The following is a 57,671-nucleotide window of genomic DNA, read 5'->3' on the forward strand; positions in this document are numbered from 1 at the left end:
ATTTTGTAACAGCTTATTCATCTAAAGAATTTGACCATTCTTGTCTATCACCCTCTTTTATGTAATATTTCAATTAAATAGATTAGATGAAAGCTAGATCGTTTCTTTTTGACTAACTTCAAAAGCATGTATCATTAAATTTTTAACTCTGATATCAAACTGAGAAAAACGTTCATCAAACGTCTGTCCCATCTTCCATCGATAGAAAATTTGCTGAAGTACAACAGCCAATTTAAAATAAGTAAAAGCTAAATAATAATGCATTGAAGGGATATCTCTACCGGTTTTTAATGAATATCTATGAATAAAATCTCTTCGTTTTATGAAACCTGCCATAACGGTTACTGTAGGCAAACTATCTTTAAGAATATCCGGATCATCTTCTTCCATCCAATAGCCAAGTGCACCAGCTAAATCAAACAGTGGATCTGCGATGGTAGCAATTTCCCAATCAAGTACAGCTTCGATTTGTGTCAAGTCACGTGACAGTAACATGTTGTTTAATTTATAATCATTGTGAATGATTGTGGGCTCAGGAGATTTAGGAATTTGACGAACAAACCAGTTTGCTAGTTGATCAAAGTAGGGAACCTCATCGGTTTTAGAACGTTCATACCTTTTAATCCACCCATTCACTTGTCGTTCTAAAAATCCATCAGGATGACCAAAATTAGCTAAATCTACCTTCTTGTAATCAACTTGGTGTAGTTGTGCTAGTGCATCCACAACAGCATGTGAAATTCCTTCACATAAATCGGTTGTCACTTTATATCCATCTGGAAATTGATCATTTAATACGATCCCTTTTTTTCTTTCCATAATATAAAAGGGAACACCTAAGATTGATTTATCTTCGCAATAAACGTAAGGCTTTGGAACGAGTTGATAAGCTGGATATAATCGTTTTAGAAATTCAGACTCTCTTTTCATATCATGAGCTTTCGGTGGGAGAGGTCCTGATGGTGGACGCCGCATCACTGCCTCCCAATCCCCACAACGAATTAAATAGGTTAAATTTGACACTCCAGTTGGAAATTGCTTCACTTCAAAAGAACCTTCCGGAAAACCTTCAACCGTTGCCGTTAAATACTGTTTAAGCGCAACTTGATCAAAGTCTTCACCTTTCCTGATTTCTATCGTTTCAACATATTGCTCCATTACGTTCACACCTTATTAATAAGTTTATACTACTTACACCTGAAATTTAAACAAACATTTGTTTTATTTCTGAGCGATCGACAAGTTTCAATTTGATAAAAGCTATGCCTAAACTATTATGCATCACTATATAACATAATCTACTCATTTCATAAATATTACGTATTTCATAACTTTAAGTCTTACCTATCCATATCAAAATGAATCAGTCTGCCGTTATTAAATAGTGACTGGAATTTTAAATAACGCCTACATTGCCTAACTTTTCAATTTTCTCATTAGAATATCCTAGTTCCTTCAAAATTTCATCATTATGTTCTCCTAACTTAGGAGCCTTTGCGTATATTTCTCCAGGTGTATCAGATAATTTAATAGGTATCCCTATATGTTTAACGACTTCACCACTAGGACCGATCATTTCTTCAATCATTTTTCGTTCATTAATTTGAGGATTAGTTAGCAATTCTTCAAAGTTTAAAACTGGCGCTACACAAGTGTCATAGTCTTTAAAGATCTCTACCCATTCATTTAAAGGTTTTTGTTGAATGATTGAACTGATTTCAACTTGCAATTCATCTTGTGTAGCTTGGGGTGCATCAAGTAAATCGATGAAGTCTTCTCTTCCAATTGCTTTACAGAACGCTTCCCAAAACTTCAGTTCTAAAGCACCGACTGATAAAAAGCGACGATCGGCAGTCTCATACACTTGATAACAAGCCAACCCACCTGATAACGTTAATTCCCCGCGAACTGGCAACTTTTGATTAACTAAATAGTTTGGTAAGATTGTTTGTAACCAGGAAACAACACCGTCTAACATTGAGATATCGACAAACTGACCTTTTCCACTTTTACCTCTATTTATAATTGCTATTAAAATACCAATCGCTGCCATCAGTGATCCGCCACCAATTTCTAAAAACAAGTTGACTATAAATATAAATAACAAATTGCCCTTCTGGAATTCAAACCACCGTTTGTTTTTAGTATACACCCATGCAACCTAAATGGCAATAATGAAATTAAAATATTCTGAATTTATTATATAGGTGGATATCCCTATTATTTCTTATATATGTTTAATTTTAAAACTCTTGGATATTAAATTTAAAGAACTGATCACAAATTTCTTAAAATGTATATTCATTTTCTGTGAATACAAACTTTGCATATAACTCAACTTTCGCACCAATAAAAGTTCAATAAGTTCAACCAGCAGTAGTTGCTGATGTCATTCAAGTACTATCATTGACACATAAAAATGCATGAATAAACACCTATCCGTTTGGTATAGTTGATTTGTCGAGAATTAAACATTCCATACAGAAGAGGTGTCCTCTATATGATAGCGTAAGAAATCTACGGATATTCCAGCTAAAGACGCGGTCTATCGTTGAGTAATTTAAATAAAATTGTATTCATTTTCCAATTAAATCATAAATAGCAAATGGACCCGTTTGTGGACCTATGTAACCTATTAGAATTTGATCATCTGATACTCCTTGTGCTAATTCAATACTATCTGATGCATCGTTATTGTCATTAGTTTTCTGTCCATTTGAATCTGTTTCCTAACTAACACAAGCTGCTAACACTACCATGAACAAACTAATAATTATAAAAACTATAATTTTTTTAGTCTTCATTAGTTAATAACCACCTCTCAAAACCTATTGATTATTTTAAGCTCATTAAACTACCCTTCTTAATTTTCCTATCTGTATCCATTTAAAAATTCCCGAGCTGCTACCATATATTGAATGGTTGGCGGGCCTTCTTCGCGCCAGTTTAGACGGGCATCTCGGTACAACCTTTCAAAAAAAGCAGTTACGGAGTCTTCACTATTTCCTCCTTTAGTTTTTGCAAACACAATGAAGTGAGTAGCAAAGTCAAAATTTGTTATGAGATTTTTTTTCGGTTAATAATATAATGGTTACCGTCACGAGTTGCTGTAGTACCAAGATCTAACCCCGTTCCGTGTTCTGGTTCTATTAAAGCAAATGCAACTGAATTTGTCCCATCTACACATCCTGGCAATCTCATTCTTTTGTTGCTCATTCCCTAACCTTGAGAGAGCACTTGGCATAACATGAACCACTGCTCTAATCCCACCTTGGATTTTTGAAAATTCTGCAAGTACTTGAATGTACTGAGAGGCTGTAAGCCCTAGCCCCCCATATTCTTTAGGAATTCTTAGCCCAAATGCTTTCTCCCTCAATATCGGCATTAACTTGCCATAAGGCAGTGCTTCGTTATTCTCGATTTCCTCTTCTAGGGGATCAAGGGGTCAATCCAGATTCTTTCAAATAATTCCTTTTTAAATTTTTCAAAGACTTTTTGTTCCATTTTTCCATCTCCTTATGTTTGTAATTACAAAAACAGTTACTCTTAAAATGAGAAAAATCCCTCCTTTCGAAAACTTATCGAATAATGTTCGATTTACTATTTCATATATTGCAATACACATGTCAACATTGATCAATTCAATCAACTTTCAATATAAAATCAATAGATAGCTTTTAAACTATTACAATACCGATTTTAAGTAGGCTTGATCCATATAGCCATAACATTATCCCCCCCTGATAGGATAGATGTCGTACGATACTTTAGTGTTATAGTTAAGTAAATAACACGGAGGTCGATCGATATAATATAAAGAAATAGAGTACGATATTCGAAGGAAAAAAAGGAAGCAATTATCAAACGCATGATGCCACCAAATAACGAATCAGTGGCACAAATTTCAAAAGAAGAAGGTATCACAGAAGTGACGTTGTACAAGTAGCGTAAGGAAACACGCTCATCTGGGGTGGCAACGCCTGGCAATGGACAAACAAGCGACAAATGGGGCAGTCAAGAAAAGTTTTTAATCGTAATGGAGACGTTCACGATGAACGAAACGGAACTGGCTGAGTCTTGTCATAAAAAAGGATTGTATCGTGAGCAGATTGAGGCTTGGCGAACGGCTTGCCTCCAAGCAAATGGACAAGTATTTGATCAATCGAAGCAATTAAATGGTGCGTTAAAGGAAGAACAGAAGCGTGCCAAACAATTAGAAAAAGAACTACAAAAGAAAGAGAAAGCATTAGCGGAAGCTGCTGCGGTATTATTGCTTAGAAAAAAGGCCCAAGCGATTTTGGGGGACGACGAGGAAGAATGATTAGCCCATCAAATCGCGCATTAGCTGTAAAACTCATTCAAGAAGCGAATCAAACCGGTGCGCGATTAGCGAAGGCTTGCGAGGAACTTCATATCAGTGTTCGAACATACGAGCGCTGGGTGGAAGAGGGTGATATAAAGGTCGATCAACGTCCACTTGTGCAAAGGCCAGTTCCAAAAAATAAATTGTCCGCGAAGAAAAAGGAAATACTGGCGGTTGTCAAACAAGAAAAATATGTGGAATTACCGCCGACACAAATTGTACCAAAGCTTGCGGTATATTGCGTCAGAATCCACATTTTATCGTGTGTTACGTGAAGGGAAAATGCAACATCACCGCGGTCGTAGTCAAAAGCCAACACGAAGAATCCCTGAGAGTCATGTGGCAGAATTGCCAAATCAGGTATGGACATGGGATATTACTTGGCTTGGTGGACCTGTGAAAGGTTTGTATTATCGACTCTATTTAATTCTCGATTTATTTAGTAGAAAAGTAGTTGGCTGGAAAGTTTGGGAAAAGGAAGAGGCAAAACTCGCTGAAACTCTCGTAAAGAAAGCAGTTATCAATGAAAAAATCCAAGGGGCACCTCTTGTCTTGCATTCAGATAATGGTAGTCCGCTGAAAGCTGAGACATTCTTGAGTTTACTAGAGAAATTGGGCATTCAAAGCTCCTTTTCAAGACCAAGTGTGAGCATTGATAATCCTTATTCAGAAGCCATGTTTCGGACACTCAAATATCGACCAGATTTTCCACACAAAGGTTTGGCATCACTCGAGGAAGCGAGACAATGGGCACATCAATTTGTCCATTGGTACAACGAGATTCACCTGCATAGTCGGCTAAATTTTGTTACTCTTTTACAGTGTCATATGCAAGAACACGTAGCGATTTTGGTGAAGTTGACAAGATGTATACGAAGCAGCGAAGGCAAAGCATCTAGAGCGTTGGGCACGAGGTACAAGAAATTGGGCACCAAATGAACAAGTAGCGCTCAACCCAATGCGAGATGAGAAGCAAATTGAAGCATTGAGAAAACCTTAATATCCCCTCTTTCCCTAGTGATTTGAATCGAAAGCACGCTTTTCCTTTCGATTCAAATCACCAGGCCATCAAGCGTAGCGCGATAGCCTTGACTGAACTCGGGATGGGCGACATTTTTATAAATACTAAAGTAGCTAAATGCGACAACTATATTGACAAACACCGTTATTCAAAAAGCATTATTGATAATAATCGATTACAATGATATTTCCAATGCTGTTATTAATAGTTAACAATAACTTAACAACAATCATAGGATGACAACAAAAAGACTGGCCGAAGGGATAACACTCTACGACCAATCAATGCGCTTTTCAATGCCCCATTTAAATAAGCTAGAAAAAATCATATTAAATATCTATAAATGCTTTCCTCTTTTCTCAACTAGAATTATTAAATACAGAAACAGAAGAAGTATTTTAATTCACCAACGTTGTGTTTCTTTTTACTAAACCTAATACCTCCATAGTTAATACTAGTTTACTATTCTGATTATATGTTTTTAACACTATTGTAAAATATCCCCTATCATGTTTTTTTGGGTGTTCCCTTTTTTCTATAATTTGTACTTCGACTCTTAATTCATCCTCGGGAAAAACAGGTGCAATAAATTTAACGTTTTCCATACCAACTCCACCTATCACATCTTCACCAATTAAATCTAATTCAACCCATAACTTCCAAGAAATACTCAATGTATGCAGACCCGATGCTATAATACTATTGAAGATTGTTTTTTTTGCCTTATGTTCATCAACGTGCATAAACTGTGGATCAAATTCTAATGCAAACTTATAAATGTTCTCTTTAGTTACTTTATAAGTTTGTGTTCTAAAAACCATCTCTGTAGAAAGTTTTTCAAACTTCATACTCATCACTCCATTCTTTAAAATATAATATACGACTTTTTGTTACATTTAGCGCCTATCATTAATAAATGCAAAATACATACCAAATTTTTCAAATACAAGATTTACCCATTGAAAATCAAATTGAATTCATCTCAATGATAATCAAGATAAAGATAAATATAATGTAAATCCTAAATCATTGAATTTATGTTAAAAATTGATTACAATATAAATAATATAAGTCATTGTTCGCTTTTAAATTTCCGAAAATTTTGTATTTGCTAAATTTTCTAAAAAAAAGGGGTTACTAATATGCAGATTAAATACTTAATGATGAAAGAATTTAAAACTTGCAAACCCAATGATACCCTCGGATATGCATTGCAAATTTTCTCTAAAGTTAATACAAATATTATCCCTATAGTTAACGAGAATAGTATCTTATCTGGCCTACTTACTAAAAATAAAGTTATACAAGCTATGGCAAAGGGGGATTTACTTTCAAGTATAATTCATCCATACATAAACTATAATCCAATCTGTCTTTCCCCTGAATATACCGTTCTCGAAACTAGAAAAATTCTTTTAGACTATATGATTGGACATGCACCTGTTGTCAATGAAAAAAAGGAACCTATTGGTATTATTTCAACTTCTCAGATACTCTACGCTTATGAAAAAACCTTCGATATGGTCCAATCTCAACTTAAGCTTTTGTTTGACAGCCTCCACTTTGGATTGTTTTCTGTTGATAAAGAAATGCGTATTACAGCCATGAATCCATTAGCAAAAAAAATTCTTAACAATAAACATTCATACGATGAAACTAATTACTTTACCGAGAATAAGGAGCTAATTGATCTAATAAAAACTACCATTACTACAGAAAAAGAGCTACCTAGACGTAAGTTAAATGTAAGCGGATACAATTTATTGGTCCACTGCTACCCGTTAACGGAGCGCGAAAAACTAATTGGTGCTATGGTAATCATGGATGATTTAACAAACATTGAAACTATTATAAAAGAACTACAAATTTCTAAGGAGTGGGAAGAAAAATTAAGGACCGTTGTAGAATTAGCCTATGATGCCATCGTTTTAGTAAATGAACAGGGAAATATCACGATGGCGAACAAAGGCTTTTGTGAATTGTTATCTGTTGATGAAAAAAATATAATAGGAACATCTATTTTAAAAAAAGAATACCCCGATTTATGTATACAAGATGTCCTTAGTACATCTGTTCCAATTAATGGAATAGCGAAAATCATAGACTCCAAGCAATGTTTAATCACAAATTTACCGATTAAAGACAACGAAAAAGTCGTAGGTGCTGTTTGTAAAATTACATTCCGGGGCCTGAAACAACTTAAAGATGCACTTAATAAAGTGAGTCAACTTGAGAAAAAAGCAACTTATTACAAGCAGGAAATTAACGAAGTGAATGGGACGAAATATTCTTTTGCCGATATTATAGGGAACTCCACCGTTATAGCTAAGGTAAAAAAGGAAGCAATGGCTGCCTCGCAAAGTCGTTCTACTGTTTTATTAATTGGCGAAAGCGGTACGGGAAAAGAACTTTTTGCACACGGTATTCATGCAGCCTCATCCCTACCAGGTGCTTTTATTAAGGTAAACTGTGCCGCAATCCCAGAAGAGTTATTAGAATCTGAATTTTTCGGTTACGTTGAAGGTGCCTTTACTGGAGCAAAAAAAGGAGGGAAAAAGGGGAAATTTGAACTAGCTCAAAACGGAACGTTGTTCTTGGATGAAATAGGTGATATGCCATTAAATTTGCAGACAAAGTTATTGAGAGTCCTTCAAGAAAAAGAACTCGAGCCGATTGGTAGCAATCAAACAATCCAATTAAACACTAGAATCATAGCTGCCACAAATCAAGACCTAGAAAAAATGGTAAAGTCTGGCGATTTCCGAGAGGACCTATATTACCGACTCAATATTTTACAAATAAACATCCCCTCTTTACGAGAAAGAAAAGAGGACATACCAGATATAGTAAACTTTATAATTAAACTTTTGAATCAAGCTGGTTTTGATGTAAATGACGTTACTCCTTCGACAATGTCCATAATTTTAAATTATAATTGGCCTGGAAATATAAGAGAATTACAAAATGTTTTAGAACGGGCAGCTAATTTGACAATGGATAGTTATATCGATATTCCTCAATTACCAGAGTATATTTTTAGCCATCAAGTTGACCATGATAATGTTGTGCATCAAACTAATCAAAGTAAACTACATTTAGAAACATTACCGATCACAGAAGAGCCTCGTTTTGAGTACAGAAAGAATGTTAACGCTAAAGAGAGAGAATTAATCATTGCAGCATTACACCAAGCAAATGGTAATAAAAGTGCTGCTAGTAAAATATTAGGGATAAGTAGGCCTTGGTTATACGAAAAAATTAAAAAATATAATATAAATTTCGGGTAACTGATTAAATATATATTCATCCAAATAACGTGTCTTTTTGGATGAGAAACTTAGGATAAGGCTCTTAATAAAGGTAAAGGTAATGAAACGTTGATGGTTAATCTTTTATAATTAAACTTTGAGAGGAATTCAAATGAGTTCTAACCTTAAAAAATGAACAAGGCTGACAATAAGTCAGCCTCTCTTCACTCTCAGTTTGCTCTCCTACCAGGCTTTTTCTAATGTTGCTACTAACCCTTCCTCTAGATTAGAGATTTGCAATAGTGAGTGATTCTTTTCACTATTAACTTCCAAAACAATATTATTGACTACGTTAGATAAGCTTTCTTTTGTTACATTAAAGTCCCTTAACTGATTCGGGATATTTAACTTCTTAACCAGTTCCCTAACTGAAGTTGCTGCTTTGATCGCTTTCTCTTCATTACTAATCCCTATATCTTTTGTTACATCTACCTCAAATAATGCATTGTAAATTTTCGCTTGCTCGTTTAACGTTATTGGTTGAAGAAATTCCATTACGTTCGGAAGCATAATTGCTGATGTTATTCCATGAGGTATGTTGTAAAATGAACCCAGTTGGTGACCAATCATATGAGATAAACCCATCTTAATGTTTACATTAGAAAATAACGACATCCAAGCTCCTAATTGGCATTTCATGCGATAGTCTAAATTGCCTGGATTTTCTAAAGATAATGGTAAATAAACAAACAAGTATTTTAGCGCTTCTAATGCCAATGCTTGATTAATAGGGTTATCTAGAGGCGAGTAAATCGTTTCCACAGCATGATCTATAGCTCTTATACCAGTACTAACCCAGAAATTGATAGGCGTCTCCAAACTAAAACTAGGATCTAAAAACACTTGCTGTGGGGTCAAAGACTTATGCGATAATACATATTTCATTCCTTGGTGACTAAGCCCAGCAATACTAGTAAACTCAGCAGCAGATAAAGTTGTTGGAATAGAAAAATGAGGGATTAGGATCTCTATTTTTTCAAAAGAATGAGCTTGAGACCCATTCAACGCATTGGAAAGTAAATCATCTACTAAGCTTATATCTGTTGAAAGCATTAATGATAATATTTTCGCTGTATCTATTGAACTTCCACCGCCGAGGCTAACGATTAAATCTGGAGAAAATGTTCTAATTTCTTTTAAACGATTAAATAATGTTTTTACAGGCACATGCTGTTTCGATTCGTGAACAAAAACTTGAAAGTGTTTGAGAGTTTTTAAAAGACTATGATATAAGTCCTTATTTATTAAGCTATGAGTAGATACAACTAATAATTTTTTTGCTTGATATTTATTAATCTTTTCTACTAAATGATTGTTCACTACATTTTGACCATACCATATTTTTTCAAAAGGTAAATTTTGATAGAGCATTTTTACCTACACCCTCTCACTAATTACAGATTCAATCTTTAAAACTAAAATCAAAGACAATCCTTTTCAACCTTACAAAATACCATAATTAAGAATAGATTATATGTAAGATTGTTGACCTATCATTTCATTTACAAGTTAAAAAAAAATTTAAATGACTAATATCATATTTGCATCTGCAATAATTTGTTTAACAACTTCTGTTGCACTTAACTCCTCACTTATAATTCTTGCTACCTGTCCTGCCCCCATGTACCCATTTTCGATATCTCCATCTATCGCAGCACGTTTATTATTGACTCCTTTTAACATAGGGAAATCAAATGCTTTAAAAGTTACTTTACTTTTTTATTCAATGAGATGTTAATTCTTCATCCGTATCCTCTTATGGTTTACTTCAGTGGTATGCCCATGACAGCCTGAGCTAAACTCGTAGGATTATTTATAGCTCTAATGAACCTTCTGCTCTAAACCTTTCCAATACTTTTCCGCTACATGTCCTTTATTATCCATATAACCCATGTCTCCTGATTTCCAAAAACCACCTTCTGTAAATCCTTCGGCAGTTTCCTTTGGAGCCTTATGGTATCTTTTAATAACTGATGCCCCTCGAATCCATATTTCTCCAGTTTGACCTGAAGCTACATCATTACCTTGTTCATCGACAATTCGAATTTCTACACCAGGGACCGGTTTTCCAGCTGAAGATAGTCTTGTTCGATCTTCGTCAGTATTAATAATATGATCAGATTTTCCAAGCATCGTAATTAAGGGCCAAGCCTCTGTTGCTCCATACCCTTGCACAAAAATGTTACCCATTTTATTTTGAAGATTTTCTAGTTTCGCGGGACTCATAGGAGACGCACCATAAAATACTACACTTAAACTGCTTAAATTATACTTTTTTTCTAAACCGAGATCGACTAAATATATAGTAGAGTAGGGACAATTGATTGAGCCCAACAAAAAAGTTACGGTAAAGAATATACAGCACAATTTCCTCTTCCCGTTGTACTGCCAGTAAATCTATATAGAGTTATATGTTCATCTAGGTCATATTCGACGTTTGTTTCAGCGTCGCTTGCTTCTTTAATCAAGTCCCAAAAATAATGAACCCCTTCTCTCTGTTCGCTTGTTTTATCCATACAAACAATTTCAATCTTTCTATCTCTTAAAGATTTAAAGTAATTTTCTTTTTCTAATATTTCATTTTCAATAAATATTAACTTTGGGTTTAGATAATCTAGCTGATACATATGTTCTTCATATGAATCCCTGTAATTAAACATAAACCTGCAGCATTCGATTTTGACATCCATAGGCTGAACAAGCTATTATTATCATTTTCTAGCAAATTGGCAAACACATCACCTGTTTTTAAACCAAATTTATCTTTCAACATATTACAAATTTTGTTTGTGAGTAAGTGTAATTCGATGAATGTAAAACTTCTATTTCTTTCTACATTTACAAGGGCGGTTTTTCCAGAAAAATGTTGTGCTGTCTGTAGCATAAGTCTTCCAAAATTAACCATCATAAAATTTTTAATCCCTTCCATTAATTTGTTGTAAACCATCTCATATTGGTATACAATATCATCGCAAGAATCGTGCCATCCCCTTTTTAAAGGAAAACAACTATACAAAGCAGCACATTACATTCATTTATTTGAATTTCCGTACTATTTTGTTAATAAAAATTATCATATATGTTAACTAAACTGTCTAGAATCACTGTTTTTCTCTGGGATATCAATTTACGTCCAAACAAGAGATCGTTTTTAATCGTTTCATTGTTCTTTCTGCTTCCTTTACTAGCTTGTTAAATACTTCTTGTACAGATTCAACTTTTGAAATTAAACCAACCCCTTGTCCCATCGATAAAACACCTTTCTTCAAATTCCCAGTATTTAAAAGTTCTCGATAGGCCTCCCCGCCGATAATGGGTAATAATTCTTCAATTCCTGCATTTCTCGCTTCTAACTCCAGAACTTTATCTGTTGTCGACGTTCGAATTACACGGGCGGTATTTCGTATCGATTTTTCAATTAAAACGGTATCTGTTTCTTTGCTATTTATGAAAGCATTTTTTACCTCAAGAGGTGCCTCACATTCCTCCGTTGCGACAAACCTGGTCCCCATTTGCACCGCTTCAGCCCCTAAAGATAGTGCTGCAATGATTCCTCTACCATCTGAAATCCCGCCTGCAGCTATTACAGGAATGCTAAGCTCATCAACAGCTCTTGGAGTTAAGGCAATTGTACCCACTTCATCTAACCCTGGATGTCCCCCACATTCTACCCCAACGATAACAACACCATCTAAACCCATTTGTTCAGATTTTATAGCGTATTTAACGGATGGGACGACATGGATACAAATGATCCCTACTGACTTTAGTAACGGAAGATATGGTTTGGGACTACGGCCGGCGGTAAAAACAATCTTAATATTTTCCTCAACACAAGCATCGACGTATTCATCCATCTTTTTGCGCAATCCAATAGCAATGTTAACTCCAAATGGTTTATCTGTTAACGATCTAGTTTCATGAATTCCTTTTATAAATTCGATTTTTGTATCGTAGCAACCAGCCGTTAAGAGACCTAACCCTCCAGCATTTGAAACAGCTGCTGCTAATTTGGGAAATCCTAACATATGCAGTCCGCCTTGAATGATGGGATATTCAATATTAAACATGTCTGTTATTTTTGTTCTAAACAATAATGGAAACCCCCTATCCGTTTGGTAACTATTCATACAGACACACATTCCCCTGCTTTTCAAATTGAAGGGCTTACAGAACCACCAAACTGCAAATAGTTATAATGATTCTGTTTCCCCATATTTGTATTATTGGATGCTCAAAGATCTACTTAATGAACTTTTCGCTCTAACCCTTGCCAATATTTCTCCCTTACTTTTCGCCGTAAAACTTTCCCTACTGCACTCAAAGGAAGTTCATTGACAAAGTGTATTGATTTGGGTACTTTATATTTACCAATTTTGTTTTTGGTAAAATGAATTAATTCTTCCTCACTTACATAAGAGCCATTCTTTAAGATCACTTCTGCATGCACAGCTTCACCCCAACTTTCATGAGGAACACCAATAACTACGGATTGCTGCACGGCTGGATGGGAATTTAAAGCATTTTCAACTTCTATTGCATAAACATTGAAACCACCTGTAATGATCATATCCTTCTTACGATCAACAAGAAAGATATAAGCATTTTCATCCATATACCCCATATCACCTGATTTCCAAAATCCTTCCTTTGTAAAACTCGATGCAGTTTCCTCTGGCGCCTTGTAATATCCTTTAATTACACAGGCTCCTCTTATCCAAATTTCACCATTTGATCCTTTCGTGACATCATCACCGTTATCATCAACAATCCTTACTTCAACACCAGGAACAACCTTTCCAGTAGAAGAAAGTCTTTTTCTATCTTTATCATTCTTTACTATATGGTCTGATTTTCCAAGCATGATAACGATTGGCCAGGCTTCTGTTGCACCATATACTTGGACAAATATATGCCCAAACTTATTGTGAAGGTTTTCCAATTTTGTAGGACTCATTGGAGACGCACCATAAAAAACAAGATTCAAACTACTGAGATCATACTTTTTCTCTAACCCTAAATCTACCAAATGATAGAGTAAAGTTGGCACAACAAAAGTAGAGGTAATATTATAATTTTGAACAACTTCACTAAAATGGTTAAGATCAGGAAGATTTATAGTATAATGTGTTCCCCCTTTAAAATGGACGGGTAAAACAAATAACGCACTTGCATGTGACATAGGAGTGATATGAAGATATCTAATTTCACTGTCTATTAAATTTTCGTGAAAACCGTAAATTTGGTTAACACCTGCTAGGAAATTTCGTAGTGTATATGCAGCACATTTCCCTCTCCCAGTTGTTCCACCTGTAAATCGATAAAGAGTTATGTGCTCGTCAATATCATATTCTATATCGGTTTCAGCATCACTTGCCTCTTCAATAAGATCCCAAAAATAGTGTACACCTTCTAGTTTTTCCGTTGGATTATCCATACAGACAAGTTCAATTTTTCGTTGTCGCAGCGATTTATAATAATTTTCTTTTTCTAAAATTTCATTTTCAACAAACACCAGCTTCGGATTTAGGTAATCGATTTGGTAAAAGTGTTCATCATAAGAATCTCGGTAATTGAACCATAGTCCACTTACATCGGATTTTGCCATCCATAAACTAAATAAACTATTATTATCATTTTCTAAGAGGTTTCCATAAACATCACCCGTTCTTAACCCGAAACGTTTTCTTAGCATATTGGAAATTTTATTTGTTAGTAAATGTAATTCTTTAAATGTAAAACTTCTCTGTCTTTCTACGTTAACGAGCGCGGTTTTATCAGAAAATTGTTGTGCTGTTTGCAACAATAGTCTACCATAGTTAATTTGCATAATAGTTATCTCCTCTCTTGGTCTTTTCGATGTTTCCTAAAACTATATAGGATTGATTTTTATTCATTATAATGGGAAAACCATAGATAGATTTTCCCATTCCATAATAATTAATCTTCGTAAGTAAATTCACCTGTTACTGGATCATAGCTTATCGCACCAGTTATAGGAACGATTGATCCATCTTTCGCTTCTGTCATATATAATGTTGTAATTCCATAATGGTTATCTGAAGAATATGTTACACTCGGATATAGTGACCCTTCCCATCCATCGAAAGATTCCAATTGAGTTATTAAATTCTCTCTTGTTAAATTATCTCCACTACGTTTCAATGCTTCTACTAATATTTGTGCTTCCGCCCAACCCCATTGAGGTATCCCACTCGAGTAAGGCGTATTTGGGAAATCTTTAGAAAATTGCTCAACATAGACTTTTATATCAGGATCATCGGAAATGTCAGGGTGAATAATAGAGGTTGAACTAATAGTTCCTGTCCAAATGTCTTCCCCTACTAAATTGTAAAGATTCGTGTCATTCCCACCAACAGCTGATACAACATACGGAATATCTGTTAAACCAATTCTATACATCTCTCTTTTTAAGTTAGCTGCTGGATTAGGGGTTGATAACACGACAACTACATCAGGGTTAGTTCTTTGAATTCGCTGTGCGATACTACTAAAATCAGTGTCTGTCGCAAGATGTGGAATTTCGGCAACAATTTCAACTCCATCATAGTTGCCAATCGATTCATGTACTCCACTTAAAAAGTCAAGTCCAGAATCATCATTCTGATAAGAAATAAATATTTTTTTAGCATTCATTTCGTTCACAATATATTCCAAGTAAATACGAGCTTCAATATTGTAGTTCATTAAACCTGAAAAGAAGTTTGGAATCGTTGGGTTTACTAAATCGGATGCACCAGAACTAACACCCACAACAGTAGCCCCAGTTTTTTCATAAACAGGTAAAGCCGAGAGATTTGCCGCCGTTCCTACGTTTCCAACTAGAGCAAATACTTTATCTTCCTCTACTAAACGAGTTGCCATCTGAACAGTTCTACTTGGTTGATACTGATCATCATAGGCTATTAATTTTAGTTGCCTCCCATCTACACCACCATTATCATTAACATAATTAAAGTACGATTGAATGCCTTGACGAACCATATCGTAAACAGCTGCAGGACCAGTCTGTGGACCTATATGTCCAATCAGTATTTCTGTATCTGTAATTCCTTGTGAAACTTCAATTGAATCATTCGATTTTGGGTTATCATTGGTAGCCTCATCATTAGGTGTTGGAGTATTTGTGTCAGTATCATTTGAAACCTGGGAATTACTACAAGCTACTAATAAGCTAAGCACAACTATACTAACAATCAGATAGAGAAAATTTTTTATACTCTTATTTCCCATATTTATCCCCCTAATAATTTTTTATAACTCAAAACTGATAGCGCTTTCATAGCTTTTTCTTTAAAGTTGTTTAAAAAGGAAATCCTTTAATTATTTTCATAGCTTAGAAGAGTACTTTGAAATACGTTTTATATCCTTGATAAAATATGAACAGCTGTTGCAGCTTGATCTCCTTCAACGTATCCACCGTCGTTTTGTGTTAACCCAAAACGAGGTAGTTTACCGTTCTTCCCTTTAATTTGCCGTTTTCCAGCTTCTCCACGTAGTTGCCAAACAACCTCAGCAATTTGCGCTAAACCCGTTGCACCTACAGGATGTCCTCTTGAGGCGAGTCCTCCACTTGGATTGACAGGAATGTCTCCAGTGATTTTCGTTCTTCCTTCACGAATCAAACTTATGGCTTCTCCTTCAGCACACAATCCGAGTTCTTCATATAGTTTTAATTCAGCTGGAGACATTGCATCATGGACTTCAGCAAGATCAATATCTTCAGGACCAATACCTGCTTGTTTATACGCATTTTGAACAGTTATATAAGTTGTACTTTCTGTTGGTTTAGACTCTAGCATAGAAGCCTGACCACTGCTTAACTCTGATGCGGCTACACGAATCATCGGTTTACTGCTTAATTTTTTTGCATATTTTTCATTACAAATAATAGCAGCTGCTGCACCGTCTCCCATTGGAGAAGCCATATATAAAGTAATTGGATCTGCAATCATTTTTGAAGAGAGGACTGCCTCTTTCGATAATGGTTTTTTAAATTGTGCATATGGGTTAAGTGAACCATTGTACGAGTTCTTTTCCGCAACTAAGGCTAAATCTTCTTTAGTCCAACCATATTTATCCATCTTCTTTCTTATATTCATGGCGTATAAAGAAGTAAATTGTAAGCCCATATTTCCACAAACTTCTATATCTGTTGCAGTTGTCAACGCTTCAATCGACTTTGCAGTATTACCAATAAACATTTTTTCTACTCCAACGGCTAGTGCAACATCATATAAGCCAGATTTTACACTCATCCATGCCATCCGAAAGGCGGTAGAAGCTGTTGCACACGCGTTTTCTACATTTACGATAGGGATCCCTTTAAATCCAGCATGACGCATAATTACCTGTCCTCGAACCGATTCTTGCCCAAGCAATATACCACCTAGACAATTTCCAACAAATGCAGCTTCAATCTCCCTCGCATTGATGCCAGAATCCTCAATCGCATTCCAGATAGCTGTATTCGCCAAATCTTTAATATGTTTATTTTCAAATTTTCCAAATGGGTGCATTCCAACACCTAATACAGCAACATTGGTCATTCGCCACCTCCTTCTGGTTGGTACATCCAACCGATGATATCTTCTCCATTTTCATCTTTTCGAATTGAACCGATTGTCAATTCAACAGGTTGACCGATTGCTAGATCATCTGTTTCGTTTATGTTAAGGATGCTAAAAACTAATGGACCTTCTTCTAGCTTCACCATTGCCTGTATGTGAGGAATGGGAAAACCTATTGGTGCAACATGCAATATTGAATATGAACTAATGTACCCTTTTTGACCGATATTGATTTTTTCTAAGGTGTGATTTACTAAACAATTTGGACAAGCACCTTTTGGTGGAAAGTGAATATCACCACAATCCTTGCATGAACTTCCTATCAAATAAGGTATATCGTCAGAAGTCGTAGGTCTATGAAACAATCTTTCATTATTATCCAATTCTATCTCTCCTTCATAGAATATCTATCACTCTATTTGAAGGCTGCTAGCCCAAGAGTGTTTCGTGCAACGATTAATTTTTGAATTTGACTGGTTCCGTCTGGTATCGTTAACATTCGTGCATCTCGGAACAGTCTTTCAATTGGAAATTCCTTTGACAATCCGTATCCTCCATGTATTTGAATGGCATTCGAGGTGATTTTTACGGCAGCCTCAGTGGCATAGTATTTAGCCATTGATGTTTGGGTATCACAGCGAGCACCTTTTCCAATTAAGTATAGGCCTCTATACGTTAATAATTTTGCTGCATCTAATTCTATTAGCATATCAGCAAGCATGTCTTGGATCATTTGATGTTGGCCGATCGGTTTTCCCCATTGTTCTCTTTCCTTTACATATTGGATCGTAGCATCCACCGATGCCTGAGCAATTCCGATCGAATAGAGTGCTACAAAACAACGAGCTCTTTCAAATGTTCTAAGCGTCGACTTCAAACCTTCTCCTACATCCCCTAACAAATTTTCTTTTGGAACTAAGGTATCATCAAAAAATAGTTCTGAAGTTGGCCATGAATTCAGCCCCAATTTGCCAAGATCTCTTGAACTATAGTCACTTACAGATCTTTCAACAATCAGCCTGCTGACCGATTTTTTTCCAGGATCTTTTTCAGTTCTGACTAGTACGACACAAACATCTGACACACTACCATTAGAAATCCAAATTTTCTGACCATTGACTCTATAATTTTCGCCTTCTAAAATTCCCCTTGTTTTAACTTCAGAAGGATTTGAACCTATATCTGGTTCAGTTACAGCAACACAGCCAATATAATCTCCAGACAACAGTTTTGGGATAAATCGGTCTATTTGTTCTTTCGTTCCATATTCATATAGAGTCAATGCGGTATCCATTGTGATAAATGCAATTCCACCCAATCCAGGAAAAACTCGAAATAACTCTTCAAAGAGAATTCCTTGTGAAATGGTGTCCATGTTCATGCCACCAATTTCTTCGGGAAACGGGCCTACAACGTAACCAAATGGGATCAACTTTTTGATAAGATCGTGAGCCATGTCTTTTGGGATTAGTTTTTCTGTGTATTCGTCTGCACATGGTTTTATTTCTTTTTCAAGAAACCTTTTCACTGATTGCTTTAATATTTGTTGTTCTTCCGTTAAATCAAAATTCATATAACTCACTCCTAACAATTATTGTCCTTTGTATACTGGCTTTCTCTTTTGATTAAATGCTGCGATCCCTTCTTTGGCGTCTGCTGTTTGATGCAAAAAACTCGACCAATGTCTTTCAATCTCAATTCCTGTTGTAATATCGGTATTTGTCGAAGCTAAAGCTGCATTTTTAATCGCTTTTTGTGACAATGGTGCACCATTCAAAAATGGTTCCGAAATTTCTTTCGCTTTTTGAATAAGTTCATTTGATGAAACTACATCGTATATTAAGCCCCAATCTTGAAGTACTTTATTATCAAGGGGTTCTCCACAAAGCAACATATATTTAGCTCTTGATAGACCAATCAAGCGTGGCAGGCGTTGCGTACCCCCACCTGCTGGTAGAACTCCAAGCTTTACCTCAGATAGGCCAATTCTTGCATTATGTGTTGCAATTCGAATATCACATGCTAGGGCTAATTCACAACCACCCCCATAGGCAATCCCATCTATTGCCGCAATGACAGGTTTCGTATACGTTTCAATTTTATTAAATAATGTAGCAACTTGATCAAGAAGTACTCCAGTAGCATCTGATTTCCCAGCTTGTTGCATTTCATAAATCGATTTTAAATCTGCCCCAGCACTAAATGATCGTTCTGTTCCTGTAATGATAAGTACACGGGGTTCAGGATTTTCTTCGAGCTGATCAAGTAATTCGATCAGTTCAGTAATTATCGTATAGTTTAATGCGTTAAGTACTTCTGGACGATTTAATCGTATAATTCCGAATGACCCTTCTTCTTCATACATAATTGATTCCATATAAACTCCTCCTCCAAATAAAATTTTAAATATTTATAATATTTAAAATAAACTTGTTTCTTTTAATCATTACTTGATTAAGATTTTCCTTATTGATTTAGTGAATACCCACCATTTACAGGGTACGTTTGACCAGTAATCCAACTTGATGCATCTGATGAAAGGAATAATACAGCATTCGCTGCGTCCTCTGGTTCACCAATTCGTTTAATTGGATACTTTGTAAGTATCTTTTTTAAAATCTCCTCGTTTTCAGTCATACTGGATACAGCTGGAGTATTCATCGTAGAAAGAGCCACACAATTCGCTGTAATGTTATAACGGCTGATTTCCTTTGCTAGACCACGCGTAAAACCAGCTGCCCCAGCTTTTGCCCCAGAATATACGACTAATCTCGGTTCCCCAACTCTTCCAGCATCAGAAATGACATTCACAATTTTTCCATACTTTTTAGAAATCATATTTGGAACAACAGCTCTACATGTATACATTGGTCCATAATAGTTTACAGCGATCCACTGCTCCCACTCTTCAGGCTCTGTATCGATGAAATTTTTTTGTTTGGCCATTGCCTCAGGTGTAGATGCACCAGCATTTCCCGCATTGTTTACTAGAATATCAATTGATCCAAATTGATTAATAGCTTGATGGACCATGTCATTCACCGCTCTCCAATTCGTTACATCTGTTTCAACAGCCAATGCTTTTGTATCTGTACCTAGATCATTTATGATGCTTGCTGTCTCCTGTGCTCGTTTCCCATTATAATCATTTACAATCACTGCTCTTGCATTTTGTTGTGCAAAATGTAAAGCGATTTGTCTACCTACTCCTTGCCCTGCACCTGTGACAAGGGCCACTCTCCCTGATAGATCCAAAATGTTATTCATGATTTAGCCTCCTTTAATATTTTTTACGCTTCTTCATAGCAAATGTTATTTTCAAAAATTTCCTTAATAGTGTCTACCGAGTACCCTAAATCTTGTAATATCTCTTTCGTATGTTCACCTAATTTAGGTGCATGTTTGGTTGGTCCAGATTCACAATCTTTAAACGTTAACGGTTGTCGGACGTGCGTTCTCGTGGGTCTTTCAGTGTCCCCAGGTATTTCAACAAACAGATTTCTCTCTTGCAATTGAGGATCTTTTGGCACATCTTTTAATCCCAGCACCGAGCCAAAAGGAATACCCGATTGCTCGAATTTTTTTTCCCATTCTTCCCTTGTTTTTTCGGAGATGGCGTTTGATATTCTCTGACTTATCTCTGAATAATTTGAACGGCGTCCTTCGCTATTATGGGTACTGATATCATTCAGTCCTACCACTAAACAAAACGGCTTCCAAAACCAGTCTTCGTGAGCTATACTGATGCTTATTAGCTTATTATCTAATGTTTTGTAAATTCCATATCCTGGTTCATCTGGAAGGCCTGGTATTCCAGTCTTATTAATGACTGGTACTAATTGCGTTGTCATCCAAGATACTAAACCGTCTGTCATCGAAACATCGATATAGGTACCTTCTCCAGTCTGATTTCTCATATATAATCCAGAAAGAACCCCAATCGCTGCAAACATTCCTGAGGAAAGATCTCCAGTTGCAATTTTTGGAACATTTGTAATCTCGTTTGTTTCTGCTTGTTGATACAACATTCCAGCAATTGCCTGATAAGATAAGTCATGAGCAGGTCTGTTTTTATAAGGCCCATTTTGGCCAAAGCCAGATATGGAAGCATATATAATTTGCTTGTTTATGGAGGATACATCCTCATATGAAATTCCTAACCTTTTTGCCACGCCTGGTCTAAATCCCTCAAGAATAACATCAGCATCACGTGCTAATTCCATGAATATTTCCCGACCTTTACTCATTTTTAGATCGAGTGCCATAGACCTTTTGTTGCGATTAATCGATTCATAAAAACTATAAAATTGACGGGCGGGATCTCCGCCATTTGGACGTTCAATATTTATGACATCGGCCCCTAAATCTGACAAAATTAACGTTGCGTATGGGCCTGGATATTGTTCAGCTAAATTAAGAATTTTTAATCCTTCTAGAACATGTTTTTTCAAAATTTCCCCACCTTATTATTTGACATAGATACATTACCTTACTGTGCAGCAAACCCCCCATCTACTAAATATGTTTGCCCTGTAATATAGCTCGATGCATCTGAAGCCAAAAACAAGATCATGTTAGCAATCTCTTCCGTTTTTCCAAAGCGGCCTAATGGCATTTTTGTTTGCATCATTTGACTTAAAGATTCATTATCTCTTAATCCCTCAGTAAGATCGGTCTCGATATATCCAGGTGCAACGCCATTTACGCGAATTCCTCTATCAGCCCATTCGACTGCAAGTGTTCTGGTCATTGAGTCCATGCCACCTTTTGTGGCGACATATGGTAATCCACGTGGTGTTCCAACAACTGATGTAACTGAAGAAATCGAGACAATACTACCTTTTCCTTGTTTAAACATATGTTTTGCTGCTGATTGAATAGCAAAAAACAAGCCTCTCAAGTTGATTGACATCATCATATCCCAATCTTCAACAGTTACATGTTCTGCTCGTTTAAAGAAAGGATTAATCCCTGCATTAGCAATTAAAATATCTATTTTTCCATGTTCTTCAACGACCTTGTCAATTGCACTTTTTGTTTCTTCAATATTGGCTACATCAAATATAGATGAACAGACGTCTAACCCCATTTCTTTCGCCTCTTTAACAACGATCTCGGCATTACTTTTTGATCGTCCTGTTAAAATTATTTTTGCACCTGATTTCGCAAGAGAAAAAACGGCTTCTTTTCCAATTCCACGCGTTCCACCTATGACAATCGCAACTTTTCCTTCACAATCAACTTTCATTATTCCTCCCATCTATATCCACTTAAAAATTCACGAGCAGCGACCATATACTGAATCGTTGGAGGGCCTTCTTCAAGCCAGTTTAGACGGGCATCACGGTACAGCCTTTCAATTGGATGCTTACGTGTATATCCAATTCCTCCATGAACTAACAGTGCTCTATCTGTTACACGGCCAACCGCTTCTAGGCCAAACTGTTTACACATAGACGCTTCAGCTGGAATTCGTTGTCCTCGGTCCCATTTTTCAGCTGCATCCTTAATCATATTTCGTAAAGCATAAATATCAATGCCCATCTCTGCAATGTAACGTTGGATCGCTTGACGTTGGCCAATTGCTTTGCCAAATGTTTTTCGTTTCTTTGCAAAATCTAGAGATAACTCAAATGCTCTTTCCGCAGTACCTAATGAAGTTGCAGCGATATACAAGCGGCTAACTTCGAGTGCTTCTTCTAATTGGTAAACACCTTTGCCTTCTTCGCCAAGTAAATTTTCAACTGGGACACGAACATCTGTAAATGTTAGTAAACCATGTTCTCCCCCTTTACAACCCATCGTCTCTGGTAATGCTTCAATTGTAAAACCTGGGGTATCCCGTTCTACTAAAATAGCAGTTACTGAATCTTCACTATTTCCACCTTTTGTTTTCGCAAATACAATAAAATGCGTGGCAAAGTCTGAATTCGTTATTAGATGCTTTCTTCCATTTATAATGTAATCGTCACCATCGCGAACTGCTATAGTTCCTAAATCTAATCCAGTACCATGATCTGGCTCTGTTAAAGCAAAAGCAACTGATTTTGTTCCTTCTGCACACCCTGGTAAAATCTCTTTCTTTTGTTTCTCATTGCCTAATCTGGAAAGTGCACTTCCCATCGAATTATGAACATGGACCACAACTCGTATACCACCTTGTATTTTTGAAAATTCTGCTAATACCTCAATGTACTGAGAGACAGAAAGTCCAAGTCCTCCATATTCAGTAGGGATTCTTAGTCCAAATGCGTTCATTTCTCTTAACAGTGGCATTAACTTATCGTATGGCAGTGCTTCATTGTTTTCAATTTCCTCTTCTAATGGATCAAGATCATTCCAAATTTTCTCAAATAATTGCTTTTTATAAACTTCAAAATCTTTCTGCTCCATACAGCTCAACTCCTTATACTAGTAATTTATTGGGTTTCACTTGTATATTGCAAGTTCCATACCACTTTTCAATTAAACGTTCAATTTTTTAAATAGCTGATAACTTGTTAGTGGTATTTAGATTAAAACAATCAAATTAATAGTTATCCGTTTGATTTATTTTTTTTATTGTCTTTTATCAAATTAATATTTTGCACTTGACTTTGTAAATAATTGCTAACAAAGAGAGGGATATGTTGTACTGTAAAGTTATCAATCTCTTTACAATGTTTATTTCTAGGTTTGTTGGTGGTATTTATTCTCATCCTTTAAAGTTCTGTAAACGATAAACTAGAATCAACAGTTTTCCACAAATTAAAATGAGCAGATTTCAACAAATAAGATTAAACAGTTCCCCATTACGTAATCACTTTTATTAAACTAGAATTAGTTTATTGAAAGTGAGGAGTTAGGAGTGAACCGTTTTATGACTTACATCGAAATCCATCGACTATACAAAGAGGGTTTTTCAAAGAGTGCCATTTCTAGAAAACTGAATATATCGCGAAATAGGGTGATAGATTATTTGAATAAGAATCCAGAGGATTTTGAATATTTTCTAAGTTCTTTAAAGACAAGGGAAAAGAAGCTAGATTTGTATCAAAAAGAAATATTGGATTGGTTATAGGAATATCCAGATCTTACTGGTGCTCAAGTATGGCTGGAGGAGAAACTAGGATTTAAAAATGTTTGTGAAAATACAGTAAGAAATTATTTAAATGAAATGAGGGACTTATACCATATTCCAAAAATAAGTGTGGGCCGCACATACTCTTCTGTTCCAGAGCTTCCGATGGGCCAACAAGCACAAGTCGACTTTGGACAGACTGTGTGAAGGACAAACAAGGGATTAACAAACGACTATGTTTTATCGCTTTTGTGCTATCTCATTCTAGATATAAATTTGTGGAATGGCTGGACCGACCGTTTCGAACAGCAGATGTGATTCGTATGCATGAAAATGCTTTCCAATACTTTGAGGGACTGCCGATTGAATTGGTATATGACCAGGATGCATTACTAGCAGTTAGTGAAAACGCTGGGGATCTTATTATGACTTCTGAATTCACAAAACTTTTTAGTGCAATTAAGATACACACCGCGAGAATAGACCAAGGGATTGGGGAATGTTCGAGTAAAAAGATTTATACAGAGAAAGAGATTCAACTAATTAGTAACGGTAAATCTGTTAGTTAAAGAGGAATCTCTTTTACTATTGATTAGGATTACAATTAAACCACCCAAGGCGGAAGAACTTTCGTTTTTTGCAGAAAGGGAGAGGAATGGGTATTCCCTCTTCCAGAAATAATATTTTTTCGTTAGGTAAATGAAAAAACTAGGCTACGGTTATGACAATTAAAGTTTTATGAACATAGAAGGTGTATCCAATAAAAATTTAAATCCTAGTCATCCAATTAATTATACGTTAGCTATCTGAAAGGATTGTTCATCTTTATAGATTTCCATTTTGATGCCGCCTTCTCTAGCTCTAGTAAGTCCTATTACGGAAGGCTCCTCAAGAGGGCCAATAAGTCCCTCTTAGCACTGTTGTCCCGAACTTGGAAGCTTAAGTTTCTTGGATTCTGCTTCATCTCATAAAAAAAAGAAGTCCAGATTAAATCTAATAAAACAATTAACTGTCAACAGTTACTAGGTAGCCCTTATCATTTATTGAAGCTTTAGGAGTATGACAAGATAAATAAAAGGATTCCTCAAAGGAATATCGTAATTTTCTGACCATTATGATGATGCTGAAAATTTTTGTTCATTTAAATATAATTACATTTCATGATTTTCTGCTAACTCATATTTCGCAATAAATGGTAATGAAAGAATTGTAATAACAAGCATAATAACACCTACTACAGTTGTTTGGATGCCTGATAAACCTAAAGCCGTTGATAATAATAATACAAAAAATACAATTGGAAATGTTACTATCATTGCAATGATAAGCTTAGACATTTCCTTTATTTGATGGACAGTACCGCAATTACTACATGGAATAGGCCGATATCCTTTTAATAGTGACTTTTGTATTTCTTTTTTTGTTATAACGGTACCACAGCTTTCACATTTTTGTTGTGCCATAGATGTTCCTCCTTACACAAGCTATTTCTATTTAAAATGAACAAAGTCAATAATTACATCTTACCACTAAAAAGTAATCTTTATAAGTCTATGGTTGGTAAACTAATTCGTAATCAGTTTAGCGCAACATGTATCTTTCATCATCGAACTTTATATCACACAATTAAACAAGCAATTATTTAGACTAGTCTTCTTGATATTGTACTATAGTTTAATGATAGATGAAGTGACAATATAAGTAAAACTGTATCTACATCTTAGTTAACATAGAACGTACATCTGCAGCTGTTGCAATAGTGCCTCCAGCTTCCTTAATGAGAGCTGCTGCCTTTTTTACCATTTTCCTATTATTATCGTCCGTTCCAAGGATTGCATCCTCAAGACCAACCCGAACATGACCACCCAGCTCAACTGCTCTAGGTATTAGAGACCAAATATCAACTCCTAACCCTGCTATCATCCACGGTGAACCTGGAGACACCGATTTCAATAATTCAAGGTAAGCATCTAATGCCTGTTTACTTGGAGGGTAACCAAATGAAAATTGGTTCGTGAACATAAATCGGTATATTGGAGGCGGAGTATTCCTAATAGCTCTAGCCAATGCAGAACCAGCTCTTACAAAACCAGGTTCATAGATTGCATAACTTGAATGAATACCATACTCTGCGGCCAACTCCAGCCCTGTAACAGTACTAGCATCTGAGTTAATATAAACGCTAGCATCTATAGTGTTTGCGTTACTTAGATCATTAAGAAGTGAAATGTTGCATGAACCTGGGTCCAAAACCATCCATTCCATAAGACCATATTTAGCAAGTTTTCTCATATGCTCGTAACGCATATTTCCTGCTTCTATGCCTACTGCATCACTTTGACTTATCATATTTACCAATGGGTAAACAATTACATCAAGCTGTGATTTAATTCCTTCAATAATACGGATGTTAGTCTCTACATCAATGGTCTCTCTCCCTGTTGAAACATCATAAGCATGGAAATGAATAATGGACGCTCCTGCATTTGCACATTCCACTGCCTGATTTATAATATCTGAAGGTTGAATGGGAATATTGGGTTGTCGATTTCGTGTCCAAGGTCCATTTAATGCCGCTTCAAGCCACACTTTTCGATTCATGATTCGTACACGCTCCATTCTTTATTAACAGGTATAGTAAACCCACTTTAAACCTACTAATCTTTGTATTAATACGTCATGTCGCCAATAATAGTCGAAAGCAAGGGCTTTTCTTTTATCTTTTACCTTATTCTAAAATGAAACTAAAATCACAAACTAATGATGCACGTATTTACAACTGTTTTGTTTTATATACAGTAGTATAGTTTATTTATAATAACGTGCTAAAAAACCTTTGCTATAATTGACAAGGTTTTTTAGCATCAACTAATTAATTCATCATTAAATCTGGTAACCATAGAGCTAGCTGTGGAAAGATGATAACGAGACCCATCGCAATCATATATAGTATGATAAAAGGAATTACCGACATATAAAGATCGTTCATTTTCAAATCAGGGGCTACCCCTCTCAATACAAAAAGATTAAAACCAAATGGTGGTGACATATAAGCAATACACATGTTCATAACAAAGATCACACCATACCAAATCGGATCAAATCCTAAACTAGTTACAACAGGTAAGAATAACGGTGCTGTCATTAAAAGAATTCCTGCTGGATCTATAAACATCCCTAGAATAAAGAAGATCACTTGCATACCGATTAATATTATCCAACGGTTGACTTCCATATCTGTAATAAGTCCAGCAAGCCAAGCACCAACACCTGTTACCGCTACAATTCTAGCATAAGCGACCGCACCAATGACTAACCAAAATACCATACCGTTTAATTTAACTGTCATAATTAACATATTTTTTATGTTTGCCCATACCAGTTTTCTTTTAATTGCCGCACTAATTAATGAACCGATTACACCTACAGCGGCTGCTTCAGTAGGAGTTGCTATCCCTAAATAAATCGTACCCAAAACGATAATAATTACTAAGAGTGGAAGTGTCACTCCTTTTAAAGAACTGAGCTTTTCTCTATACGAGTAACGTTCTTCTTTTTTTAAGGAAGGACCTAGCGCAGGATTCATATAACATTTAACGATTGCATACCCCATAAATAAGATCGCCGCAATTGCCCCTGGTACTACACCAGCGAAAAACAAGCGCCCTGCAGAAACTCCTGACTCCGCTGCATAAATAACCATCAAAATACTAGGAGGAATTAAAATACCTAATGAACCACCTGCAAGGATAACACCAGAAACTAATCTAGTATCATACCCCCTTTTAAGCATTGATGTTCTTGCGGTCACACCTAAAGTTGCGGTTGCAACCGTGGCAATTCCAACCATAGCTCCAAAAATAGCAGCTATGATCGTTGTCCCTGCAGCCAACCCACCCTTGATGCCACCGAGCCAACGATAGATTGCTTCATACATATCATCTGCTAAATCACTGTACCGTAAGATAGCAGCCATTAAAATATAAAGTGGAACTGCAGTTAATACAAACTCTAGTACTTTACCATAGGAACCTAGTACAAACGCTTCTACACTAGCATACCCACCCCAGAAAATAAATCCAATAATGAGAGAGAGTCCCCCCATTGTAAAAGCTACAGGTACACCTAATAAAATAAATAAAAGAAGGGAACCAAACAATATTGAGGCGATAATCCAAACTTCCACCTACATTCCCTCCTTTGATAATTTTTTCCCTGTGATTGCTGTGTAGATATCGTTTATTAAATTGACCAATGCTTGTAGTCCTAATAATAACCCGCCAACAGGGAGCATCAACCATTTGACCCATAAATAAACACTTAATCCAGTACTTGAAATAGCTCCACTCTCATAATAACTAAGAACTCGTGCACCGCCCGTCCAAACGAGAGCGATCACAATTAAAAAAATAAAAACTGCAGTAAAGATATCAATAATACTTTTCACCCGATCAGAAAACTCAGAGTAAAAAATATCAACACGTACATGTTCATTGAGAAATAATACATATCCCCCTGCTAAAAATGCCGCCATTCCCGTTAACCAAGTTGATAAGTCAAATCCCCATCTTGACGGGCTACTGAAAAAATAGCGAGCTATTACATCATAAAAGACTAAAAAACTGAGAAATACAATCATAAAACCCGTCACCCAAAACATGGCTTTATTTATTGATGTTATAAAAGCAAATATTTTATATATCAACCATATTTCCTCCCTTACGAAAAGAATAGGTAGAGCCCTCCCTTTAGAAGTTAAAGCTCACTACTCTATTTAAGGGGAGAGCCCTAAAAAAATATCTTATTTTATGCTCACTTCTTTATTGTCTTTTTTCACGCATAATTTCAATAATACGGGCTGTATCTTCATTTACGTCTGCAAAATTATCCCAAACGACTTGTGCAGATTCAAAAAACCTTTCATATTCCTCATCCGACAAGTGAATGACTTCTACTCCAGTTTCTTCAGCAATTTTCATTGTTTCTTCAGTTAACCTTTTTGAACCAGCAATAATCTCTTGTTCAATCTCTAATGAAACTTCGATGATGATTTCCTGTAAATCACTCGGAAGCTTTTCCCATGTTTTATTACTTACATAAGTTGCCATCCAAGCTGGGTCTAAAATAGCAGGGTAAGTAATGTAATCAGCTACTTCATGATAGTTGTAAGCATCAAGAGTATGATAAGGGAACGGAATTCCATCTATTGTTCCACGTTGAAGAGCTTCATATATTTCAGCTGCAGCAATGTTTACTGGTGAAGTACCCATTTCATCATACCAAGGAGCCCATAATCCCCCTGCCGCACGGAAAGCCAATCCATTCATATCCTCAAGAGTTCTAATTGGTTTTTTACTAATAATTCCGTATTCTCCTGTTGCGCCGTAAAGTAATACCTTTGCACCATATGCTTCTACTTCGCGCTCATAGATCTCGCCAATTTCCGTATCCCTGATTAACGATAGTCCATGGTCTTCGCCTTGTGACCAAAATGGTATATTAGTAAAGAAAGAGGTTGGAATCGTATCCCCATAATATTGTGGAGCCGTAAAGGCAAAGTCAACAGATCCAGCAGCTAAAGCATTCATTAATTCATCTTGTGGAGCTAATTGATTACTATAAAAAATGTTTAATTGGACACGCCCATCCGTACGTTCTTTAATCCGCTCCGCAAAAACTTCTAATCCGATATGAACAGGTTCGTATTCATGTTTTGCAGGCTGGTATGCAGTTGCTAATGTAAACGTGAAAGTTTCGTCACTGCTTGGTGCTTCCTCATTATTGTTTTCTTCTTGACTTTGGCTATCATTGCCCTCCGTTTGGGATGAACCCGTCTCAGAAGAACTACTACAACCTGCTAAAGCCAAGAGCAATATCAGTGCCACCATCCATGCTATACTCTTCGTTATTTTCATATTTCATTCCTCCGAACCTTTTTTTTATTTAATCCTTTTTCTTTCGATTGAAAACGTACTCGCACTTGCTCGTGTATACTCATTGCCCGCAAGTCTACCAATTGGTTGTAGTTCTTTAGTGTTAATTTTTCCATTTGCGTATATTTCGTCGTTAACATGAATCATAACAACTTTTCCAATGACAAGACTCGACGAACCTGGACCTTCACCAAAGTTGATGACTCGATCAAGTACACATTCGAGACTAACATCACTTTCTTTTACGCGCGGTGGTCGAACAAGGTCACATGGTTCCTTCTCTAAACCTGATACTTCAAACTCATCAATTTCAGGTTGAAAATTTGTAGCACATTCATTCATTTGGTTAACTATTTTTTCACCGACAATATTAACAACGAACTCTTTTGTTTCTTCAACATTAACAAGCGTATCCTTACTTATGTTTTCATGATCCCGCATAACTGAAAATGCCAACATCATCGGTTCAGCTCCAATCCCCATAAAAAAACTAAACGGAGCTAAATTAGCAATATTGTTTTTGCTTAGTGAAGAAACAAATGCAATCGGTCTTGGTAATACAGATCCTATCAATAACTTGTATCGGTCTAACCATTCTATATTACTAGTTTCTATTTTCAAGCTTTAACACCCCTAATGTAAGGATTCTAGCGAAAGAAAACATTACTTCCAGTTGTCACGCGGCAAATAGGATTCCGAATATTTTAAATATTTAAATAACCCGAATCTGAAATATACTTTATACTCCTTCACTTTCTTGTAAATATTGTTGTTTAAGAAGGGCTTTTTGAACTTTACCTGCTGGTGTAAGTGGTAATTCAGTCACTATTTCAAATTGCTTCGGTACTTTATAATCAGCTATATGCTGCCGACAAAATAGTTTGAGTTCCTCTTCTGTTACGGACGCACCTGGTATTGTTATGATATAAAAACGACCAACTTCTCCGAAGAAGGAATCTGGGACACCAATACCTGCAACAATTGCAACTTTAGGATGAGTTGCTAAAATATTTTCAACTTCAACGGGGTAAACGTTATATCCGCCCTGAATATATACTTCCTTTTGTCTTCCCTTAAAATAAATGTATCCTTCTTCATCGACAGATCCCATATCACCTGTATACAGCCACTCATCACTGAAAGTTTCCATCGATTCCTTTTCTAATCCAAAGTATCCGTTAGCAATGCATTCTCCTTTAAACGCTAATTCCCCCACATCACCAACTGGCAATTCTTCCTTATTAACATCAACAACCTTTACTTTAAAATCTCCTATTGGAACACCTATACTTTGTTGAACCTTTTCCATTGGGTCAGTTGTTTTCGTTAATACACAAGCCCCTGAGCTCTCACTTAATCCATAGAGATTAAATAATGTAGCTTCCGGGAATTTTTCTGAGAGTATATTACATAATCGTGGTTCAACATTAGATCCCCCGATTGTACAAATTCTAATAGAACTTAAATCGTATTTGTCTACATCTTTATGATTTAACATCATGACAAACATGGTTGGAACTCCACCAATCATCGTCGGTTTATGATAATGAATGGCTTCAAGAACTAGATCTGCTGTAAAGAAGGGTACGAGGACCACACTACCCATGCTTACTAATGCAGTATGAATTGTACAAGTAATTCCACCTACATGATTTAAAGGAAGATTTCCAACAATACGATCGGCCTCTGTTAATTTTGTATGATCTGCTTGAGCTCGAGCAGAAGCTAATATACTCTTATTCGTTATTTTAGTTCCTTTTGGCCTTCCAGTCGTGCCTGATGTATAAATGATAATCACAGTATCTTCTTCTTGTACTATACCTTGAGCTGCTGCTAATTTCTCTATATTTGGTGCCCGATGGACTAACTCTTCAAATGATAAACTTCCTTCAAAACCGCCCCCGATAAAAATATACTTTTCGATCGTTGGCACTTTACTTTGAAAACCTCGGAAAAATTGTGAGTAATTAAAATCTGCAAATTCATTTATTGTTACAAGTCCTTTGCAATTTGAATTGTTTAACATATATTCAAATTCAGCCTCACGATATCTTACATTTAAAGCGACGACTCCTACCCCTATTTTAGCAGCAGCAAAATACGTATAAAGCCATTCCAATTGATTTAGGGCAACAACAGCTATGTTATCACCTTTTTTAAACCCCTCATCTAATAAAGATGAAGCTAACCTGTTTGAAATTTCGTCCAATTCTTTAAAAGAGATACTTTGTTCATTAAAGAAAAGGAATGACTTATTAGGATTTTTTTGAACTGCATTTTGCAATGCATGGTGCACTGTCAACTTTCCCATCGTTAACCCCCTTTAATCGTTTTTTATTAAGAACGAAGAAAAAAAACTATACTCCTCTCCGATAAGAAACCGCTTACAAATACACCACCACCTTTTCTAAAAACAGTTGACTTTTCAATGGTATTCATGCAATTACTATGCCAATCAAAATACTAGAGTTACTTGTTGAATATTTGTTAGAATAGACTTTATTAAACATTCCCGATTACTTTCTTGTCCATAAAGCTGTACACTTGTTAAATTATATATACAAATGTGAGGTCATAGATCATATAGGATTAACGTACATTCGTCTTTACCATCAATCTATATGACACATTTAAATTCTATTAAACACCTTAATAAAGTTGTTAATTTGTTTGACACCTCACCTAAAGTTTGCCTAGGGTTTAATCATCACCTTTACGGCCGTCGGATCTGACTCCAATGTTTCAAACGCTTCTACCGCTTCATCTAGTGAAAATCGGTGGGTGATTAATAGTTCTGTTTTAACTAAACCTTTTGCTAAGTACTCAAGTCCCTTTGGAATAATCGAACCTAATATTCCAACTACACGTATATCTTTATGAATAATTCTTGCAGAGTTCACTTCTGGGTTTTTCTCTGGAATTCCAACTAAACCCACTGTCCCCTTACTCCTTACAAAATCAAGCGATTGATTCAATGTACCAGGAGCTGCAGCAGCATCAATTACTATATCTGCCATACCACCTTCGCCAAAATGGTGCTTTCCGATGCCAGTATGTTCTTGAACAGCAGCTAACAAGTTTTCAGTAGAAGTGACATCAATAACTACATCTGCACCCATCTCTTTAACCGTCTCTAACCTTTGTTTTGATACTTCTGTCACAATTACTTTTGAAACTGGAACCGTTTTCATTACTTGTGTTATTAAATTACCGATAAGACCAGCTCCAATGATGACTACCTTATCCTCCTTTGTTGGTTTTGTCCTAAGCATGGTGTAAATGGCTGTGCCTAAAGGCTCAGCCGTTGCAGCAACCTCATCACTTAAATGGTCAGGTATCTTAAATAGATTAACATCAAGTTGTGCATTTTCTATACGTAGATACTCGGCCATTGCACCTGGTTTACCGTATCCGCTAAAATTCTCAAATAACTGTGGACACATTCGAAAGTCTTTTTTTTGACAGTAGTAACACTCACCACAATAGGAAACTGTGAAACCAGTAGCTCTATCACTAACAGAAATATCTGTAACATCTTTTCCCACTTCTACAACTTCTCCACAAAATTCATGCCCCATAATTTGATTCGGAAATGAGTATAACCCTTCTCGATAACTGTGCATATCTGAACCGCAAATTCCTACGGCCTTTATTTTTAATAAAACATCTTTAGGGCCTATTTCAGGAATTTCAACCATTTGAATTTCTAATTGTTTTGCACCCTTCAGCACGGCCGCCTTCATTTTTCTATCCATCTTATCACCCCAAATTTTATTCCTATTTATTATGCTTACTTAACATCTTCTCTTTATCGTAGCTATACCGCTCGTAAAATCTGTCAGGCGTGTCTGCTGGGTTTTTATAATAATACCAAGTACATGGATGGTCTTTCGTTTTTGGTGGGTCTAAGGGATAGATTGGAGTACCCGACCATTCAATGGGCATTATTTCATTCATATAAGTGCAGTGAGCACAATAATAAGGGAAATCTTTTCTGTTAAAAGACCATAGATACTCATCTTTGGTTTTACTGAATTTTTTAGGGTGCTCATATAACCCCCTTTTCCATAACCTTTGGCCGCTTCCACAAGGTTCTAATTTAAATGTAAATTTTTCAGCATCTTCTTCTATCGAAAACCCACCAGCTTCTGGCCCTATTCCTCCTGTACTATGAGCTCTCCAAGTAGCGGCTAATGCCGAAACAATCTCTTTTCGTTCACGAGCATTTATTTTATTATGTGGCTCTTTCCATACTTGCTCGGTCATGAATTTTAATGCTTCACCTACTTTTTCCTCACCGTAATATTCGCCTATAAAGGTTAATAACGCAGCTATTGATTCAACTAATAAGTCGTGGAGAAGGCCCCATTCGTGGTTTACCTCTTCACAGAGTTTTTTTATACCTTTTTCATCACCGTTTCTTATCTGCTCTACTAAATCCGTATCTTTCAAAGGGGTTGTCATCTCATTTAATAGTTTAATAGAGAACACGTTTACAAATTCCTTATTTTCTACAACTGCACCTATCTTCTCCCATCTTTCAGTTATTTCAATTGCGACTTTTTTTCTTATAGTATCATTTATAGAATCGAAGCCTGGTTTCCACACCTTGTTTACCATGTCTTCTAAGGCATAAAAATGAGTAATATCCAATTTAGTTTCAATAAAGTTAAGTAATTCTATCGTGGAATTCACCATTAACTTCCTTAAAAATCCCCACTCTAATTTAATGGTCTCAGCTAGTTCTATTGCTTCTATAAACTGACGAGTGTCTATTAAACTCAAAACACGTTCAATTGTAGGTTGGGACATCACCTGTAATTGTTCTTTACTGAACCAATAATCATTTCCCATAGTTACCTCCTTTTATTCTTGATATGTGTACTTGATATACTATTTTTCTTTACCATAACTAACTTGAAGACCTGAACGAGCATCCATTTGAATTCCATATTGTGGAATTGGGTAACGCAGGCCATTTCGATGGAGATGTTTTAGCCCTTCTAAAGCTTTTATTAAGTCTTGTGGTGGTAAAGCAATTAACAACTCATCATCCAGTACTCCTCCATATCGACGTTCTGCATAACACGGAATAGATAAACTAGGCTTGCCTGTAGCTAGTGCACGTCCCCACGAATCTGCACAAGAAGATTCTCCAACAACACTCCAATCAAATTTCTCATACTGATTCCATTGTAAGCCGTTTATGAACAAAATCATTTGGCCTGGTGTGGCATAGATTAAACAAATGTCAGGTGAATTCAATCGATTTACTGCCAAAGGGGAAACAGCCATTGCCTCATATTGCCCATAAGGAACGACAGTCATCGCATGCTGATGATGAGAAGAATCTTCTTCACTTTCAAACCAAACACCAGACATTTCTTTACCAGCAAGCCATTTTTTATCGCGAGGAGATAATCCAAGGACAACTTGACATTGCGGTCCAACGAGGTCTTCAGCTGTTATCCCTACCGTCCATCCTAACCTGGCTGCTTGCGCAACAATTTGATCGGCAGTATGAATTTGGCTTGGACGGCGAATTTTGTGTATCGCTTCCATCTCTTCCTTTTTCTCAAACATCTTCATTCCAATAGGGTTCGTTTTAAGCCGTAAATACTGATATAACTCATCAACGATCGTCTTCCAATCATATTCCTCATAGTTTTTGTCCATGAAATACCTCTTTTCTTACATTTAAATTTACAAGAAATGTTAGTTTACGAGAATAGTTGCATCGGACTTCAATTGAATAGAATTAGATACTCATCATGTCTTTTTCGTTCTTGCAAGAGTAATTGGATTGCAATGTGAACCACCATCAATTGGAATTTCAATTCCATTAATATAACCCGCTTGATCCGATATAAGGAAAGATACTAATTGTGCCACCTCTTCTGTTTCACCGAAACGATTGGCAGGGATAGAGTTCATCGCTTCATCCCTAATTGCAGGGGGCATGGATTGAACTGCTTCGGTATTAATTAAGCCAGGCAAGATCGCATTACAAGCAATTCCATGCTCTGCATATTCTATTGTCACATTTTTAGTTAGTCCTAATATTCCAGCTTTACTTGCTGCGTAAGATGACTGGCGATCTAATCCGATTTTACCAGCCATAGAAGAAATATTAACAATCCTGCCCCAGTTTTTTTGAACCATATACTTCAAAGCATACTTTGTGCAATAAAAGACACCATTTAAATTTACATCTAATTCTTGTTGCCATTTATCAATATCCATCTTTGCAATGGCCGAAATATTATTAGTAATTGCTGCATTATTCACGAGAATATCTAAACGACCATTTTGACTGTAAATATTGTCAAACACATCACTTATACGATTAGGATCCGTTACATCTACTTCGACATATGATATCGCTTGAAGATCTTGATTTTGATCATGCTCTGAAATATCCAAATTCAATCTTTTATCAATTCCGTACACTTTGTAACCGTCTAAAACTAGCTTCCTAACGATGGACTGACCTATCCCTCTACCAGCACCTGTCACAACGGCAACTCTTTTTTCACTTAACAATTTCCTGCCCCTCCATCGATGAAGATCGTTTGTCCTGTAATATAACTAGAAGCATCAGAAGTGAGTAACAATAAAGTCCCTATTAATTCTGTTGCTTTTCCTGTTCGCCCCAACGGAGTACGGTGTAAAATATCATCAAAAAATCCATCTAAATCTTGAACAAGGTCTGCTACACCTGCATCCATAAAACCTGGTGCTATCGAATTTACATTGATATTGTATTTACCCCATTCAAAAGCTAACGTTTTGGTTAGTTGAATTAATGCTGTTTTACTCACTGCATACACACCAATTCCCTTAACAGGAACTGCTGCTGACGAGGAAGAAATATTAATGATCTTGCCACTCTTTTTGCTTATCATATGTTCACTCACTGCTTGTGCACAAAGTAAAGCACCTCGTAAATTGATATTCATAATTTTGTCAAACCCTGATGGTTTCGTTTTTTCAATTGCTGACATAAATGGACTGATCCCTGCATTATTCACTAAAACATCAATGGAACCAAAATGATCTAGTGTTTGTTGGACCATCTCTTTTGCACTTTCTTCACTACCTACATCTAATTCAATGGCCAGAGCATTCCCACCATTTTCTTCAATACTTGAAACAACATCTTTACACCTCTCAATGTTTCGGCTTGCGACAACCACATTCGCACCAACTTCTGACAACGCCTTTACCATCGTTTCTCCTATCCCTCTACTGCCTCCAGTAACAATGACTGTTTTGCCTTTTAAATTAAACAGCTTCTCTAACATTTAATTCCTCCTCTTTTTACTTCCACTGTGATACCAATGATGAGGTGTGCAATGGTTTACCCATTGCCAATAATGCTAATTCTTTTACACCTTCTGATAAAGAAGGGTGAGGATGGATGACGTGTGTTAATTCTTCAACTGTTGACTCAAGATGCATAGCAAGCGTTCCCTCTGCAATTAATTCATTGACCCCATTACCTACCATTGAAAACCCAAAAATTTCTCCGTATGTTTCGTCGAAAATAATCTTCAGCTTTCCTTCACCAATCCCATTCCCATTAATCAGCGCCTTACTGTTTGCATTGAAAGAAATAGTCTGACTCGTAACATGGTTATACTGTTGTTTAGCCTGTAGCTCCGTTAGCCCAACAGCACTTAATTCTGGGGCAGTATAAATACACCTTGGAGTTGCTTGATAATTCATCTTGGTCTTCTTGCCTGCAATATTTTCAGCAGCTACCAAACCTTCTTCATAAGCTACATGGGCTAATGGCCACATTGGTGTTACATCACCTACGGCATAGATGCCTTTTACGTTCGTTTCCATATATTCATTAGTTAAGATAAAACCTTTATCAATTTTAATAGGTACATTAACTAGATCTAGATTTTCGATATTTGGTTTCCTCCCCGCGGCAACTAACACCTTATCGAACATTAGCTCAAATTTAGATGTTACGTTTTCTAGTGTTATTGAAACCTTTCCAACTTTTTTTTCATGGGACTTTATTTTTGTTGATGTATAAAAAACTACTCCGCGTTTTTCTAAACTCCGCTTTAACATGGAAACTATTTCTTCATCTTCCATCGCTAAAATTTGGGGTAATTGTTCGATTACTGTGACACGAACCCCTAATTGAGAAAAAATACTTGCAAATTCCAATCCAATGACTCCACCACCGATAATCGCTATATGTTTGGGTAATGTTGTCCAAGATAATACTTCAGAACTTGAAACAATCGTTTCATAATCAAATGAAAGGGTATTAAGATTTATTGGAGAAGTACCAACGGCAACAATTATATTTTTCGCTTCAGCAATCTTTTCTTTGTTCCCTTTTTTTATCTTTAATTGATAAGGTGAAAGGAAACTAGCGCTGCCTTTTTCGACCTTTACTCCAGAATTTTTTAATAAATGAGCTATACCATTCGTTAATTTATGAACGATAGACTGTTTATTAGATTGAAATTTTTCTAGATCAATATAATTAATTTCAGCCTTAACACCTATTTGGTTTGCACTTCTTATCTTTGTAATAAGCTCTGCAAAATGGACGTAGGATTTCGTAGGTATACATCCAACATTTAAACACGTCCCACCTAATTCACCTTTTTCAATTAATAGTGTTTTTAACCCTAACTGACCACATCGAATCGCCGCTGAATATCCACCAGGACCTCCTCCTACAATAATGACATCCCATTCTGACTCAGCCATACATTCCACCGCATTTCTACACTAATTTATTGATAGTCGATTAACTAATCATAAGGAGCTTGGGGTTTTCCATCATCCTTCTAAACTCTTTTTGAAACCTTCCTGCAACTGCTCCATCAATTAAACGATGGTCGACTGTCAAACTCGTTCCCATCATGTTGCCAATTACAATTTCTCCATTTTTAACAACAGGCTTTTCTTGAATGGCCCCTGTTCCTAAAATACCTACTTCTGGTGTATTTAATATTGGGGTCCCTATCAACGAACCATAACTTCCTATATTTGTTACCGTAAACGTACTACCATTAATGTCATTAGGCTGGATTTGCTTCGCTTTAGCTTTCATAATTAATTCATTCATTTGTTGCTGGATTTGACCGATTGAAAGTTTATCGGCGTCGTGAATAACGGGCACTACTAAACCATCATCAATAGAAACAGCGAACCCAATATTAATATTTTCCCAAAGGATTATTTCTTGTTCATCAATACTGGCATTTAATATTGGTACTGCTTTTAATACACTAGCAACGGATTTCACAAGTAGAGCAGTATACGAGATTTTCACCCCAGAAATTTCAGCCAATTCATTTAATTCTTCTCTAAATTGAATGAGTGGTGAAACTTCCACTTCATTGATATCTGTCATTTGTGCGGTGTTTTGTAAACTCGAAAACATACGCTCAGCTATTACTTTCCGAATACCACTTAAAGGTCTGGTTTCCTTAATTGTTTTGTTTGTACCCAAATGAATATAATTTGTTAAATGAGGTCCTTGTTGGTTATCTTGTTTTTGTAATGCATGTTTCCCGCTTTGATCTTCTTTAATCTCTTCTAACTTATTCAGTATATCTCTTTTCACAATTGCCCCAGATGGACCAGTTCCTGTAACACCAGCGAGATCTATAGAATGGACTTGAGCCATCTTTTTAGCTAGTGGAGATATTTTTTTACGCTGCTTTCGATGTTGTAAATAATTCGTTTTGAGACGATTCAGTTGTTCTTCAGTTTTTTCTATTACTGCATTTATTTTTGTAGTGTTTAAATTTTTATTACTTGTTAATTTCTCATAAACTTCTTCTGTCTTTGCTAGTTGAGCTAATAATTCACCAATCTGATATTCCGTTTCAACTTGACCAACAATATGGAGAAAACCACTATCAGGTGCTTCAATTTCATAAGTCACTTTATCGGTTTGGATACTTAGTAAAATATCACCTTTGTTCACCCAGTCCCCCTCCGATCGTTCCCACTGATCAACGACAGCACTTTTCATTTCAACTCCTAATTTGGGGACATTTATTTCAATTTGTTGCACATGTATCCCTCCTAATCTACTAAACTCTTAGCAGTTAAAACGATGTCGCTAACGCTAGGGTATAAGAAATCTTCTGTTTTTCCGACTGGAATAGGTGTAAATGCACCAGCTACACGCTTAATAGGCGCGTCAAGGTCATAAACCGCTTCTTCACTAATCATCGCTGCTATTTCCGCACCAAACCCACTATGTAAAGGTGCCTCTTGAACAATCATGACACGATTCGTTTTTTGAACAGATTGAATAATCGTTTCTTTATCTAACGGTAATAGTGTTCGTGGATCAACTACCTCGGCTTCTATTCCAAGTTCTGATAGTTCTTTAGCAGCCTCTAAACAAGTGTGAATCATCCGTCCAAACGTAACAATCGTTACATCTTTTCCTTCCCTCTTAATATCTGCTTTTCCTAAAGGAATTACGTATTCTTCTGAAGGAACTGCTCCCTTTAAACCTAATAATGACTTATGTTCTAAAAAGACAACGGGATTATCATCTCGAATTGATGCCTTTAATAACCCTTTTGCATCATAAGGTGTAGAGGGGTAAACGACCTTTAATCCTGGTACATGAGTAAACCAGCTTTCAAGTGTTTGCGAATGGTGACCTCCCGCACGAAATCCTCCACCCGCAAGTGCTCTTACGACTAATGGAACTTTAATTTTTCCACCTGAAAAATAGTACGTCTTAGCAGCTTGATTGGCGAGTTGTTCCATCGCAATCGTAATAAAATCCATAAACATGAGGTCAACGATTGGACGATAACCTACGAGCGCCGCACCGACTGCAGCTCCCATAATTCCTTCTTCACTTATTGGAGTATCTTTAACCCGTAAGTCACCATATTTCTCATACAAGCCACGGGTGATTCCAAAGGTTCCTCCCGCTTTCCCGATATCTTCACCCATTAAAAATACCTTTTTATCGCGAGCCATTTCTTCATCTAACGCGTGATTTAAAGCCCAACGTAAATTTAATTTTTCCGTCATCTTACCCCTCCTTTCTATGCATAAACAAATTTTCTAGCATCTTCTTCATCTGGGTACGGGGAATCTAATGCAAAATGAACCGCTTCATCTAACCATTCATTCATGTCCTTTTCAAACTGATCTAACTCGTCTTCATTAATCACATTTGCACCGAGTAGTTCCTGACGAAATGTAATTACAGGATCACGTCGTGCCCAATGTTCATACTCTTCCTTCGTTCTATAATTCATTGGATCACCTTCATAATGTCCGTGAAGACGATACGTTTTGACTTCGATAAGTGTTGGTCCACCACCATTGCGAGCACGTTGAATTGCTTTTTCTACTATTTCAGCACATTCGATCGGGTTATAGCCGTCCACAATTTCACCAGGCATTCCGTACCCGATGGCACGGTCGGCCAAATTTTCAATTTTCATTTGTACATCTAGTGGTGAAAACTCAGCATATTGGTTGTTTTCGCATATAAAAACAATCCCTAAGTTCCATGTAGCAGCCATATTTAAAGCTTCGTGAAAAGCCCCCCGATTGCTTCCTCCCTCACCAAAACCCGAGATAACGATAGAGTTATTTCCTTCTAATTGATTTGCATAAGCAATTCCGACTGAAATCGGGATACTACTTCCGATGATGCCTCCAGTACCATAAATACCTGATTTCGCATCCATAATATGAGCTTCTCCACCAATGCCATTACAACAGCCCGTCTTTTTTCCCATAATTTCGGATAATAAGATTTTAGGTTCGAGTCCTTTTCCTAACAGGGAAGATCTAGAGCGATGATACGGCACAAGAAAATCTTCGGATTTCATAAAAAGGGAAAGTGCGGCCCCCATCGTTTCCTGCCCTTTACATAAGTGGACCCAACCTGCTAACTTATTTTCAGCAAACAATTTTGACAATCTTTCTTCAAACTCTCTCGCAGTTAATATTTGCTTCAAAAGTTCTACCTTCTGCTCGTTAGATATCGTCATAGCAAACCTCCTCAATTTTGTTATGAAAGTAATTGCTTAGAAATGATGTGTCGTTGAATTTCAGATGTTCCGCCCCCAATTTGCATTAACTTGGCATCCCTCATATATCTTTCAACAGAAATTCTTTAATATAGCCGTATCCTCCGAAGATTTGAACCGCTTCTGTTGTAGATTTCATAGCTACTTCTGAACCATATAACTTGGCAGCTGCTGCAAGCTTATTAATTTCCCTTGCTCTCCCTTGGTCGCAAAGAGTTGCTCCTTTATAGGCAAGAAGTTGACTAGCCTCAATTTCAACGTACATATTTGCTAATTTTTCTTGAATCATTTGAAATTGTGAAATTGGTTTTCCGAATTGTTTTCTTTCTTTCGTATATGTTAGGCAAGCATCGAGTGCTCCACGTGCTATGCCTGCGCCTTGTACTCCCATAATGACTCGCTCACTATTTAAACCACTCATTAAAATATTAATTCCTTCGTTTTCAATACCTACTAAATTCTCTTTCGGAACATAACAATCTTCAAAAATTAATTCTCCAGTTGGTGAACCTCTCCAACCCATTTTTTCGAATTTTTTCCCTTTCTTAAACCCAGGCGTTCCGTCTTCTACTAAAAAAACACTAATTCCCTTTGAACCTAGTTCTGGAGCTGTTTTTACATAAACCATTGCTAAATCGGCATTAGGTCCATTCGTAATAAATGTCTTCGTACCATTTAAAACATAACCATCGCCTTTCTTTTCTGCCCTCAGCTGCATACTAATCACATCTGAACCCGCCCCAGGTTCAGTCATTGCTAAACAACCTATAATTTCACCCGAACAAAGCCCAGGTAAATACTTTTCCTTTTGCTGTTCATTTGCATTTTTTACAAAGTTATCAATGACCAAGCACGCTTGATGAATAATTGTTGCGCATGTAGAAACACAAACAGCAGCAAGTTCTTCAGCTACAATGCTCATTTCAGTTATGCCTAATCCTGATCCTCCATATTTTTCAGGGGCTGTTATCCCTAATAGTCCTAATTCAGCTGCTCTTTTCCAGCTTTCGTAGGGGAAACGTTCATCCCGATCAATTTCATAGGCAAGTGGTGCTACTTCTTTCTGAGCAAAATCCCGGACCATTTTTCTTAACATTTCTTGTTCTGGCGTAAAATCAAAATTCAATGGGTTTTCCTCCTTTTTTCATAGAACGATTACGCTCCTGGAGATTTACTTTATCGATACTCCCAAGAAAAAATCTTTCTTAACGTTAGTTACCTATTATAAAATAGGAATATTCAGAAAACTCATTTTGCTAGGATATATTACTTTTCTATCTTATAAAAAATAAGTCCAATACGAATGTTAACAAAAGCAACTCTAGTGTTGGACTTTTTCTTTTTTTAATTACCTTTAAAAGATGGTGATCTTTTTTTAATAAATGATTGGATCCCTTCTTTTGCATCGTTACTAGTAAAGGCATCTACTGAATAACTCCACTCTTCACGGAAGGCTAAATCCATTGGAAGATTTAATAGCCGTAATACAGCCTTTTTGGTATTTTGTACAGCAATGGGGCCATTGTTACAAATGATGTCTGCATACCTTTCTACTTCATCAAATAGTTTATCTTTTGAAACAACTTTATTAATCAAACCAATTTCAAGTGCCTCATGTGCAGAAATTTGTTCACCTGTTAAAAGAATTTCCATTGCTCTACAGTACGGAATTTGCCGTACTAGTCTAACCAGAGATCCTGCAGAAGCCATAATTGACCACTTCGGTTCAGGCAATCCAAATTTTGCATCTTCTGAAGCGATACGAATATCAGTAGCCTCCAAAATTTCTGTCCCACCAGCTAGACAGAAACCATTCACTGCTGCAATAATGGGCTTCCATACTGGTATATTCTTTAACATCGCTACTTCTAATTTTTCTGGATCGATTTTTCCTTCTTGAATAAGAGGGATCGTCTGCTTTAAATCGGCCCCCGCACAAAAAGCTTTTTCACCAGCACCTGTAAGGATAATAACCCGAACGTCTTCGTCGTTTTGAGCTTCAATAAAATAGTTTCCGACCATTTCAAATCCTTCGGGTGTCATCGAATTCATCGCATGAGGTCGATTAAATGTTATATATGCCTTAAATCCTTTTTTTTCATATAAAACAGGTTGTTCTGACAAGCTTATCGCTCCTCTACTCTAGGAATTCATGTAAGGTCTATATTCATATCAGATATCGTCGTGTATTGTTCTCTTAATATAAATTTCTGAACTTTTCCTGATGCTGTTCTTGGGATAGTATCCGTAAAACAAACAACCTTAGGCTTCTTATAACTTGCTAGATACTGTTTACAATAGTTGATTACGTCATTTTCTGTAATCGTGCTTGTTTCTTTTCGGATAACTACTGCACATACTGCCTCAATAAATTTCTCATCTGGAATGCCAATAATAGCTACATCGATGATATCAGGATGTTTAATCAGGACATTTTCTATTTCAACTGGATAAATGTTTTCCCCACCACTTCTAATCATATCTTTTTTTCTACCAGCTATTGAAACAAAACCATCTTCATCAACTACCCCGAGATCTCCCGTATAGCACCATCCATCAACAAAGGTAACGGCATTCACCTCTGGTCGATTCCAATAACCGTTACAAACGACTGGACTTTTAATACAAATTTCTCCAACTTCACCGATCGGGAGTTCATTTCGATTATCATCGACTATTTTTACTTCCGTTAATGGCATTGGTTTTCCAACTGTATGTCCTTTCAATTGAACATCATGAGCATCAAGGGAAGTTGCAATAGGAGTTCCCTCTGTTAAACCATACACTTGCACTAATCCGATATGAGGATACCTCCCCTTTAACTGTTCTAAAGCCCACGGAAGAACAGGATCGCCACCTGAATAGATTGTTGATAAATTTTTTAATTGATAATCCTCCTCATTTTTCATGTTAAGCATTTCATAAATCATAAAAGGAAAAAGCAGACAATCGGTTACTTTATTGTTTTCTATGATGGATAGCGTTCGTTCAATTTGGAAATTTCCACTTTTCATCATGATGACCGTGCCACCTGCAAGTAAAGTCGGAAATGCAATATCTTCCAATGCACCTACATGATATAACGGTCCCGACACAAGGGTAGTAGTCGAATCATTAATTTGCCATTTCATAATTTGCATCGCATTAAACCATAACGTGTTATCGTGAGACCATAAAGCTCCTTTCGGTCGTCCTGTCGTTCCAGATGTATACATTAGCATTAATGGATCACTAATTTCGATTGTTTCACGAATAGGTTGTGAACTTCCTTTTTGTAATACTTCTTCGTGAAATGCCCAATCGGGAGTTGGAACATTATCATAACTGAGAGCAATATAATGTTGCACCCCAACTTTCTGTTTAATAGGCTCTAATTTTTCTTTCAAGGATGAATGAAAACAAAGAACTGTTGTACCTGAGTCATTTAAAATAAATTCATATTCTTCACTTGTTAATCTAAAATTTAAACGAACAGCTATAGCCCCTAATTTTGCAATAGCAAAATATAAACCGCAATATTCTAATGAATTAAATAGTAAGATGCCTACTCGATCTCCTTTTCGCACACCTAGCTCACGAAGTGTATTCGCATAACGTGTCGAAACACTATCCAGCTGTTCGTATGTCCATTCAGCATCTTCTTCTAGTTTTAAGGCAACTTTATTCTGGATAAAAGAATTCGTGTTCCAATGCATCCTACTTAAAATATGTCCGATATGCACTAGATTTTCACCCCTAACTCTCAAAGGAATTTACAATAATTTATGTTATTCTTAACCTTCTTTATTTTCCTTATTGATTAAAACTTTAAAAGTACCAATGATAGCCGTTTCCCCAGTTTGCTTGACGACTTTTTCCTCAAAAGTTACTACCCCAGTTCCGTTCTGTTTATCTTGTAAATCTAGTACTTTCATTTCTACATGAATGGTGTCATTAATAAATGTTGGTGTAATAAAACGAAGCTTTTCAACTCCATAAAATGCAACAATAATTTCTGGATCCATCTTTTGTAATCCAGTTGCTGCTGAAAGTACGAGCATCCCATGTGCTATTCTTTGTTTAAAAGGTGTTTGTTTTTCAGCATATTCTTTATCAGTATGAAGTGGATACCAATCACCGCTAAATGCAGAAAACATAACGATATCTGCTTCAGTAATCGTTCTTCCTCGTGAAATCCAAGTTTCTCCTACAGAAAAGTGTTCAAATTTTTTATCAAACATAATCATTCATCCTTTCAATTTAGAAATCTATTAAAATTAAATATGCTATCCTATTAATTTATTAGGAAGCCATAAAATTAAACTTGGGAACAAAGCACATAAAATAATGAGTAAAACTTGTATTGCGACAAACGGCCAAACACCACTCATAATTTGCCCTGTACTAACACTTTTTGGTGCAACACCTTTTAAGTAGAATAATGCTGGTGCAAAAGGTGGAGTGATAAATGATGTTTGATACATAATACAAATCATTGCTGCAAACCATAATGGATCAAAGCCAAGCGCAATTGCAATCGGTGTGAAAATAGGAACTATTATCAGTATTGATGCAATCCAATCCATTAACATTCCTAAAATAAAGACAGCAAGAAGCATGATAATAAATACTCCCCACTTTCCAAAAGGTAAGGAAGTTAGGACTTGTTCAACTACTCTGCCTCCTCCTAAGCGCATGAAAACACTTACAAAAAAGTTACCGAGAAAGAGGATGGCATATATCATACTCGTGGTTTGAAGAGTGACATATAGTGTTTCTTTTAATACTTTAAAATTTAACTTCCGATATGCTAATGCTACTAACATCGCTGCAAATGCACCTACTGCAGCAGCTTCTGTCGGCGGTGCTATTCCAAACCATATTGACCCTAAGACAGCAACAACGATAATACCAATCGGGAAAATGTGTAATATTCCTATAAGCTTCTCTTTTACCGAATATTGATCAAGCTCTTCTTTCGGAACTGCAGGTGCATAATCCGGATTTATTTGAGCGCGAATTAAGACATAAATAATATATAGAACACCTAGTAAAGCGCCTGGGATCATTACTGCATAAAATAATTGTCCGACAGAAATTTGAGCTAAAGGACCATAAATAATTAACATAATACTTGGTGGAATAAGGATTCCCAATGACCCTCCAGAACAGATGACGCCTGTTGCTAGCTTAGGATTATAGCCTCTTTGCAACATTGCAGGTAAAAATAGAAGTCCCATAGTAACAACTGTTGCACCAACAACTCCAGTACTAGCAGCAAAAAGAAGTGAAACTAATAATACTGCAACTGCAAGACCACCTTTTATCCGACCGAGTAAAAGACTTAATGAATGAAATATCTTTTCAGCAAGTCCTGATTTCTCCATCATATTTCCCATAAAAATAAATAGAGGAATTGCAAGAAGTGTATAGTTTTTCATCGAAGTAAATGCACTAGTTGTTATAAGATTAATAGCTGCATCTCCCCAGAAAATCACACCAAAGATTAGTGCTAGACCGCCTAGTACAAGAAATAGATAATATCCAGAAAAGATTCCTATTAATAAACCTACAATCATTAGAACAAATATTAAAATTGTTTGTGCATCCATCCTATATCTCCCTTCCCAGTAATTTGGAAACGTCTTTTATTACATCTGCTACTCCTTGCAGAAGAAGAAGAGTAAAAGATATAGGAATAATCATTTTAAGAGGGTATATAGGTGTTCGCCACGAACCTGTTACAATTTCTTCACCTCTTATAAAAGATGTTAAGGCAAAATCAAAAGAATGCATTAACCCTAAAATAACTAAAGGGAAGAACAAAACCACCGCTAAACTCAAATCCAATATCGCTTGATTACGGTTAGAAAGCTTCTCGTAAAAAACATCCACTCTAATATGTTGTTTATTTTTTAAAACCCAAGCCATGCCTAAAAATGCTGCTGAACCTCCAAGCATGTAACTTACATCGTAGGACCATATGGTTGGCTTATTAAATATGTGTCTACTAATAACCTCAAAAACTAGGGTGAATATTAATAGAAGGATTAACCAACTGGAAATTTTTCCAACCCACTCACTAATCCCTTCGAATAGCTTTATCAATTGACGCAGCAAACGATCACCTTCCTCATTTCAACCTAAATATTAATTTTACGTTATAGTAGCTAAAAGGCTTTATTTTTAATTAAAAGTTTTAAGTAGAAAATAATAGGCAACAACTATAGCAGACCTTTAGCGTTGTTGCCTATAGAATTTTAATATTTTGGAGTCATCATGTCCTTCCAAAATCTAAATCCTTCAACGTAATTTTGTTGAGACTCCCATATTTGTTTGAACAGATCATCTTGACTTGCTCTTTCAGCATAATAATCATCCACTATGACTTTAAGCCTTTGTTGAGACTCTTCTTCAAATTCAATAAATTCAATCTTGCCTTCTGCTTCCAGTTTGCGATATTCTTCCATTGCAATAAAATCGTCTCTAGCCATATCCGCAAAACCTTTACCCCACATATTTTCTGTAGCTAGTCTAACAATGGCCTTAAGATCGTCAGGCAATTCATCCCACTTGTCCTGATTGATAATGAAACTTGATACGCTAGCAGGTTGGTGGAGAGCTGGCGTTACAATATATTTTGCAATTTCATGGAAACCCATAGGGTAGTTCGATGCTGGACCAGAAAACTCAATTGCATCTACTACACCTCTTTCGAGTGCTTGGTAGATTTCTGGGCCTGATATGGAAACAACAGAAGCTCCTAATCTATTAACAATATCTGCCCACTCTCCTACTGCTCTTACTTTTAAACCTTCAAAGTCTTCAAGGGTACGGATCGGTTTATTTGAGTGATAAAAAATCTCTGGTGTTCCTGGTCCTGCGTCTAATACTTTGACTCTAATTCCAGCTTGATCATATGCTTCTTGCCAAAGGTCACGCCCCTCATCTGTTGTTATCCATCCTAAATACTCTTGTTCATTTAATCCCATTGGTACGGAAGCAAAAAGTGAAAGTTGCGGAATTTTACCCACCCAATATCCATCCCAACTGTGAATCGCATCCACTGTACCTTGTTCAACAGCATCTAATAACTCAGTAGGTTGTACGATTTCTCCTGCCGCATGCATTTCGACAACCAAACGCCCACCTGATGCTTCAGTAATATCATCGGCAATCGATTGAGCCATTCTTTGTAAGGCTGTACCATCTGGCCAAGGTGAATGAGCAACCCATTTAAATGTTTCTTGTGAAGAAGTTTGCCCACCTCCTTCAGAGGAAACATCACTGTTCGTACACCCCATAAGTAACCCAATAATTAAAGCGCTTACAATTAATGCAACCTTTTTCATCTTACTCCCCCTTAAATATCGGATAGATTTTTATGAAATGAGAGATCATTGTTTAAATCTCTTATTTCATAAAATATTGCAAGAAACATGCCAATCCCAAAAAAATCAATAGATGTTCAATTGGCAAAATACTTCATTAAAATCAATCAAACAAGCGTACATTTTACTGCACGCTTGCATTTACAGTTGTTCATATTTTTTTACAACTTTGCTTACTAGTGTTAAAATGCTGGCTGGTTCAGCCATTGTCCACCATCCATTGTTATACAATCACCATTGATATATTCCGCTTCGGGTGAGAGGAGAAATGCTGCTAAATTCGCGATCTCCTCCGGCTGTCCAACACGCCCTAGTGGTACACTTTCAATGGTTTGTTTCATAGTTTCTTCGCCTTGAAATAACTTATCCATTCCACCAGTATTTTCAATCGATCCTGGAGCAATTGCATTCGTTCGAATTCCGTATTTTTTTCCCCATTCAACGGCTAACGTTCTCGTCATTGTAAGGACCCCTGACTTTGCACAAGCCGAATGAATTACACCTTCACCTGATCTCCAAGCATACGTTGCAATAATATTAAGAATACTTCCTTTCGTTTGTGATGCAATCCAATGTTTCCCTACTTCTTGACTACAATACCATGTTCCATTTAAAACGATATTGATAACAGCGTTCCACGCATTTACAGACAGCTCTTCAGCTGGACAAATAAAATTTCCTGCCGCATTATTTACTAAATGATCAATCTTTCCAAAAGCTCTGACTGTCTCTTCTACCATTACCTTCACTTGTTCTGGATTTCGTACATCCATCGGCACAGTCAAGACCTGTCCTTTAAACTGTTGAATTTCATCTCTAGCTATTTCCAGTCGCTCTTCATTTCTTCCAGAAATTACAACATTTGCACCATTTAAAGCAAACTTCTTAGCCATCGCCTTGCCCATTCCACTTGAACCACCCGTAATGATTACAACTTGATCTTTCAATTATTATCCTCCTAATCTTCCTTTACCATTTATATTTTCATAATTGTTTAACATATTAGATTAACTGTTATTAACATTAGGTTTTCCTTGTAAATGTTTCTCAACAAAATTCGTTGTGGTTCTTCCTTGATGAAATTCAGGATGGGCAATCACTTTTTGAAGCATAGGAATATTCGTTTTAATGCCTTCTACTTTGTAGTGTTGGAGGGCATTCGTTAGGTTTTCAATCGCATGATCCCGATTTTCTCCTTTTACAATTAACTTCGCAATCATTGGATCATAAAAAGGGGTGACTTTCGATTGACTATTCACTGCCAGTTCATGACGAATATAGGATGCTTCTGGAAGTTCGAGAGCAGTAATTTGACCTGGTGAAGGAAAAAAAGTGTTAGGATCTTCAGCATAAATGCGTACTTCAATCGCATGTCCATTTTTCTGCACATCTTCTTGTGTAAACGTCAATGACTGACCTGCTGCTATATTAATTTGTTGTTCAACTAAATCAAGTCCAGTGATTTCTTCCGTTACAGGGTGCTCAACTTGCAATCTTGTATTCATTTCAAGAAAATAATAGTTTTTCTGTTCATCTACGAGAAATTCAATCGTTCCTGCATTTCGATATCCGATTGATTTTGCAGCTCTTACAGCCGCTTCTCCCATCTTCTTTCTTGTTAAATCATCTAAAAAAGGCGAAGGAGCTTCTTCGACGACCTTCTGATGGCGCCGTTGAATCGAACATTCACGCTCCCATAAATAAAGTGTATTTCCTTCTTGGTCTGCTAAAATTTGAATTTCGATATGTCTTGGGTTTTCAATATACTTTTCTACATACATCGCTCCATCCCCAAAAAAATCAGTGGCCCTTTTTTGATTACCTGCAAATGCTTTGTGTAATTCTTCAGCACTTTTCACGATTTGCATCCCAATACCACCGCCTCCTGCTGAGGCCTTTAGCATAACGGGGTAACCCATGTTATTGGCAATAACCTCTGCTTCATTTGCATCTGCAAGCGGGTGAGTAATGCCTGGAACAACTGGTACTCCTGCCTTTTCCATTGTTTTTCTCGCTTCGATTTTACTTCCCATATTCGAAATAACATCCGCTGATGGTCCAATAAAAACAATTCCTAATTCTTCACAGCGATTTGCAAAAGTAGCGTTCTCAGATAAAAGTCCGTAGCCAGGATGAATGGCATCCACACTAGTATCATCTGCTACCTCTAAAATTCGGTCGATATTTAAATAACTTTCGTTAACTCGAGGTCCGCCAACAAGGTAGGCTTCATCTGCCAACTGTACATGTGGTGCACTATCATCAGCTTGAGAATAGATGGCAACTGTTTTAACCCCTAATGCTTTACAAGTGCGAATAATACGAACAGCAATTTCCCCACGATTGGCAATTAAAATTTTATTAAACATTCTATTCACTCCTCTAGTCGAGCGGTCGCTCATTTTTAATAGAAATAATCCCTTATTTGGTCTATAAAGAAGAACCATTTGCTTAAGGTGTGTTTAATGCTTTTATAGCAAATGGTTCTATTTTAAAAAGATGTTAACCACTTGATGTTAACGCTTACAAAATATTAGTTAGTGACTTGATAATGGTTTTGATATTGTTGTCGTAATACATGTTTTTGAATTTTTCCTGTTGCTGTCATCGGTAACTGTTCGAGGAAAATAACGGATTTAGGAACTTGGAACCCTCCAAGTTGGGATTTACAATGTTCAATAATTTCCTCTTCTGTTGCTTCTGTATTCTGTTTTAGAACAACAAATGCGGTAACCGCCTCTGACCAATGTTCATGAGGTAACCCTACGGCAACTGCATTTAAGATAGTTTTATGTGTTAACAATGCACCTTCAACTTTAATAGAGGCAACATTTTCACCGCCTGTTTTAATAATATCCTTTTTACGATCGACGAAAACAAGTTGACCATCTTCATCCCAATAACCAAGGTCACCAGTATGATGCCATCCGAACGCTCGACTCTTTTCTGTTTCTTCCTCATTTTTATAATAACCATTCATAACGTTTGGACCACGGTGAACTATTTCGCCAATTTCACCTTTTGGTAAGAGATTTCCATCATCATCCATAATCGCGGTATCATTTAAAATACAAGAAGTTCCCCAATATGAACCGAAACGTTGTAGTTGCTCTTCAGGTCTAAACACCATGGTTGATGGATACATTTCTGTTTGCCCCGTTCCTAGTGCAAATTGTGGGCAAATTTCTGAAATGCAGCGCTCTAACGATTGTTTATCCATTGGAGCCATTGCATACGTACATCTCCTTAAAGAGCTAAGATCATATTTTGACCTGTTAGGATGATCTAACATCATTCGGTACATCATAGGTAGACCAAACATGTTCGTTATTTTGTAATCGTTAATTGTCTTCATGAGTTTCTCTGGTTCAAATCCACTTATAACAACTGTAGTTGCTCCACGATGTAGACATGACATCGTAAATGTATGTTGGGCACAATGGAACAAAGGCATCATAGCTAAAATTCTTTCGTCTTCTTGGAAGTTACACTCAATAATATTACTTAAGCTAGCAATATAAACGGCTAAGTGGCTCGTCATGACCCCTTTTGGATTTCCAGTCGTCCCACTTGTAAACATAATTTGGGCTACATCACGATCTTGTATTTCTACTACTGGCTCAACAGGAGAATGGTCTTCAATGGATACTAAAAATGTATTAGTATCTCCTAGATTCCCTCGTACTGCTATTATATTTTGACAGCGGCTGTTTATATCTTCAATGTCACTTTGAATTAATGCAGCATCACCAATAATTAGCTTTGCTTCTACCTGATCGATAATATAAAGTTTTTCCTTAATTGATATCCCTGGATTAATCGGAACCCAAATAAGTCCAGCTTTAGCAATCCCATTAAAGATAACAATGTATTCCCAAGAATTTCCGCATATCGTTAAGATCTTATCTCCTTTTTTCAAACCAGAGCTTAGTAAATAGTTGGCAAATTGATTAGATAGTTGATCAAGTTCCTCGTAGGAAATCGTCGTTTCGCCATCAATTACTGCTTCTTTATCTGGAAATCTTAATGCATTTCGCCGTAGAATATCGCCTATAGCTACTCGGTTTACAATACTTTGCATTTTTTTCAATCCCCCTAAATGCTTTTTCATTTCATCGATAAACATTTCGTTTGTTAACTCTGACCCTCTAAAAATATTAAAACTAAAAGCTTTACGCTTCTTTCCGTAAAACTACTTTTAATATTTTTCCTGTTGCATTTCGTGGGAGTTGATCTAAAATCACTAGTTGCTTAGGCATCTTATATCGCGCAATTTTTCCTGATAAAAATTTTTCAATTTCCTCTAACGTTAACGACTGCGTTGGATCATTTAATGAGACGACTGCTTTAATGGATTCGCCCCACTTTTCATCTGGGTAACCGACAATAGCAACTTCACGGATATTTGGATGACGGTAAAGAACTTGCTCTACTTCAATCGGGTAAACATTTTCGCCGCCAGTAATAATCATATCTTTTTTTCGATCGACGATATATATAAAGCCTTCTTCATCGAATTTGGCTAAATCTCCTGTATAGAACCATCCGTCCTTAATCGCTTCTTTTGTTGCCTCTGGTTTATTCCAATAACCAACCATAATATTCGGACCTTGAACGATTAATTCACCGACTTTCCCGACAGGTACATCACGATCATTAGGGTCTACTATTCTAACATCTGTGTGTACAGGTGCTTTTCCAACTGATCCATTTTTTCTCAGAGTATTTTTTTCATCAAGTAAGCTCACGAATGGAGCTGTTTCCGTTAACCCGAATCCCTCATAAAATGGAATGCCCCTTGATTGGAAAAATTCAATGACAGTTATTGGGCACGGGGCTCCACCAGAGACAGCTAGCTGTAAAGAAGAAATATCGAATTGTTCAAAGTTTTCAACAGTTGTTAAAGCTTGCCACATCGCAGGAACTAAAAATAGACTTGTAATTTTTTCCTCTTGAATATTTTCCAATACTCTTCTTGGATCAAACGTATCATCTAAAATGATCGTTCCACCTTTATAAAATAGTGGTGTTGTAAACACACTCATCCCTCCTATATGGAATAAGGGTGCCACCGTTAAAGTGATATCTGATTTTTTAAACGGCATGAAAGTAATGCAGTTAATCGCATTCCATTGTGTATTTCCATGACTTAACATAGCGCCTTTGGGTCTACCTGTTGTTCCAGAAGTATACATCATTAAATGAACATCATCTAAACTAATATCGTAGGCAGGTTCTTCCTTGGAAGCTGCCGCGATTAACTCTTCGTATTTAAGATCATCTTCATGTGGCGTAGTTCCAACTTGAATATAATCTAATAATCTAGTTTTTATTAACCTTAGCTCATCCACAACTGGTTTCAAACGTTCATCATAGATAAAAAGATTTGCACCAGAATCGTTTACAATATAATGTACCTCTTCAACACTTAATCGGAAATTGATCGGAACAAAAATGGCTCCTATTTTTGCACATGCAAACATGGACTCGATAGATTCGTTTGTATTTAATAATAAAGCATTAACACGATCTCCTTTTCTAATCCCTAATGAAACAAATGCATGCGCTAGCTGATTAACACGCTCATTTAGATGTTTATACGTATATCGTTTTTCTTTATAAATGAGCGCAAGATTTTCAGGATCAAGCTCACTATATTTAGTGAGCCAATTTCCAATTCCTTTTACCATTACACCAATCCCCCTATTAATAAAAAGTGTTAGACATACTTTACATTAGCTAAGAATCGTAGAATGCTTTCTTGATGGTAGCGGAAATTCTTTATTTTCAAACGTTTCATATCTGCTAATTAACTCTTTTCTTAGTTCACTAGGGACGATGAGGTCATCTACTACTAGCTCTCCAGCAAGTTTGAACGTATCATATCCTGCACGATATTCATCCCGTAATTTTTTCACTAGTACTTCGCGTTCTTTCGGATCTTCAACTGCTTTAATTTTATTGTAATAAACAGCGTTAATTGCCGCTTCTGGACCCATAATTGCAATTTCAGCTGAAGGAAGAGCAATTGTCGAATCTGGCTCATAAGCAGGACCTGCCATAGCATAAATACCTGCACCGTATGCTTTTCTTACGATAACACACATTTTTGGAACGTTTGCGCACGAACTAGCATAAATGAAGTTACGTCCTTTTCTAAGGATTCCTTCTTGTTCGACCTTCGTCCCTACCATAAACCCTGGTGTATCACACAAGTATAATAGTGGAATGTTGTACGCATCACACGTCCAGACAAATTTTGCTCCTTTATCCGCAGACTCAGGGAAAATTGCGCCGCCTTTATGCATCGGTTGATTCGCTACAATCCCAACAGTTTTACCATTTAATCTTGCAAAACCCGTCACTAATTCTTTTGCAAAATTTGCTTTAATTTCTAGAAAACTATCACCGTCAACAACCGCTTCAATCAGTTTGCGTACATCATAAGCTCGATTCGGCTCCATCGGGATAATGTTATCGATTTCTTGTGGATCGCGACTCGGCTCTCTTGCTGGAAATTCTGGTAATTTTTCTTCAAAGTTATCTGGTAGATAAGTTAATAGCTTTTTAACAATGCTAGCTGCTTCTTCTTCATCTTTAGCAATGAAATCTGCTGATCCACTTTTGCTTGTATGCATGGTTGCCCCACCAAGTTCTTCAACATCAACCTTTTGTCCCGTCGCCATCTGTACCATTCGCGGTGAAGCAATTGCCATCCCAGAAATTTTATCCACCATTACGACAAAATCAGAGAAGACTGGCATATAAGCTGTTCCTGCAAAACACGGACCGTATAAAACAGCAATTTGTGGGACACGACCTGAAAGAACACTATGATTATAGAATATTTTCCCACCAGAATATTTTTCTACATGATAACCACCTGCTTCGTCAATACGTCCACCTGAAGAATCGATTAAATAGACAATTGGACGCTTTCCACGAATGGCAGCTTCCTGAATTCGTAATATTTTCTCACTATGATAGTTACCCATTGAACCAGCTTTTACTGTATAATCACTAGCGATAAAATACGTAATACGATCGTCAATTTTTCCTGTACCTGCTACTACACCATCTGCAGGTAAACGCTCATTTAAATTATTGGCAAAAAGTCCTGTTTCATAAAAAGGTTGTTCATTATCAAAGTAAAGTTTTAAACGATCGCGAACAAATAATTTGCCAAGTTTTTTTATTTTTTCATGATCGGGTCCACCTTTTTCAATTCGTTCCTTTTCTGCAAGTACTTTTCTTTCACGTTCCAAATCCAACACCATCCCTTTGTAAATGTTTTTTATAAACGAAACGATTTCTAGCGGGTTTATGAGAGAATTCCTAATCGCTTGGTTAAAATCTCATTCATAATTTGCGTAGTTCCTCCACCGATCGATTGAATTCTGGCATCTCTCCAATAACGTTGGACTGGATATTCCATCATATATCCATTTCCACCATGAATTTGTACAGCTTGGTCTGTAACTCTACGAATCATTTCAGCCGCATACGCTTTCGCCATAGTTGCTTCCGTCACAATGTCTTCTCCTTTGTTGTATAAGTAAATGGCTCTGTACGTAATATTTCTTGCTTTTTCTAAATCGACAGCCATATCGACCATCTTATGACGTAACACTTGGAATTCTGAAAGTGGTTTCTTAAATTGAATTCTTTCTTTACTATATTTGATGGTATCTTCGAGAGCGAGTTCACCTAAACCGATACATCCTAAGGCCATGCTAATTCGTTCGAACTGAAAGTTTTTCATAATATTACGGAAACCTTCATGTTCATTTCCAATTAAGTTTTCCTTTGGTACTTTCACATTGTCAAAGAAAATCTCGCCTGTATCGGAAGAACGCCAGCCTAATTTCTTCAGTTTCTTACCAACCGAATACCCTTCCCAATTAGTTTCAACAATAAAAAGACTAACGTTATGATGAGCTGGTTCTTCTCGTGTTTTTGCAGCCAC

53 protein-coding genes and 2 pseudogenes (1 of these 55 only partly in view) are annotated in these 57,671 nt (G+C 36.5%); 5 read left to right on the plus strand and 50 right to left on the minus strand.

Annotated elements, in window-relative coordinates:
- Positions 1 to 93: 93 nt before the first annotated feature.
- From BK574_RS08130 to BK574_RS29210, 4 genes and pseudogenes are all read right to left on the minus strand, one after another.
- Positions 94 to 1,158 (minus strand): phosphotransferase family protein, encoded by a 1,065-nt coding sequence (locus BK574_RS08130; protein ID WP_078428248.1) that lies wholly within the window; start codon positions 1,156 to 1,158, stop codon positions 94 to 96.
- Between the two features lie 238 nt (positions 1,159 to 1,396).
- Positions 1,397 to 2,107 (minus strand): CoA transferase, encoded by a 711-nt coding sequence (locus BK574_RS08135; RefSeq protein WP_142247922.1) that lies wholly within the window; start codon positions 2,105 to 2,107, stop codon positions 1,397 to 1,399.
- Between the two features lie 950 nt (positions 2,108 to 3,057).
- Positions 3,058 to 3,195, minus strand: a complete 138-nt coding sequence (locus BK574_RS28365; RefSeq protein WP_238457984.1) for a hypothetical protein — start codon at positions 3,193 to 3,195, stop codon at positions 3,058 to 3,060.
- 58 nt (positions 3,196 to 3,253) lie between these two features.
- Positions 3,254 to 3,385 (minus strand): annotated as a pseudogene (locus tag BK574_RS29210) (acyl-CoA dehydrogenase family protein); the annotation flags it as partial.
- A gap of 585 nt (positions 3,386 to 3,970) precedes the next feature.
- Here BK574_RS29210 and BK574_RS08145 point away from each other — a divergent pair.
- The 3 genes from BK574_RS08145 to BK574_RS08155 are packed head-to-tail and all read left to right on the plus strand — an operon-like array spanning position 3,971 to position 5,302.
- Complete coding sequence (locus BK574_RS08145) at positions 3,971 to 4,321, plus strand: transposase (protein ID WP_238457985.1); 351 nt, start codon at positions 3,971 to 3,973, stop codon at positions 4,319 to 4,321.
- Entirely contained in the window at positions 4,318 to 4,638 is a 321-nt protein-coding gene (locus BK574_RS08150) for a helix-turn-helix domain-containing protein (RefSeq protein WP_078428251.1), read from the plus strand. The genes BK574_RS08145 and BK574_RS08150 overlap by 4 nt, the downstream gene beginning before the upstream one ends.
- Positions 4,592 to 5,302 carry a DDE-type integrase/transposase/recombinase gene (locus BK574_RS08155; protein ID WP_218970558.1) on the plus strand — a complete coding sequence of 237 codons (711 nt, stop codon included), beginning with the start codon at positions 4,592 to 4,594 and terminating at the stop codon, positions 5,300 to 5,302. Before BK574_RS08150 ends, BK574_RS08155 begins: the two co-directional genes overlap by 47 nt.
- Positions 5,303 to 5,782: 480 nt before the next feature.
- On the opposite strand, the gene BK574_RS08160 is transcribed toward BK574_RS08155, so the two are convergent.
- A complete protein-coding gene (locus BK574_RS08160) occupies positions 5,783 to 6,232 on the minus strand; it encodes a MaoC/PaaZ C-terminal domain-containing protein (RefSeq protein ID WP_078428253.1) in 450 nt (149 codons plus the stop codon).
- Between the two features lie 315 nt (positions 6,233 to 6,547).
- Between BK574_RS08160 and BK574_RS08165 the strand changes: the two genes are divergently transcribed.
- Positions 6,548 to 8,671 carry a sigma 54-interacting transcriptional regulator gene (locus BK574_RS08165; RefSeq protein WP_218970559.1) on the plus strand — a complete coding sequence of 708 codons (2,124 nt, stop codon included), beginning with the start codon at positions 6,548 to 6,550 and terminating at the stop codon, positions 8,669 to 8,671.
- A gap of 204 nt (positions 8,672 to 8,875) precedes the next feature.
- On the opposite strand, the gene BK574_RS08170 is transcribed toward BK574_RS08165, so the two are convergent.
- The 16 genes from BK574_RS08170 to BK574_RS08240 all read right to left on the minus strand — a co-directional run bounded on the left by BK574_RS08170 (position 8,876) and on the right by BK574_RS08240 (position 23,676).
- Positions 8,876 to 10,063 (minus strand): iron-containing alcohol dehydrogenase, encoded by a 1,188-nt coding sequence (locus tag BK574_RS08170; RefSeq protein WP_078428255.1) that lies wholly within the window; start codon positions 10,061 to 10,063, stop codon positions 8,876 to 8,878.
- 150 nt (positions 10,064 to 10,213) lie between these two features.
- On the minus strand, positions 10,214 to 10,375 hold the full coding sequence (locus tag BK574_RS27430) for a hypothetical protein (protein WP_158211596.1): 162 nt from the start codon (positions 10,373 to 10,375) through the stop codon (positions 10,214 to 10,216).
- A 138-nt stretch (positions 10,376 to 10,513) separates the two neighbouring features.
- Positions 10,514 to 11,059 (minus strand): AMP-binding protein, encoded by a 546-nt coding sequence (locus BK574_RS08175; RefSeq protein WP_338020586.1) that lies wholly within the window; start codon positions 11,057 to 11,059, stop codon positions 10,514 to 10,516.
- Positions 11,035 to 11,319, minus strand: coding sequence for a hypothetical protein (locus tag BK574_RS08180; RefSeq protein WP_078428257.1), 285 nt, complete (start codon positions 11,317 to 11,319; stop codon positions 11,035 to 11,037). Before BK574_RS08180 ends, BK574_RS08175 begins: the two co-directional genes overlap by 25 nt.
- Entirely contained in the window at positions 11,307 to 11,621 is a 315-nt protein-coding gene (locus BK574_RS08185) for an AMP-binding protein (protein ID WP_078428258.1), read from the minus strand. The genes BK574_RS08180 and BK574_RS08185 overlap by 13 nt, the downstream gene beginning before the upstream one ends.
- A 193-nt stretch (positions 11,622 to 11,814) precedes the next feature.
- The gene (locus BK574_RS08190; RefSeq protein WP_142247924.1) at positions 11,815 to 12,786 is read right to left on the minus strand and encodes an NAD(P)H-dependent flavin oxidoreductase; all 972 of its coding nucleotides are present in this window, start codon (positions 12,784 to 12,786) and stop codon (positions 11,815 to 11,817) included.
- A 152-nt stretch (positions 12,787 to 12,938) separates the two neighbouring features.
- Complete coding sequence (locus BK574_RS08195) at positions 12,939 to 14,522, minus strand: class I adenylate-forming enzyme family protein (RefSeq protein WP_078428260.1); 1,584 nt, start codon at positions 14,520 to 14,522, stop codon at positions 12,939 to 12,941.
- Positions 14,523 to 14,632: 110 nt separating this feature from the next.
- Positions 14,633 to 15,946, minus strand: a complete 1,314-nt coding sequence (locus BK574_RS08200) for an ABC transporter substrate-binding protein (RefSeq protein WP_078428261.1) — start codon at positions 15,944 to 15,946, stop codon at positions 14,633 to 14,635.
- Between the two features lie 128 nt (positions 15,947 to 16,074).
- Entirely contained in the window at positions 16,075 to 17,262 is a 1,188-nt protein-coding gene (locus BK574_RS08205) for a thiolase C-terminal domain-containing protein (protein ID WP_078428262.1), read from the minus strand.
- Positions 17,259 to 17,666: a Zn-ribbon domain-containing OB-fold protein gene (locus BK574_RS08210; protein ID WP_078428263.1), complete on the minus strand. Its 408-nt coding sequence runs from the start codon at positions 17,664 to 17,666 to the stop codon at positions 17,259 to 17,261. Before BK574_RS08210 ends, BK574_RS08205 begins: the two co-directional genes overlap by 4 nt.
- A gap of 32 nt (positions 17,667 to 17,698) precedes the next feature.
- Entirely contained in the window at positions 17,699 to 18,856 is a 1,158-nt protein-coding gene (locus tag BK574_RS08215) for an acyl-CoA dehydrogenase family protein (RefSeq protein WP_078428264.1), read from the minus strand.
- Between the two features lie 18 nt (positions 18,857 to 18,874).
- Positions 18,875 to 19,660: an enoyl-CoA hydratase/isomerase family protein gene (locus BK574_RS08220; RefSeq protein ID WP_078428265.1), complete on the minus strand. Its 786-nt coding sequence runs from the start codon at positions 19,658 to 19,660 to the stop codon at positions 18,875 to 18,877.
- 89 nt (positions 19,661 to 19,749) lie between these two features.
- Entirely contained in the window at positions 19,750 to 20,550 is an 801-nt protein-coding gene (locus tag BK574_RS08225) for an SDR family NAD(P)-dependent oxidoreductase (protein WP_078428266.1), read from the minus strand.
- Between the two features lie 23 nt (positions 20,551 to 20,573).
- Positions 20,574 to 21,734 (minus strand): CaiB/BaiF CoA transferase family protein, encoded by a 1,161-nt coding sequence (locus BK574_RS08230; protein WP_158211598.1) that lies wholly within the window; start codon positions 21,732 to 21,734, stop codon positions 20,574 to 20,576.
- A gap of 38 nt (positions 21,735 to 21,772) precedes the next feature.
- Complete coding sequence (locus BK574_RS08235) at positions 21,773 to 22,531, minus strand: SDR family NAD(P)-dependent oxidoreductase (RefSeq protein ID WP_158211599.1); 759 nt, start codon at positions 22,529 to 22,531, stop codon at positions 21,773 to 21,775.
- Positions 22,531 to 23,676: an acyl-CoA dehydrogenase family protein gene (locus tag BK574_RS08240; protein ID WP_078428269.1), complete on the minus strand. Its 1,146-nt coding sequence runs from the start codon at positions 23,674 to 23,676 to the stop codon at positions 22,531 to 22,533. The genes BK574_RS08235 and BK574_RS08240 overlap by 1 nt, the downstream gene beginning before the upstream one ends.
- An 870-nt stretch (positions 23,677 to 24,546) precedes the next feature.
- On the opposite strand from BK574_RS08240, the gene BK574_RS28000 reads away from it, so the two are divergent.
- Positions 24,547 to 24,912 carry a transposase gene (locus BK574_RS28000; RefSeq protein ID WP_180320585.1) on the plus strand — a complete coding sequence of 122 codons (366 nt, stop codon included), beginning with the start codon at positions 24,547 to 24,549 and terminating at the stop codon, positions 24,910 to 24,912.
- Positions 24,913 to 25,494: 582 nt separating this feature from the next.
- Here BK574_RS28000 and BK574_RS08250 read toward each other — a convergent pair.
- The 29 genes and pseudogenes from BK574_RS08250 to BK574_RS08390 form a co-directional block, all read right to left on the minus strand.
- Entirely contained in the window at positions 25,495 to 25,806 is a 312-nt protein-coding gene (locus BK574_RS08250; RefSeq protein ID WP_078428270.1) for a TIGR04104 family putative zinc finger protein, read from the minus strand.
- 250 nt (positions 25,807 to 26,056) lie between these two features.
- Positions 26,057 to 26,944 carry a beta-keto acid cleavage family enzyme gene (locus BK574_RS08255; protein WP_078428271.1) on the minus strand — a complete coding sequence of 296 codons (888 nt, stop codon included), beginning with the start codon at positions 26,942 to 26,944 and terminating at the stop codon, positions 26,057 to 26,059.
- Between the two features lie 271 nt (positions 26,945 to 27,215).
- Positions 27,216 to 28,529, minus strand: coding sequence for a TRAP transporter large permease (locus BK574_RS08260; RefSeq protein ID WP_078428272.1), 1,314 nt, complete (start codon positions 28,527 to 28,529; stop codon positions 27,216 to 27,218).
- Positions 28,530 to 29,048 (minus strand): TRAP transporter small permease subunit, encoded by a 519-nt coding sequence (locus tag BK574_RS08265; RefSeq protein WP_075387168.1) that lies wholly within the window; start codon positions 29,046 to 29,048, stop codon positions 28,530 to 28,532.
- A 115-nt stretch (positions 29,049 to 29,163) separates the two neighbouring features.
- Positions 29,164 to 30,258, minus strand: coding sequence for a TRAP transporter substrate-binding protein (locus BK574_RS08270; RefSeq protein WP_078428273.1), 1,095 nt, complete (start codon positions 30,256 to 30,258; stop codon positions 29,164 to 29,166).
- Between the two features lie 24 nt (positions 30,259 to 30,282).
- Complete coding sequence (locus BK574_RS08275) at positions 30,283 to 30,897, minus strand: flavin reductase family protein (RefSeq protein ID WP_078428274.1); 615 nt, start codon at positions 30,895 to 30,897, stop codon at positions 30,283 to 30,285.
- A 118-nt stretch (positions 30,898 to 31,015) separates the two neighbouring features.
- Entirely contained in the window at positions 31,016 to 32,587 is a 1,572-nt protein-coding gene (locus BK574_RS08280) for a class I adenylate-forming enzyme family protein (protein WP_078428275.1), read from the minus strand.
- A 382-nt stretch (positions 32,588 to 32,969) separates the two neighbouring features.
- On the minus strand, positions 32,970 to 34,031 hold the full coding sequence (locus BK574_RS08285; protein WP_218970560.1) for a zinc-dependent alcohol dehydrogenase: 1,062 nt from the start codon (positions 34,029 to 34,031) through the stop codon (positions 32,970 to 32,972).
- A 22-nt stretch (positions 34,032 to 34,053) separates the two neighbouring features.
- Positions 34,054 to 35,130 carry a hypothetical protein gene (locus BK574_RS08290; protein ID WP_142247925.1) on the minus strand — a complete coding sequence of 359 codons (1,077 nt, stop codon included), beginning with the start codon at positions 35,128 to 35,130 and terminating at the stop codon, positions 34,054 to 34,056.
- Between the two features lie 39 nt (positions 35,131 to 35,169).
- The gene (locus BK574_RS08295) at positions 35,170 to 35,952 is read right to left on the minus strand and encodes a DUF169 domain-containing protein (RefSeq protein ID WP_078428276.1); all 783 of its coding nucleotides are present in this window, start codon (positions 35,950 to 35,952) and stop codon (positions 35,170 to 35,172) included.
- A 93-nt stretch (positions 35,953 to 36,045) separates the two neighbouring features.
- Positions 36,046 to 36,819, minus strand: a complete 774-nt coding sequence (locus tag BK574_RS08300) for an SDR family NAD(P)-dependent oxidoreductase (protein ID WP_078428277.1) — start codon at positions 36,817 to 36,819, stop codon at positions 36,046 to 36,048.
- Positions 36,813 to 37,580: an SDR family NAD(P)-dependent oxidoreductase gene (locus BK574_RS08305; protein WP_078428278.1), complete on the minus strand. Its 768-nt coding sequence runs from the start codon at positions 37,578 to 37,580 to the stop codon at positions 36,813 to 36,815. Before BK574_RS08305 ends, BK574_RS08300 begins: the two co-directional genes overlap by 7 nt.
- 16 nt (positions 37,581 to 37,596) lie before the next feature.
- The gene (gene lpdA / locus BK574_RS08310; RefSeq protein ID WP_078428279.1) at positions 37,597 to 39,018 is read right to left on the minus strand and encodes a dihydrolipoyl dehydrogenase; all 1,422 of its coding nucleotides are present in this window, start codon (positions 39,016 to 39,018) and stop codon (positions 37,597 to 37,599) included.
- A 40-nt stretch (positions 39,019 to 39,058) separates the two neighbouring features.
- Positions 39,059 to 40,336 (minus strand): dihydrolipoamide acetyltransferase family protein, encoded by a 1,278-nt coding sequence (locus BK574_RS08315; RefSeq protein ID WP_078428280.1) that lies wholly within the window; start codon positions 40,334 to 40,336, stop codon positions 39,059 to 39,061.
- A gap of 11 nt (positions 40,337 to 40,347) precedes the next feature.
- On the minus strand, positions 40,348 to 41,322 hold the full coding sequence (locus BK574_RS08320) for an alpha-ketoacid dehydrogenase subunit beta (RefSeq protein WP_078428281.1): 975 nt from the start codon (positions 41,320 to 41,322) through the stop codon (positions 40,348 to 40,350).
- A 14-nt stretch (positions 41,323 to 41,336) separates the two neighbouring features.
- Entirely contained in the window at positions 41,337 to 42,296 is a 960-nt protein-coding gene (locus tag BK574_RS08325) for a thiamine pyrophosphate-dependent dehydrogenase E1 component subunit alpha (RefSeq protein WP_078428282.1), read from the minus strand.
- Positions 42,297 to 42,316: 20 nt separating this feature from the next.
- A pseudogene (locus BK574_RS08330) lies at positions 42,317 to 43,461 on the minus strand (acyl-CoA dehydrogenase family protein).
- A gap of 218 nt (positions 43,462 to 43,679) precedes the next feature.
- Positions 43,680 to 44,459, minus strand: a complete 780-nt coding sequence (locus BK574_RS08335; protein WP_078428283.1) for an enoyl-CoA hydratase/isomerase family protein — start codon at positions 44,457 to 44,459, stop codon at positions 43,680 to 43,682.
- 26 nt (positions 44,460 to 44,485) lie between these two features.
- The gene (locus BK574_RS08340) at positions 44,486 to 46,057 is read right to left on the minus strand and encodes an AMP-binding protein (RefSeq protein WP_078428284.1); all 1,572 of its coding nucleotides are present in this window, start codon (positions 46,055 to 46,057) and stop codon (positions 44,486 to 44,488) included.
- Positions 46,058 to 46,108: 51 nt separating this feature from the next.
- Entirely contained in the window at positions 46,109 to 46,555 is a 447-nt protein-coding gene (locus tag BK574_RS08345; protein ID WP_078428285.1) for a MaoC/PaaZ C-terminal domain-containing protein, read from the minus strand.
- Between the two features lie 45 nt (positions 46,556 to 46,600).
- The gene (locus tag BK574_RS08350) at positions 46,601 to 47,926 is read right to left on the minus strand and encodes a TRAP transporter large permease (protein ID WP_078428286.1); all 1,326 of its coding nucleotides are present in this window, start codon (positions 47,924 to 47,926) and stop codon (positions 46,601 to 46,603) included.
- Between the two features lies 1 nt (position 47,927).
- On the minus strand, positions 47,928 to 48,434 hold the full coding sequence (locus tag BK574_RS08355) for a TRAP transporter small permease subunit (protein WP_078428287.1): 507 nt from the start codon (positions 48,432 to 48,434) through the stop codon (positions 47,928 to 47,930).
- Positions 48,435 to 48,574: 140 nt separating this feature from the next.
- Positions 48,575 to 49,666 carry a TRAP transporter substrate-binding protein DctP gene (dctP, locus tag BK574_RS08360; protein WP_078428288.1) on the minus strand — a complete coding sequence of 364 codons (1,092 nt, stop codon included), beginning with the start codon at positions 49,664 to 49,666 and terminating at the stop codon, positions 48,575 to 48,577.
- A gap of 221 nt (positions 49,667 to 49,887) precedes the next feature.
- Positions 49,888 to 50,652: a 2,4-dienoyl-CoA reductase gene (fadH, locus tag BK574_RS08365; RefSeq protein ID WP_078428289.1), complete on the minus strand. Its 765-nt coding sequence runs from the start codon at positions 50,650 to 50,652 to the stop codon at positions 49,888 to 49,890.
- 60 nt (positions 50,653 to 50,712) lie between these two features.
- A complete protein-coding gene (locus BK574_RS08370; protein WP_078428290.1) occupies positions 50,713 to 52,074 on the minus strand; it encodes an acetyl-CoA carboxylase biotin carboxylase subunit in 1,362 nt (453 codons plus the stop codon).
- Positions 52,075 to 52,238: 164 nt separating this feature from the next.
- Positions 52,239 to 53,786 carry an AMP-binding protein gene (locus tag BK574_RS08375; RefSeq protein ID WP_238457987.1) on the minus strand — a complete coding sequence of 516 codons (1,548 nt, stop codon included), beginning with the start codon at positions 53,784 to 53,786 and terminating at the stop codon, positions 52,239 to 52,241.
- A gap of 91 nt (positions 53,787 to 53,877) precedes the next feature.
- Entirely contained in the window at positions 53,878 to 55,395 is a 1,518-nt protein-coding gene (menE, locus tag BK574_RS08380; protein ID WP_078428291.1) for an o-succinylbenzoate--CoA ligase, read from the minus strand.
- 45 nt (positions 55,396 to 55,440) lie between these two features.
- Positions 55,441 to 56,982, minus strand: coding sequence for an acyl-CoA carboxylase subunit beta (locus tag BK574_RS08385; protein WP_218970561.1), 1,542 nt, complete (start codon positions 56,980 to 56,982; stop codon positions 55,441 to 55,443).
- Between the two features lie 44 nt (positions 56,983 to 57,026).
- Positions 57,027 to 57,671, minus strand: the 3' portion of a protein-coding gene (locus BK574_RS08390; protein ID WP_078428293.1) for an acyl-CoA dehydrogenase family protein. Its footprint extends 507 nt past the window's final position; the window shows 645 of its 1,152 coding nt (coding positions 508-1,152); the start codon falls outside the window, past its right edge; it ends in the stop codon at positions 57,027 to 57,029.

This window comes from Alkalihalobacterium alkalinitrilicum (assembly GCF_002019605.1).
Taxonomy (GTDB): Bacteria; Bacillota; Bacilli; order Bacillales; family Bacillaceae_F; genus Alkalihalobacterium; species Alkalihalobacterium alkalinitrilicum.

Coding starts and splice junctions, on each gene's coding strand:
- BK574_RS08345 (WP_078428285.1), bottom strand. CDS start 46,555: ATGTTTGATAAAAAATTTGAACACTTTTCTGTAGGAGAAACTTGGATT.
- BK574_RS08195 (WP_078428260.1), bottom strand. CDS start 14,522: ATGCAAATTAACTATGGTAGACTATTGTTGCAAACAGCACAACAATTT.
- BK574_RS08220 (WP_078428265.1), bottom strand. CDS start 19,660: ATGGAATCAATTATGTATGAAGAAGAAGGGTCATTCGGAATTATACGA.
- lpdA (WP_078428279.1), bottom strand. CDS start 39,018: ATGGCTGAGTCAGAATGGGATGTCATTATTGTAGGAGGAGGTCCTGGT.
- BK574_RS08170 (WP_078428255.1), bottom strand. CDS start 10,063: ATGCTCTATCAAAATTTACCTTTTGAAAAAATATGGTATGGTCAAAAT.
- BK574_RS08255 (WP_078428271.1), bottom strand. CDS start 26,944: ATGAATCGAAAAGTGTGGCTTGAAGCGGCATTAAATGGACCTTGGACA.
- BK574_RS08225 (WP_078428266.1), bottom strand. CDS start 20,550: ATGAATAACATTTTGGATCTATCAGGGAGAGTGGCCCTTGTCACAGGT.
- BK574_RS08295 (WP_078428276.1), bottom strand. CDS start 35,952: ATGGACAAAAACTATGAGGAATATGATTGGAAGACGATCGTTGATGAG.
- BK574_RS08280 (WP_078428275.1), bottom strand. CDS start 32,587: ATGGGAAAGTTGACAGTGCACCATGCATTGCAAAATGCAGTTCAAAAA.
- BK574_RS08200 (WP_078428261.1), bottom strand. CDS start 15,946: ATGGGAAATAAGAGTATAAAAAATTTTCTCTATCTGATTGTTAGTATA.
- BK574_RS08165 (WP_218970559.1), top strand. CDS start 6,548: ATGAAAGAATTTAAAACTTGCAAACCCAATGATACCCTCGGATATGCA.
- BK574_RS08325 (WP_078428282.1), bottom strand. CDS start 42,296: ATGACGATATCTAACGAGCAGAAGGTAGAACTTTTGAAGCAAATATTA.
- BK574_RS08270 (WP_078428273.1), bottom strand. CDS start 30,258: ATGAAAATAACGAAGAGTATAGCATGGATGGTGGCACTGATATTGCTC.
- menE (WP_078428291.1), bottom strand. CDS start 55,395: ATGGTAAAAGGAATTGGAAATTGGCTCACTAAATATAGTGAGCTTGAT.
- BK574_RS08285 (WP_218970560.1), bottom strand. CDS start 34,031: ATGGATAGAAAAATGAAGGCGGCCGTGCTGAAGGGTGCAAAACAATTA.
- BK574_RS08240 (WP_078428269.1), bottom strand. CDS start 23,676: ATGGAGCAGAAAGATTTTGAAGTTTATAAAAAGCAATTATTTGAGAAA.
- BK574_RS08250 (WP_078428270.1), bottom strand. CDS start 25,806: ATGGCACAACAAAAATGTGAAAGCTGTGGTACCGTTATAACAAAAAAA.
- BK574_RS08370 (WP_078428290.1), bottom strand. CDS start 52,074: ATGTTTAATAAAATTTTAATTGCCAATCGTGGGGAAATTGCTGTTCGT.
- dctP (WP_078428288.1), bottom strand. CDS start 49,666: ATGAAAAAGGTTGCATTAATTGTAAGCGCTTTAATTATTGGGTTACTT.
- BK574_RS08375 (WP_238457987.1), bottom strand. CDS start 53,786: ATGCAAAGTATTGTAAACCGAGTAGCTATAGGCGATATTCTACGGCGA.
- BK574_RS08350 (WP_078428286.1), bottom strand. CDS start 47,926: ATGGATGCACAAACAATTTTAATATTTGTTCTAATGATTGTAGGTTTA.
- BK574_RS08130 (WP_078428248.1), bottom strand. CDS start 1,158: ATGGAGCAATATGTTGAAACGATAGAAATCAGGAAAGGTGAAGACTTT.
- BK574_RS08160 (WP_078428253.1), bottom strand. CDS start 6,232: ATGAAGTTTGAAAAACTTTCTACAGAGATGGTTTTTAGAACACAAACT.
- BK574_RS27430 (WP_158211596.1), bottom strand. CDS start 10,375: ATGTTAAAAGGAGTCAATAATAAACGTGCTGCGATAGATGGAGATATC.
- BK574_RS08320 (WP_078428281.1), bottom strand. CDS start 41,322: ATGACGGAAAAATTAAATTTACGTTGGGCTTTAAATCACGCGTTAGAT.
- BK574_RS08235 (WP_158211599.1), bottom strand. CDS start 22,531: ATGAAAGTTGATTGTGAAGGAAAAGTTGCGATTGTCATAGGTGGAACG.
- BK574_RS08150 (WP_078428251.1), top strand. CDS start 4,318: ATGATTAGCCCATCAAATCGCGCATTAGCTGTAAAACTCATTCAAGAA.
- BK574_RS08385 (WP_218970561.1), bottom strand. CDS start 56,982: ATGGTGTTGGATTTGGAACGTGAAAGAAAAGTACTTGCAGAAAAGGAA.
- BK574_RS08215 (WP_078428264.1), bottom strand. CDS start 18,856: ATGAATTTTGATTTAACGGAAGAACAACAAATATTAAAGCAATCAGTG.
- BK574_RS08305 (WP_078428278.1), bottom strand. CDS start 37,580: ATGTTAGAGAAGCTGTTTAATTTAAAAGGCAAAACAGTCATTGTTACT.
- BK574_RS08205 (WP_078428262.1), bottom strand. CDS start 17,262: ATGACCAATGTTGCTGTATTAGGTGTTGGAATGCACCCATTTGGAAAA.
- BK574_RS08290 (WP_142247925.1), bottom strand. CDS start 35,130: ATGGGAAATGATTATTGGTTCAGTAAAGAACAATTACAGGTGATGTCC.
- BK574_RS08185 (WP_078428258.1), bottom strand. CDS start 11,621: ATGGAAGGGATTAAAAATTTTATGATGGTTAATTTTGGAAGACTTATG.
- BK574_RS08180 (WP_078428257.1), bottom strand. CDS start 11,319: ATGTATCAGCTAGATTATCTAAACCCAAAGTTAATATTTATTGAAAAT.